The organism is Pseudomonas sp. UME65 (assembly GCF_014170225.1).
GTDB classification, from domain to species: Bacteria; Pseudomonadota; Gammaproteobacteria; order Pseudomonadales; family Pseudomonadaceae; genus Aquipseudomonas; species Aquipseudomonas protegens.
The window spans coordinates 672,411-729,235 of sequence record NZ_LZZQ01000014.1 but is presented as its reverse complement, the minus strand read 5'-3'; the positions used below and the strand labels follow the sequence as shown (position 1 = coordinate 729,235).

The window sequence follows — 56,825 nt, the reverse complement described above, 5'->3', positions numbered from 1 at the left end:
CGTGGCCAGGGAAATGAACAGCTGGTCGGCGATCTGCTGGTAGGTCAGCCCGGATTCGAGCAGCGCCAGCAATTCCAGTTCGCGCCGCGATAACGGCTCTGCCAGCTGCGTAGCCTTCTTGCAGGATTGCGCTCGCAACTGCAGGGCGTCGCACAGCCGTGCGAACAGCTCCCGCTCGCTCGAGGGCAGGTGCTGTCCGCCGGCATTGCATAGCCACTGCATGGGCGATGCCGAGAAGCGCCGCAGGTCGAGGAAGACCCGGTAGAGGTTGTTTTCGCGGGCCACCTTGAGCGCCCCGCACATGACCTTGCCGGCTGCGGCTGCGCTTTCGGTCTGCGTCAGCAGGGCGGCCTGAACGATCAGCACTCGGCAATGGAGCAGGGGCTGGAGCTGCAGCGCCGGTTCGTCCAGCAGTTGCCGGTAGCGCCTTTCGGCGTCGGCATGGTGTTCGCGGGCGCAGCTCAGCAGCAGCTCGACATAGGCCTGATTCAACCTTGGCACCAGGCGGGTGTCCTGATACTCGGGCTGCGCCATCAGCTGTTCCAGTGCGTTGGCGGCAATCAGCGCTTCGCTGGTACGGCCGTGATCGAGCAGCAGTTCGATACGCTGTTGGTGCAGCAGCGTTTCCAGGCGTCGAGGGTAGAGCGCGCTGATCGCCTGCGCCTCATCCAGCACCTGCAGGGCCTCGCCCAGGCTGCTGCGGGCTGCCAGGCGGGCGCGTACGGCGATCCCGGCGATGGCGCTCTCGATAAGGCCGTGGCTTCTGATATGCCGGTAGCCGATCTCGACGTAGTCGCCGGCCCCGTCCAGGTCGTCATGCTCGTAAGCGATGCGCGATAGCAGCAGCGCGCAGGTGGAGAGGATCGCGGAGTGTTCGCCGATTTCCTGGGCGGCCAGGTAGAACTGCTCGTTGAGCAGCAGGCGGGCGCGGCTGTAGTCACCGAACTCCAGTTGATAGAGGGCGTTGAGCAGGTTGACCCAGATCTTGCCGTACACGCTGCCGGAGCGCTGGATGGCCGATATGGCGCGGATACCGGCGCTCGCTGCGCCGCTGCAGTCGGCGTCGAGACGCAGTGCAATGAGCTGGGCGCTGGCGATCACCGCGATGTCGAAGGCATCGGCATCCGGGTGCTGTTCCAGCCAGTGGCTCGAACGCTCCGCCACGCCTGCGGTCCGGTCCTGGAAGATGGCCAGCACCAGTTCCAGTGAGTCGAGCTTGGACGTATGGTCGCGTCGTTCCTGGGGGCTGAGGCCGGTGTTGTTACGGATGGCCGAGGTCAGTTGCAGGATGCGCTCGTGCGCTTCCTGCCAGCAGTAGGAAAAGGCCAGTGACCAGGTTGACCAGTACACCAGTTCGTTCCATTCGAAGATGGGGCCGACCTGCATGTCACGGGTCCAGTCAACGATGGTGGGCAACTCGCCGAGATTGCGTACCAGGATCTCGCTGGTCTTGCTGATCACCAGACGGGCGACGCGCGGCTCGCCGCTGGCCCGGGCATAGTCGGCGGCCAGCCGATAGCGCTGGTGGCGGATCGACCAGCGCGTGGCTCGCACCAGCAACTTGCGCTGATGGGCCGAGGTGTGGCCCTGATCCAACAGGAATTCGCGGAACAGGGGGTGCAGGCGGTAGTCGTCTAGGTTGCGGTCGCGCGTTTCGAGGAATGCCCCGGCGCGGTACAGGCCTTCCAGTTGTTCATGGCTATCCCGGCGTTGCAGCGCGTAGTCGCAGAGTGCGCCGCAACCGCTGCCGATTACGGCAAAATCGTGAAGGAAGGCTTGCTGCTGCCGATCCAGATGGGTCAGCACCTGCTCCTCGAAGAAGGTACGCAGGCCCTGGTCCCTGCCGGAGAAGGTCACCAGCTTGGCTGATTGTTTCTTGTCTCGTCCGAGGATGCGGCACAGGTTGACCGCAAGCGGCCAGCCTTCGGTTAGCTGGTGCAAGTGCTCGCGCTGGCTGGCGGGCAGTTCCTGGCTGAGCAGCAGGTTGGTTTCGTCGGCGCTGAAGCTCAATTGCGTGCTGTCGATGCTGTGCAACTGGCTTCGCATCTCCAGGCGGGAAAGCTTCAGGGCCGGTTGATGGCGACAGGCCAGGGCGATATGCAGGCGTGGCTGGTCGAGTTGGAGGATCTGCTCCAGCAAGCCCGTGCTATGCGGGCTTTCCAGTTGCTCATAAGCGTCGATGAATATGACCAGGGGCGCCTTGAGGTTCTGCAGGCGTGCCAGCAGCGTTTCAGCAGTGGTGGCGGTGGAGCCTGGCAGCTGCTGGCAAATGGCATGCAGAAGCGTTTCGCTGCCGACCTCGCTCCATTGCTCGGCCGAAATCCATATCCCCTGGGCGTTGGCGCGATGGACATGCTGCATGCAGTAAGCCAGTGCCGTGCTCTTGCCATAGCCTGCGGGGGCGCGGAGCAGTGTCAGACGGTGCGTGGTGAGCTTGCTCAGCAGCACGTCGTAAAGATGGCGCGGGATGAAGCCGGCAGGTGGATAAGCCTGGGGCTGCAAGCAGGTCTTCATTGTTCTTGTTCTTATTGGCGAGTGATTAGGTCAAGGCCGCTCTCGTTGGGCATTTCTCCGGGCGCATCCCTGCGCCAGTGGGGCAAGCCGTTCAGGCTGGCTGGGCAGGCAGCGCCGCGTTGATATCGCAGGTTTCATCGGCCAGCTTGAGCGGATCGACCCGCGTCGCCGTGGCGATCAACCGCTTGCTGGCGATGAACTCCTTGGGGCGGTTCACGCACAGGGCGCTGAGGATCACCCCATCGTGCAGGTAGAACCGGGAAAAGCTACCGGCGCAAGCGTCTCCACGTTGTACCACGCACTCGTATTCATCGACTAGACCGGCGATCTGGAGACGGGTGTCGTACTGATCCGACCAGAACCATGGTAGGGCCTCATGGCGTTTTTCATGACCGCACAAGGTGGCGGCTGCCGACCTCGCCTGATCGCTGGCATTGGCCAGGCATTCCAGGCGTACCATGCGCCGCAGGTGCGGGCTCGGAAAGCGGGTGCAATCCCCGGCGGCGACAATGTCGGCATCGGATGTTCGGCCATGGCTATCGACCAGGATGCCATCGTCGATGGCCAGCCCCGCGTCCTTGGCCAGCTCGATATTGGCTTGTACCCCTATGCCGATCACCACCAGGTCTGCCGGATAGCGGGTGCCGTCGCCGCATAGCACCGCTTCGACGCGTTCATGGCCCAGCAGCTCACTGACCTGGCATCCGGTCCGGATGGTCACACCATGAGCGCGATGCAGAGCCTCGAAGAATGCCGATACCGATGCATCGACGCTGCGTCCGAGAATGCGCGGCGCGGCCTCCAGCACGCTGACCTCCAGGCCTAGCTGGCGCAGGCTGGCGGCGGTTTCCAGGCCGATGTACCCCGCGCCGATAACCACCGCAGTGCGGGCTCCTGGTAGCTCCGCGCGCAGACGGTCGGCATCGGCGAGATCGCGCAGGTAATGCACGCCGGCCAGTTCGCCGCCCCTGATGCCCAGGCGGCGCAGGCGAGCGCCGGTGCAAAGCGCCAGCTTGGTGTAGGCAAGGCGCTGGTGGTTATCCAGCAGCACTTCATGGGCCTGGCGGTCTATCCGTGACACGCGTGTGGAGGGCAGGAACTCGATGCCGTATTTATCCAGGCTGGCCTGTGGGTGGATGATCGCCACCTCGGACTCTCCCTTGAGATAGGCCTTGGACAGCGGCGGGCGGTGGTAGGGCAGCGAAGGCTCGTCGCCAATGAGCAGGATGCGTCCCTGCCAGCCCTCCTGGCGTACGCCGACGGCCATCTGTATACCGGCATGGCTGGCGCCGATGATGATGCAGGTTCCGTTCATCCTCGCCTCCTCACCGTGCGGCCCTGGCGTACTCATCGCGCAGCAGGCGCTTGAGCAGCTTGCCCGTGGGCTCGCGAGGCAGGTCCTGGCGGAACTCGATGCTGCGCGGGCATTTGATCGAGGACAATTGCGCGCGGCAGAACTGGTTGAGCTCCGCGGCGAGGGCGTCACTGGCCTGGTTGTGGTCATGCAGCTGAACCACCGCGTGGACCGACTCACCCAGGTCGTTGTCAGGAATGCCGATCACGGCGGCGTCCAGCACCTGCGGGTGGCTGAGCAGGACGTTTTCGGTTTCCTGTGGATACACGTTGACGCCGCCGGAGATGATCATGTGGCTCTTGCGGTCGGTCAGATAGAGGTAGCCATCGGCGTCTAGGTGACCGATGTCGCCCACGCAGGCCCAGCCCTTGTCATTGTAGGCTTCGGCCGTCTTGACCGGGTCCTTGTGGTAGGAGAACGGCAGGCTATCGGAGAAATACACCAGGCCATCCTCGCCCGCTGGCAGCTCGCGGCCATCCTCGCCGAGGATATGCAGGCGGCCGTAGATGGCGCGTCCCACCGTACCCGGATGCCTGAGCCAGTCGTCGGTGCTGGCCATGGTCATGCCGATCTGTTCGGTACTGCCGTAGTACTCGTAGAGGATCGGTCCCCACCAATCGATCATGGCCTGCTTGGTGGGAATCGGGCAGGGGGCGGCGGCATGCACGGCTACCTGCTGGCTGCTCAGGGAGTATCTGTTCCTGGTTTCATTCGGCAGGTTGAGCAGGCGATGGAACATGGTCGGCACCCACTGGCTGTGGGTTACCTGGTATTCGTCGATGGCGGCAAGGGCCGCTTCAGGCTCGAACTTCTCCATCAGAATCGCGGTGCCGCCGAGCACATGCACCCCCCTTACCCATTTCAGCGGGGCAGCGTGGTAGTAGGGGGCGGGTGACAGGTACACGGAGTGTTCGTTGACGGCAAAGGCCTTTTCCAACTGCTGGGCAATTACCTCGGTACTGCCCAGGGGCAGCCCTGTGAGCTTCGGCTTGACCCCTTTGGGGCGTCCCGTGGTGCCGGATGAATAAAGCATCTCACTGCCTTCGCGCGGATCCTCCAACGTGGCGGGAGAGTACTGCTGCACGGCCGCGAGCAGCGACTCCGTAGCGGGGCGCTGTGCGTCGAGAATGAACACCCTGGGGGCGGATGGCAGGCTGGCGATTGCCGCGAGCAGCTCTGGCGTGGCGCATTTGGCGCTTAAGACCAACAGCTTGGCGTCACAATCCTCGACGATGTAGGCGCTTTCGGCGGGCGTTAGCCGGGTGCTCAGGAAGGTGTAGTACAGCCCGGCATAGTGGGCACCCCATTGCAGGGCAGGGCACTCCACGCGGTTTTCCAACTGGTAGGCGACATGATCGCCATATTCCAGCCCGAGCGACTGATAGAGGCGTGCCAGGCGGTTGGCGAAGGCGTCCAGCTCATGATAGGTGAGTGACGCACCCGTTTCGGCGATCAACACGGCAATGCGCTCGGGCGCGCACTTGGCGTGATAACCGGGGTGACGGAGAAGGGGAGTAGCCATGCAGCGATTCCTCGAATGGCGAAGACGAAATTCAAATCAACCGGCCAATAGCACAGGCTTGACGCAGGTGCCCGCATGCTGGGCGGCGATGGCTTTGTTGATTTGTGCGAGGGGGAAGGTCGTGACCAGCTTGTCTATTGGCAGGCGGCCGGCCTGGTACAGGGCGATCAGTTCTGGAATCGACTGCTGGGGATCGCTGTCGCCTTCGATGATGCCCTTGAAAATGATGCCGCTCTGGACCATCTCGGCCAGGGTACCGGGCAACTTCTGCTCCCAGTCCTGCGGCACGCCCACCAGGCCAAAGGTGGCGCGTGGCGCCAGGCAGCGGTAAGCCGTTTCCAGTGCGGCGCCGATGCCTGAGGTGTCGAATGCATAGTTCACACCTGCCGGCAGGAGGCCTTTGACGACCTGCTCGACATCCTCGCTGAGTGGATCGATAACGGCGGTCGCGCCCAGTTCCAGCGCCAGGGCACGGCGGGCCGCATGGGGCTCGGTGAGGATGATCTGCTGGCAGCCGCGAATCACTGCCGCCATGACTGCAGACAGGCCCACTGCACCACCGCCCAGAATCAGGATGGAGGAGTCGGCTTCACAGGCCAGGGCCCTGGCTACGCCGCCGAATCCGGTCTGGATACCACAGCCCAGTGGGCCTACCAGTTCCAGCGGGATGTCTTTGCTGACTTTGACGACGTTGCGCTGGTTGGCCACGCAATGGCTGGCAAAGGATGATTGGCCAAAGAAGTTGCCGGCCACCGCCGCACCGGTCGCATCATGCAGATTGCTGCCGCCCTGGCGAATACCGGTGAAGTTGAGCAGGCCAAAGGAGTGGCAGTAGGACGGATCGTCGAGTCTGCAGCGTGGGCATTCACCGCAGGAGTGAAAGCTCAGGGCCACATGATCACCCGACTGGACTCCGGTGACTTTGCTGCCTGTCTTGATTACCACACCAGCACCTTCGTGGCCGAACACCGCCGGAGGCTGGATCGGCAAGACACCGGCGGCGGCAACCAGGTCGGTGTGGCAAATACCCACGCCGACGATGCGTACCAACACTTCGTCATCCCGGGGTTCGTCCAGCTCCAGGTTTTCGATGGAGAAACCGTTGCTGTTGGCGCGTGTAACCGCGGCAGTGATTTTCATGGCAGGTTCCCTGATGTTGTTAGAAGAACTTGAACAGCCAGCTCAGAACCCGGCGTGTGGTTTGTGTGTAGGGGGGGAAGAACAGGCTTGAGAGCATGATCTTGCTTTCCAGCACTGAGCGTTCATGAGAGAAGGCGCGGATTCCCCATTCGGCGTGATAGCTGCCGATGCCCGAGTTGTTCACGCCGCCGAATGGCAGGTTGTTGTGCAGGAAGTGCCCGGCGATATGGTTGATGCAGGACGCACCGGCGCTGGTGTTCTGCAAGATATGCTCGATGTTCTGGCGATTCTTGCTCCAGATGTACAAGGCTAGGGGCTTGGGCGCGTTGTTGATGCGCTGGATCACATCATCCAGGTACTCGAAGGTGATGATTGGCAATACCGGGCCGAAGATCTCCTCCTCCATGATCTTGGCGTCGGCCGGTACCTCTTCCAGTAGTGTGGGCGAAATAAACCGCTCCTGGGCGTCCACCGATGCCCCATAGATGGGCTTGGCCCCGCGCTCGACGGCATCCTTGATCAGCCCGGCGATACGACCGGCGTGGCGTTGGTTGACGATGCGGGCCAGAGGGGCGGTGCGGGCTTTTTCCCCTTCGCCATAAACCTTGTCGAGGTGCTGCTTGAGCAATTGCACAAAGCGTTCCTTGACGCTGGCGGCGACGTACAGATGATCCGGCGCGATGCAGGTCTGACCGGCATTGAGGAACTTGCCCCAGGTGATGGTCTTCACCGCCATCTCGAGGTCGGCGCTTTCATCAATGATGGTGGGCGATTTTCCACCCAGTTCCAGGGTTACGCTGGTCAGATGTTCCGCAGCGGCACGCATGACCACTTTGCCGATGGCCGGTGAGCCGGTGAAGAAGGAGTGGTCGAAGGGCAGGCTGAGCAACTCGGTCGCCACCGAGGCGTCGCCCTCGAAAATGGCGACTTCGCTCTCCTCGAAGGTGTCGCGGATGATGTCGACCATGACCGCCGACAGATTCGGGGTCAGCTCCGAGGTCTTGATGATCACCGTGTTGCCAGAGGCGATCGCCGGAACCAGTGGGCCGAAGGTCAGGGTCAGCGGATAGTTCCAAGGCGAAATGATCAGGCAGCGTCCGCGTGGCTCATACCGTACCGAGGCCGAGGTACCGAGCATCAGCGCGGTGCTGGGAATCTTCTTCGGTTTGAGCCACTTCTTCAGGTGTTTGCAGGTGTGGCTGATCTCCATGATGACCGTGAGGATCTCGGTCATTTCCACTTCGATAGCTGGCTTGCCGAAGTCCATCGCACCCGCTGCGATGATTTTGTCGCGCCGAGCTTCAATAGCCTTGCGCAGCCTTTTCAGTTTGTGGATGCGCTCTTCGGCAGTAGAGCTACGGAGTTGCAGAGCGGTATCGCGTTGGGCGGCGAACACGCGCCGAATGTCGGCGCTTTGAGCGTTCTCGACAGGGGCGGCTATAGGGCGAGAGATGGCTTCGACTGGCACTGGCAGAGTCTCCATGGTTATTTTTCTGGTGGAGATTTTTGTGGGCGCTGGAGCGCTGGGTACCAGGCCAATATGAAGCAGTCTGCAAATGGAGGATTCGTCACAAAGAACTAAAAAACACCTCCTGGGCTCGACCAAGGCACATCAGGAATACCCAACCTAAAGGCTAGGTAAGCCGGTCGACCATGACGCTAGGCTACGGCGCGATCCTTCCCTTTCTTATGGATATCGCGATGTCACGCCCTGTCGATTACCACTTCGATGCCGACTCATGTCGTGCAACCCTGACGTTCAATCGCCCAGATGTGCTCAACGCCATTGATGTCGAAACGGCGCAATCCTTCAGCGAAGCCGTGCTGCGGGCCACTGCGGAAACTGGCATCCGTCTGATTGTCATTCGTGGGGCGGGACGGGCCTTTGTGGCCGGTGGCGACTTACAGCGTTTTGCTGACGACTTCGACAAGGCGGACCACGTAGTCAATCAACTGCTGGATCATCTCCATCCTGCGATCCTGGCTCTGCATACCACTCCAGCGTTGGTTCTTGCGTGTGTGCACGGCGTGGTCGCGGGGGCTGGGCTGAGTCTGATGTTGGGCTGTGACCTGATTCTGGCCGCTGATAACACGCGGCTGCTGTTGGCCTACAACAAGGTCGCCGCCTCTCCTGATTGCGGCGGAACTTACTTTCTGCCACGACGCATCGGCATCGGCCCCGCGATGCAACTGATGGTGGGCAGCGGTGAGCTTGTTGCAGAGGAGGCCCGTTCAATGAGTCTGCTGGACTGGTGTGTCCCTTCGCACGAGTTGGAGAGTAGTTTGGAGAGAGTGAGCAGAGAGATTCTGTCTGGCCCGAGTCTGGCATATGGTCGCTATAAGGCTCTGATCCGGGGCGAGCCTGGTGAGCTTCAAGCCCATTTGGAGCGGGAGCGTGCAGCCTTCTGTGCGGCGACCAAGACCGATGATTTCCGTGAGGGTGTCACCGCCTTTCTGATGCGCCGTAATGCAAGGTTTTTGGGGCGTTGATGAGACGGCTCTAGGAAGTCCTAAGTGATTAACTGGCGTTTAAATTCAAGGCTGTTGTTTGAGTGCGGGTTGGGGTAGTGGGAGTAGCGATGCCAAGCGTTCTATCTGAGCCGAGCCATATGGAAACACGGCCGATTACGCGCCAATGGAGAGGGTGGAGTAATGGAGCTTCGACATCTTCGCTGTTTCCTTGCCGTAGCCGAGGAACTGCATTTTGCGCGTGCGGCTGAGCGTTTGCACATCGAGCAGTCGCCCTTGTCGCGTGCGATCAAGGAGCTCGAGGAGGAACTGGGAACACGGCTCTTTGTGCGGACGACGCGGAGCACAAGACTCTCACATGCCGGACGACTGTTCCTGGAGCATGTGCCGCGCGTCTTCACCGCGCTGCAACAGGCGCAGGATAGTGTGAAGGCCGCCGCCAATGGATTTTGCGGTCAACTGCGGGTGGCACTCTCGGACGGGATTTCTCCGTCGCGTTTCTCCTCGTTCCTGGCGCGATGCCGGCAAGAGGAGCCGGAGCTAGAGATTCGCCTGTCAGAGGTGCCGCTGTCTCAGCAGATCAAGGGACTGCATGATGATCTTTATGACGTGGGCTTCGCCCAGTCGGCCGAGGTCGGGGATGGCGTCGTTGCTATTCCAGCCTGGAGCGATCCGCTGGTGGTGGCGGTGCCGGAGCGCCATCCCATCCTGTCCCACAAGCACATTCCGCTGGAGGAATTGCTGCGTTACCCACTGGTGTTGTGCGACCCACAAGCTTGCGAAGGTCATGCACGACAGGTCGAGCGCTTCTTGCGCCAGGCCGAAGCGGAGCCTCTGGTCGCGGAGCAGGTGACCTCCTGCGACCTGATGATGGCGCTTGTCGCGGCAGGCTTCGCCCTAGGGCTGACGGGAGAGTCGTGCATCGCGGCTAGCCGCGAATCGGGTGTAGTGGGGCGCGCATTGAGGGGCTTTCCCCAACTGACGACCTATCTGCTGCGTTCGCCGCGTGAACCATCAGCAACGCTGACTCGTTTCATTGAACGGGTACAGACCATCGATTCTTCGGATGACGTCCAGATCGCTAGCCAGGTCAATGCCAGGGAGGAAATCTAGCCGTGAAGAAGATTACGCCGTTTCTCTGTGTCCTGGCCCTTGCGGCCTGCGGTCAGCCTGAAACATCGACGCCGTCGGTTGATGAGCTCGCGGCCGATCCCGCACGACTGAAAGAGCTGCGCCAGCAGTGCAAGCTGGAGCGCGCCCAGTTGGGTGATGAGCTGTGCAATCGCGTCGCCGAGGCCACGCGCAAGCGGTTCTATGGCGATGGGAAAGTGCCCTACACGCCGCCGAAAGAGCCGCCCAAGTTCTGATCGTGGGCGATCTGCTAAATCGTCCACTAGCTTGCTCAACACGCCGTAATGCGCTTGCGCATGCGGCGGTTTCTCTCCATTCGCTCTCGCATGAATTGATGCGCTCCAGTCCAGTGTTGTCCCGATAAAGGTCTTTGACCGGCACTGACCCGGCACCGAGTCTCGACCACGCAGCCAGCATTTTTGCTGCCTTCATTGGAGAGATTGGGAGCCGGGAAATGCAAGGGACGAACGTGCTGTTCGGGCAGATCGCCGCCGTATTCGGCATCGTGATCGCCGGCGTGTGGGTCGCCACACAATGGACAGCCGCCGCCCTGGGCTATCAGGTACGCCTCGGTTCGCCTTGGTTCGATTGCTTTGGCACGCCGGTATATCACCCCTGGCGGTTGTTCGACTGGTGGTTCTTCTTCGGCGCCTATGCGCCGGAGATTTTCGACACCGGTGGTGCCATCGCCGCCGCCAGTGGCATGGTCGCCGTGGGCGTCGCCATCGCCATGTCGATCATGCGTTCGCGCCAGTCGCGCCTGGTCACGACCTATGGTTCGGCGCGCTGGGCCGAGGCCGCCGACATCCGTTTGGCAGGCCTGGACCGGCCGGCAGGTATCTTCCTCGGCCTGCATGATGGTCAGTACCTGCGCCATGAAGGCCCGGAACACGTCCTGACTTTCGCGCCTACCCGCTCCGGCAAGGGCGTAGGCTTGGTTATCCCCACGCTGCTGAGCTGGCCAGCCTCGGCGGTCATCCACGACATCAAGGGCGAGAACTGGAACCTGACCGCCGGCTGGCGCTCGCGCTTCTCGCACTGTCTGCTGTTCAACCCCACCGATCCGCTTTCGGCCGCCTACAACCCTTTGCTGGAGGTTCGGCGCGGTTCGCATGAAGTGCGTGACGTGCAGAACATCGCCGACATCCTGGTTGATCCGGAAGGCGCGCTGGAGCGCCGCAACCACTGGGAGAAGACCTCGCACGCGTTGCTGGTCGGCGCCATCCTGCACGTGCTCTACGCGGGCAAGGACAAGACGCTGCGCGGCGTCGCCAACTTCCTGAGCGACCCGGCATGCCCGTTCGAGGTGACGCTGCACCAGATGATGACGACGCGTCACCTGGGTGACGGGACGCATCCAGTGGTGGCGTCCGCCGCGCGCGAAGTGCTCAACAAGAGCGACAACGAGCGCTCGGGTGTGCTGAGCACCGCCATGTCGTTCCTGGGGCTGTACCGAGACCCCACGGTGGCCGAGGTCACCTCGCGCTGCGACTGGCGCATCGCCGATCTGATCGCCGCTGAACATCCGGTGTCGCTGTATCTGGTGGTGCCGCCGTCCGATATCAGCCGCACCAAGCCGCTGATCCGGCTCATCTTGAACCAGATCGGGCGGCGGCTCACCGAATCGCTCGACGGTTCTGACGGCATCGAGCGCCGCCACAAGCTACTGCTGATGCTCGACGAGTTCCCTGCGTTGGGCAGGCTCGACTTCTTCGAGACGGCGCTTGCCTTCATGGCCGGTTACGGCATCCGCAGCTTTCTCATTGCCCAATCGCTTAACCAGATCGACAAGGCCTACGGGCAGAACCATTCCATCCTCGACAACTGCCATGTGCGTGTGACCTTCGCCACCAACGACGAGCGCACGGCCAAACGCATTTCCGAGACGCTGGGCACCGCGACCGAGCTGCGCGCACAGCGCAACTACGCGGGCCACCGGCTCGCGCCGTGGTTGGGGCACCTGATGGTGTCGCGTCAGGAAACGGCGCGGCCGCTGCTGACGCCAGGGGAGGTGATGCAGCTGCCGCCGGACGAGGCCGTGGTGATGGTCTCCAGCGTCGCGCCGATCCGGGCCAGGAAGCTGCGCTACTACAGCGATGCCAACTTCAAGCGCCGCGTGCTGCCGCCACCGGTTCTCGTGACCGGGCGCTACGCCGACGCACCGCCGGCGCGAGCGGACGACTGGAGCGACCTGACCATGCCGGCTGTGCCGGCGCCCTTGGCTGCGGATCTGGGAGATGACTTGGCAGCTATCGTCGAGGAGGGTGGTCCACGCCGCCAGCCCGAGCTGTCCCAGACTGTTACCTACAACCCCGATCCAGAAGGCTCGGTCAGTGACTTGTCGCTACTCGATGACGACGACCTGCAGCCCGTTCTCCCTCGCCAGCTCAATCCGGCCATGCAGCGCGTCGCCCGGCTGGCTGCCCTCGACCCCGACGACGGAATCCAGCTATGAGCCAGTACCGCCTCAACCTGTTCATCCAGCCCGAGCATGCCCGCCGCCTGGACGAGCTGGCCGCCAAGAAGGGCGTGTCCAAGTCCTCCATCGTGGCGGCGGCCCTGGCGTCCTGGCTGTCGCCGGATTCAGGCGACCAGCGCGAGGCGGCCATCGCCAAGCGGCTGGATCGCCTGTCGCGCCAGTTCGAGCGCCTGGAGCGCGACCAGGCCATCGAGATCGAGACGCTGGCTCTGTTCGTGCGCTACTTCCTGACCGTCAGCACGCCGGTGCCCGAGGCGCACCAGGAAGCGGCCAAGGCCCAGGGCAAGGCGCGCTTCGAGCAGTTCGTCGAGCAGCTCGGCCGTCACCTATTGCGCGGCCGAAGCCTGGTACGCGACGTGGTCGAGGAGCTGTACCCGAACAGCTCACACACGTATGAGACGGCGCAGGGTGAAGCGCAGGAGCGTGTCTCATGAGTACCGTGCAATCCTTCAGCACAACCTCGCTGGACCGGCGCATCCGCATGCTGCGCACGGCAATGGGGCCGGTGATCGCCGCCGCGCTCGAAGACCCGGACGTGGTCGAGATCATGCTCAACCCCGACCGCACGCTCTGGGTCGATCGCTTGTCGTCGGGGCGCGCGCCGCTGGGCGCGGAACTGTCCGAGGAAGACGGCGAACGCATCATCCGCCTGGTCGCCGCTCACGTCGGCGCGGAAGTGCATCGCGGCCAGCCGCTGCTGACCGCCGAACTACCGGAAACGGGTGAGCGTTTCGAGGGCATCCTGCCGCCGGCGGCGCCGGGGCCGGCCTTCGCGCTGCGCAAACGCGCCGTGGGCATCATCCCGCTGGAGCGCTACGTGACCGACGGAATGATGACCGCCGCGCAGGCCGAGTTCCTGCGCGGCGTGGTGCGCGAGCGGCAGAACATCCTGATCGCCGGCGGCACCAGCACCGGCAAGACCACGCTGGCCAATGCCTTGCTCGCGGAGATCGCCGCCACCGGCGACCGCGTGCTGGTGCTCGAGGACACCATCGAGCTGCAATGTGCCGCGCATGACCATGTGCCATTGCGCACCCGAGCGGGTGTGGTGTCCATGCGCGAGCTGGTACGCGCCACGATGCGCCTGCGCCCCGACCGCGTGGTGGTCGGCGAGGTGCGCGGCGGCGAGGCATTGGACCTCATCAAGGTCTGGGGCACCGGCCATCCAGGCGGCATCGCCACCCTCCATGCTGGCTCCGCCCTGGGCGCGCTGCTGCGCCTGGAGCAGCTGGTGCTCGAAGTGGCGGTGAATCCGCCGCGCGCGCTGATCGCGGAGGCGGTCAACGTGGTGGTCTTTATCGCCGGCCGCGGCCGCAAGCGCCGCATCGAGAGCATCGCCCGCGTCACCGGCTTCGACGAGGCAGGCTACTGCCTGGCGGAAGTGCCGGGAGAGCCGCTCGCCGATCAGCTCACGCCCTTTTTCCTGTCCCCGACCACGCCTGGAGAACTGCCATGATGCCGACACGCGCCCCTGCTTTCCGCTTTTCCGTAAATAAGGCCACATGCCTGGCACGCCTGCGACGCCTGGCCGGACCCGCGCAGCGTGGCTTGCTGCTGGCCGCCGTCATGCTGATGACGGCTAGCACGGCGAGGGCCGCCGGCTCCTCGATGCCCTGGGAAGGTCCGCTCGAGTCCATCCTTGAGTCGATCCAGGGGCCGGTCGCGCGCATCGTGGCGGTGATCATCATCATCGCCACGGGGCTGGCGCTAGCGTTCGGCGACACCTCGGGTGGCTTTCGCAAGCTGATTCAGATCGTCTTCGGCCTATCCATCGCGTTCGCGGCATCCTCGTTCTTCCTGTCCTTCTTCAGCTTCTCCGGCGGGGCGGTCGTATGAGCACGGCCAGCGACCTGCCGGGCTTCGAGGTGCCGCTGCACCGCTCGCTGACCGAGCCGATCCTGCTCGGTGGCGCGCCGCGCACCGTGGCGATCGCCAATGGCACGCTGGCGGCCGCCGTCGGACTGGGTCTGCAGCTTTGGTTGCCGGGCCTGGTGCTGTGGCTGGTCGGCCACGCGCTTGCGGTCTGGGGCGCGCGGGTCGATCCGCAGTTCATGCAGGTGTTCGCCCGGCACCTCAAGCACAAGCCGCTGCTGGACGTGTGAGGGGAGGGTGCCGCGATGCTGAACCTTACCGAATACCGCCAGCGCCCGGCGCTGCTCGCCGATTGGCTGCCCTGGGCTGGTCTGGTCGCGCCCGGCACCGTGTTGAACAAGGACGGCTCGTTCCAGCGCACGGCGCGTTTCCGTGGCCCCGACCTCGACAGTGCGACGCAGGGTGAACTGATGGCCACCACGGCAAGACTGAACAACGCGCTGCGCCGGCTCGGCGCCGGATGGGCGCTGTTCGTCGAGGCTGAGCGCAGGCCGGCGGCGGATTATCCGCACTCGGACTTCCCCGAACCGCTGTCGTGGCTGGTGGACGAGGAGCGGCGGGCGACGTTCGAGGAGTCCGGCGAGCACTTCGAGAGCGCCTATCACCTCACACTGCAATACCTGACGCCAGAGGAGTCGCATGCCCGCGCGGCCAGGTTGCTGTACGAGCACACGCCAACCGCCGGCGTGGACTGGCGCGAGCGCCTCACGGCCTTTATCGCGGAGACCGAACGCATCTTCGATCTGCTCATGGGCGTGATGCCGGAGCTCGACTGGCTCGATGACGACGAAACGCTGACCTACCTGCACGCGACCATTTCGACGCGACGCTACCGCATCGCCAAGCCGGAAGTGCCGTTCCACCTCGACACGCTGCTGTCTGATACCCCGCTGCTCGGCGGCCTGGCGCCGATGCTGGGTGACGTGCACTTGCGCGTGGTGACGGTGCGTGGTTTCCCGACCTCGACCTGGCCAGGAATTCTGGATGACCTCAACCGGCTGGGCTTCGCCTATCGCTGGAGCACGCGCTTCCTCTGCCTGGACAAGGCCGAAGCGGAAAGGGAACTCGGCCGTCTGCGCCGCCAGTGGTTCGCCAAGCGCAAGAACATCCTGGCGCTGTTGCGCGAAACTCTCTTCCAGCAGGAGAGCCCGCTGGTCGACACCGACGCCAGCAACAAGGCGGCTGATGCGGATGCCGCCTTGCAGGAGCTGGGTAGCGACGAGGTCGCCTTCGGTTTCGTCACCGCGACCGTGACGGTGCTTGATGGTGACGCCGCCGTGGCCGACGAGAAGCTGCGCAGGGTGGAGCGCGTCATCCAGGGCCGGGGCTTCGTGACCATCCCGGAAACCCTCAACTCGGTAGAGGCGTGGCTGTCGTCGGTACCGGGCAACGCCTACGCCAACGTGCGCCAGCCCATCATCTCGACGCTGAATCTCGCCCACCTGATGCCGGTGTCGGCGGTATGGGCCGGGCCGGAGAAGAATACGCATCTCGACGGGCCGCCGCTGATTGTCACCCGCACCGAGGGTGCGACGCCATTCCGGCTGGTGACACATATCGGTGATGTGGGGCACACCCTGGTCGTCGGCCCGACCGGCATGGGCAAGTCCGTGCTGCTCGCCACGCTGGCGATGCAGTTCCGCCGCTACCCCGGCTCGCGCATCTTCGCCTTCGACATGGGGCGCTCCATGCGGGCGACGGTGCTGGGGCTGGGCGGCGAACACTATGACCTGGGCGCCGATGGCGCGATTGCCTTCCAGCCGCTTGCGCACATCGACCAGGAGGGCTACCGCACCTGGGCGGCCGAATGGGTGGAGGGCCGTCTGGCGCACGAGGGCGTGGCTGTCGGCCCGGACGAGAAGGCGGCTATCTGGTCGGGGCTCGGAAGCCTCGCCGGCGCGCCGGTCGAGCAGCGCACGCTCACCGGCCTGTCGGTGCTGCTGCAGTCCAACGCGCTGCGCCAGGCGCTCGCGCCCTATGTGCTCGGTGGGGCACACGGCAAGCTGCTCGACGCTGACCTCGACTATCTGGGCATGGCCGACGTGCAGTGCTTCGAGATGGAGGAGCTGATGCCCAGCAAGGCGGCGGTGCTGGCCGTGTTGGGCTACCTGTTCGCACGCTTCGAGGAGCGTTTCGACGGCGTGCCGACGCTGCTGATCCTCGACGAATCCTGGCTGTTCCTCGACGACCCGGTGTTCGCCGCGCGCATTCGCCAGTGGTTGAAGACGCTGCGCAAGAAGAACGTCAGCGTGATCTTCGCCACGCAGTCGCTCGCTGACATCAAGGACTCGACCATCGCCCCGGCGATCATCGAGAGCTGCGCGAGCCGCATCTTCCTGCCCAATCCGCAGGCGACCGAGCCGCAGATCCGCTCGATCTACGAGGGCTTCGGCCTCAACGGCCGGCAGATCGAGATCGTCGCCACCGCGCAGCCCAAGCGCGATTACTACTACCAGTCCCGTGCCGGCAATCGACTGTTCGACCTCGACCTGGGGCCGGTCGCGCTCGCGTTCGCCGGCACCTCGATGCCCCAGGATCAGCGTGCCATCGACGACGTGCTGCGCGATGCCGGGGTGCCGGGTTTCGCCGGAGCCTGGCTGCGTAATCGCGGCCTCGACTGGGCAGCCGAGCTGTTGCCGTCCGCGCCATCCGCCGCGTCATTTCAGGAGGTTTCGCCATGAAGACCCGCGCGCTTTCCACGTCCCTCGCCGCCGTGCTGTCGGTCTCGTTGCTGGCCGTTCAGCCCGTGTCGGCATTCACCGTCATCGACCCGACAAACCTGATACAGAACACCCTGACTGCTATCAGCGCGATGGAGCAGGTAAGCAACCAGGTGCAGCAGCTGCAGAACGAATCGCAGATGCTCATCAACCAGGCTCGCAACCTCGCGAGTCTGGACTTCAACATCGTCAATCGGCTGCGTTCGTCGTTGGCGAGGAGCGAGCAACTGATCGCCGAGGTGCAGGGGCTGGCCTATGACGTGCAGAACCTCGACCGCGAATTCGCGCGGCTGTACCCAGAGGAGTACGCGGCCACCGTCAGCGGCGACCAGATGTACCGGGACGCCCGCGAGCGCTGGGCGCACACGCTCGACGGTCTGCACACCGCAATGCGCATGCAGGCGCAGGTGTCGCGGAACCTGCATGAGGATGAGGGGGCGCTGTCAGACCTGGTGGGCCAGAGCCAATCGGCGACAGGTGCCCTGCAGGCCATGCAGGCGACCAACCAACTGCTGGCCCTGCAGGCCAAGCAGTCCATCCAGGCGCAGCAGCTCCAGCTCACCCAGGACCGCGCTGCCTCGCTGGAGCTGGCGCGGCAGGCGGCTGCGACCGAGCGCGCCCGCGAGGTTCGGCGACGCTTCCTGGGCGAGGGCACGCCGTACACCCCGCAACCGGTCCGGTTCTACGGGAACTGAGGATGGCCGCCATGCGTAGTGTTTTCATGCTGTCGATTGCCTTGCTGGCAGCCTGCGATCGGCCGTCCTGCGAGGGTCTGGCCGAAACACTGGCCACCAATCCCGCGGGGCTCAAGGCGCTGCGCGCAGAGTGTGTGGCCGACTGGCGGGCGGTGGGCGAGAGTGCCTGCAGGATCGCTGCCGAGGCATACCGGCGCCGCTTCTTCGCCGGCCACTCCGGCCCTGATGAGTATGTCGCCCTGGAGGAGTTGCCGCCAATTCCATCGACCTTCGATGAGCCTGGCGAGGACGTGACCGAAAGCGCTGCGCGGCTGGTTGTCGTCAAGGAGGAGGCACCATGAACGATGTCACGGTCATCGACCGCTTCCTCGATACCTTCTCGCGCTACATCGACTCGGGATTCGGGTTGCTGCAAGGGGAAGTCGCCTACCTGACCGCCACGCTTATAGCGATCGATATGACGATTGCCGGGCTCTACTGGTCGCTCGGTCACGCCACCGGCCAGGGCGAGGACGTGATGGCGAAGTTGATCCGCAAGGTGCTCTACGTCGGTGCCTTTGCCTACATCATCGGCAACTTCAACTGGCTGGCCGGCATCGTCTTCCGCTCTTTCGCCGGGCTGGGCCTGACGGCGACCGGCGCGCTCAGCATGGAGACTTTCCTGCAGCCGGGGCGGTTGGCGAAAACCGGCATTGACGCCGGCGCGCCGATCCTGGAGCAGATCGGCGAACTGACTGGCTTCCCCGAGGTGTTCGTCAACCTCGACCCCATCGTCATCCTGTTCCTGGCCTACCTTGTGATCATCGTCTGCTTCTTCGTGCTGGCGGTGCAGCTGTTCATCACCCTCATCGAGTTCAAGCTGACCACGCTCGCGGGCTTCGTGCTGGTGCCCTTCGCGCTGTGGAACAAGACCGCGTTCCTGGCCGAGAAGGTGCTGGGCAACGTGGTGTCTTCCGGCGTCAAGGTGCTGGTGCTGGCGGTGATCGTCGGCATCGGAACGGGGCTGTTCGCCGAGTTCCAGGTGCATCCCGACGAGCCCTCCATCGACCACGCGCTGGTGGTCATGCTGGCCTCGCTGGCGTTACTCGCCCTGGGCATCTTCGGCCCGGGGATCGCCGCCGGACTGATTTCCGGCGGCCCGCAGCTGGGGGCGGGGGCTATGGCGGGCGCCGCACTCGGCGCGGCGGGTACGGCCGTCGCCGTGGGTGCCGCTGCAACGGGTGTCGGTGCTGCGGTTGCGGCCGGGGCGCGTATGGCGCCGGCCGCCTCCAGGATTGCTGGCAGTGGCGTGCGTGCCGCCACCTCGACAGCTAGCAGTGCGCGTGCCGCATTCCAACTCGGATCTTCCGCTGCCGGTGGCGGCCTCAAGGGCGCCGCGGCCGGGTTGGGCAGCGTTGCCAAGGTCAGCACGCAGGCTGCGGGACAGAGGGTTCCCGCCGGTATGCGTTCACTCAAGTCACGCGCTGCTTCCGCCTTCCAAGCCGAAGGGGCCGGTGCCACTTCTGGCGCCGGCAGGGGTATTCATGGCAATGCGACCCAGGGCGAGTCCGTCGACGCTACCCCCGCGTCAACGGCGCAGCCCGCCTGGGCCAGGCGCCTGCAGAGTCGTCAGCAGATCAGCCATGCCGCCACCACCGTTGCGCACACGTTGCGCAGTGGTGATGGCGGTGGATCGGGCAGTGGTCCGAGCCTGCGGGATTCGGATTCATAAGGAGGGTGAGTCATGCGCTTCAAACGACCACGGGTGCGCTACGCCGAGACGCCGCAACCCTCGACCCCGTACCAGGCCGCCGCCCAGGTATGGGACGAGCGCATCGGCTCGGCCCGCGTGCAGGCGAAGAACTGGCGCCTGATGGCCTTCGGCTGCCTGGCGCTCGCGCTGCTGATGGCGGGGGGCCTGGTCTGGCGCTCGGCGCAGTCCATCGTCACGCCCTACGTGGTGGAGGTGGACCGGACCGGCCAAGTGCGCGCGGTCGGCGAGGCCGCCACGCCCTATCGGCCAGCCGATGCACAGGTCGCCTATCACCTGGCGCGCTTCGTCACGCTGGTGCGTTCGCTGTCGATCGACCCGATCGTGGTGCGGCAGAACTGGCTCGAAGCCTACGACTACACCACCGACCGTGGTGCGGCGGCGCTCAACGACTATGCGCGCACCAACGATCCGTTCGTCCGCGTGGGCAAGGAGTCGGTGACGGTGCAGGTCAGCAGCCTCGTGAGGGCCAGCGACGCCTCCTTCAACGTGCGCTGGACGGAGCGGCGCTTCGTCAACGGCGCGCCTGCCGGCACCGAGCGCTGGAACGCGGTGATCTCCATCGTCCTGCAAACCCCGCGAACCGAACAGCGCCTGCGCAAGAACCCCTTGGGCATCTACGTCAACGGGCTGTCGTGGAGTCGCGAGCTCGATGCGTCCGAAGGAGCCAAGCCATGAACCTGTCTTTCCGTAAATCCGCGTTCCCCCTGGTCCTGCTTGCCTTGGCTGGCTGCTCCAGCCAAGGCAAGCCACCGCCACGCATCTCGCTCGACGAGCCGATGCAGGCGCAGCCGCTGCCTGAGCCGCCGAAGCCGGTGGAAGTGGTGGCGGTGCCGAAGGTGCTACCGATGCCTGGGCAGCTGAAGCCGTTGCCAGAGGAGCCCAGTCCAGCCCCGGAGCCGGCCGACGAGAAGGTGAGGGTGTCGCGCGCGAACCGGGAGGCGAGGGTGGCGCCCACCCGTGAGGGTTACGTCAATGCGATCCAGGTCTGGCCCTATAGCGACGGCGCGCTGTACCAGGTCTATGCCGCCCCAGGGCGGGTGACCGTAATCACGTTGCAGGCCGGAGAGGATCTGGTGACGGTGGCTGCCGGCGACACGGTGCGCTGGATCGTCGGCGACACCTCCAGCGGCGCCGGCGATGCGCTGCGCGTCAACGTGCTGGTCAAGCCGATCCGCTCGGATCTCAAGACCAACCTGGTCATCACCACCAGCCGTCGCACCTACCTGATCGAGCTGACCTCGACCGAGAAAGCCTGGATGGCCTCGGTGTCCTGGGACTACCCGAAGGACCGGATGCTGGCCCTGCAGCGCCAGGCGCAGGCCGCACAGGCGAGCGCGCCGGTCGATACCGGCCTCTCGCTGGAGAAGATTCGCTTCCGCTATGCGATCAGCGGCAGCAAGCCTCCGTGGCAGCCGCTGCGCGCCTTCGACGATGGCGAGAAGGTCTATATCCAGTTTCCCGCCGGCATTGCCCAGGGTGAGCTACCGCCGCTGTTTGTGATCGGCGCGCAGGGCGATGGGCAACTGGTCAACTACCGTTTCCGTTCGCCGTACTACATCGTGGATCGGCTGTTCGGCGCGGCCGAGCTGCGCCTGGGCGGGGACAAGGGCGACGTGGTGCGCATCGAGCGCACGGATGGCGTGGCGCGGGGAAACTGAGCATGAGCCAAGACGATACCCCCGACCTGGTCGCGCCGCCGGCCGGCAAGGTTCCGCCCGAGTCGGTCGCGCTCCGTGCCCAGCCGCGCCCGGTCACGCGGTTGAATCGGCGTACCCTGGCCGTGCTTGCCGGTGGGCTCTCCGCCGCGGTTCTGGGGGCAACCATCTGGTCCTTGCAACCGTCGAAGCCTCGGAGTAGCAACGATCCGGCCGAGCTGTACAACGTCGACCGGGTTTCGCGTTCCGAGGGGCTCGACCGACTGCCCTCGGACTACTCCGAGCTGCCGCCTCCGCCCGAACTGGGGCCGCCGCTACCGGGCGACCTTGGCCCCGCCATCGTGCAGTCGCAACGACCTGCGGCACCCAGCTATACGACACCCGGACACGATCCCGCCGAGGCTGAGCGGCTGGCGCGTTTGAAGGAGGCGGAGGAAGCGGCAGCCTCGTCGGTGTTTTTCCGCACGGGCGGACAGCGCCCAGCCATGGCTGCACCGGCACAACCTGCTGCGGATGCAGCAACGCTGGCGGGTTTCGATCCGCTGGCCGCCGGCCCAGCTTCGACGGCGGCGCACCCCCTCGATCCGACAACCGTGCAGAACCAGCAGGGGCAGAAAGAGGCGTTCCTGCAAGCCGGCTCTACGGATACCCGCAATTTCGGGAACCTGCAGCTGCCGGCGTCGCCGTACCAGGTCATGGCCGGCACGGTGATTGCCGGTGCGTTGGTGACGGGCATCAAGTCGGATCTTCCGGGTGACGTGATCGGCACGGTGACGGAGCCGGTCTACGACACGGCGACCGGCAAGCACCTGCTGATCCCGCAGGGCTCACGCATCCTCGGCCGCTACAACAGCCAGGTCAGCTACGGGCAGAGCCGCGTGCAGGTGGTGTGGAATCGCATCATCCTGCCGGATACATCCTCGCTGACGCTGGACAACCTCGTGGGCACCGATTCAGCCGGCTATGCCGGCCTGGAAGATGGTGTGGATTGGCACTGGGATCGCGTTTTCGTCGGCGCTGCGTTGACGACGCTGCTGGGCATCGGCGCCGAGCTGGCCGCGCCTGAGAACCGCCAGGATGGCGATAGGATCATCATTGCCGGCCGTGACGGCTTGCAGGACAGCGTGAACCAGGTCGGGCAGGAGATAACTCGGCGTAACATGAACATCCAGCCCACCTTGACCGAGAGGCCTGGCCTGCCGGTGCGCATCATTGTCAACCGAGACCTGGTGCTCCGACCATACCAACCACTGTTCTTCAATCGGAGAGCTTCACGATGAGCACGACACGCAAGCTGCGGCTGGGGCCGCTGCCCAAGGCCGAGAGCATCAAGCTGACCTTCGTTTGCCCGGCCAGCCTGAAGGCTCACCTTGACCGCTACGCCGCGCTGCATGCGCAGACCTACGGCGAGACGGTCGATGCTGTAACGCTGATCCCGCACATGCTGGAGGCGTTCATGACCGGGGATAGGGGGTTCAAGAGGGCAGGAAACGATCCTGATCGTCAGCTTCCCACTATTTAATAGGAGGCTTCGGCGGGCAGACTACTGTCGCCAACGTAGGTGTCGAACCTTTAGGCCTCGCGCCGGGGGCAGCGGAGGGCTAAAATGGGAGCTGATTGATAATGGTGTCGCCAAAGTCGTCGCCCCGCAAATCGCTCTATCTCCCGCGTCAGCAAAAGCTCTGCGCGGTTGACGGTAAAAGCGACGGTAAGGCTCCATGTCGGTCACAGCCAGTCCCTTTAGCCATGCGGGTTCAGGCGACCTATTGATGATCGAGTGGGAATGATCGGGGCCGAGTGATCGGCGCTTGATCCATTCGCGTTAGCCAATGGCGATCGGGACCTTCGGGTGTCGATCGCCATTGTCGTTTCTGGGGGATTGCCTGCGGTACACATCGGCATTTGTGTTGCAGGACCTTTGGAAGCGGCGCTTTTTCGGCTTCCGGCAATATCACGTAAGACATGCTCGGCCCCTTGTCCTGGGCTTCTCTCTACCCTTGGATCTCCCCCCGCCTGTTTTTGCTGCGGCTTGTTCGCGGCGGGGTTTGATCGGAGGGTACAAGGTTGTCGGTTGACAACCTTGTGTGACTGGCGATACTGGAGGCTATGGATGGCTCGTGCAACTCATCCCAAGAAGGACATTGAAATGGCCCTGCGCTACGCCGAATGGCAGGGCTGGCGCATCGAGGTCGGCGGTGGTCATGCCTGGGGGCGGATCTACTGCCCGTACAACAACGAAGTGTGTCGCTGTGGCGAGTTTTGCATCACCAGCGTATGGCGCACGCCGAAGAATCCGACCCAGCACGCCCGGGCGTTATGCCGGGTGATCGATAACTGCACCCTGAACCAGCTGCGTGGAGCCAAGTCGCCGGCAGCCCGCAAGGAGTAAGCACCATGGAATACCTGTTCACCCTCAACTACCTGCTGCCGCTGGAGGGCTGTGATCCGCTGCAACTGGTGGAGCGCCTCGGTGCGGCGGGTTGCACCGACGTCCTGGTGGGCACCGGCCTGGCCGGGCGCCTGGCCCTGGAGTTCAGTCGCGAGGCCGAGAGTGCCGAAGCGGCGCTGCTCAGTGCCCTGGGGGATATCAAGCGGATCATTCCCGAAGCGCGGCTGGTGGAGGCCAGCCCGGATTTTGTCGGCCTCAGCGAGATCGCCGAGATCGTCGGCGTGTCCCGGCAGAACATGCGCAAGCTGATGCTCGGCCATGCCGACAGCTTTCCCCTGGCGATCCATGAAGGCAGCGCTTCGCTGTGGCACTTGGCGGAGGTCCTGAGCTGGCTGGACAGCAAGGGCGGCTACGCCCTCAAGCACCCGGTGATCGAGGTGGCGCGGGTGGCGCAGCAGGTGAACACCGCCAAGGAGTCGAAGCGCATCGGCCCCCTCAGCGGTGAACTGGTGGCCTTGCTGGGCTGATGGGGTATTCGCCTGGCAACCTAGCTCCGATACGGTCTACGCGTGGTTAGGTGCCAGGTTGCCTTGGCGATCATGAAGTCAGACGCTGATCTGGAGGAGGCTGTCAGGTTCAATATAGGGTGGGTTCTCGACGACCTTGAGCTTTATAAGCCGCAGGTCACTGCGTCCTGAAGCGTATTCCTTGGCTTGCTCCACGCTCAGGGCTTGCGGATCGGAAGTCATTCGGAACTTAGTTCCACAGCCAAGCAGGTATTCACCTTCCTTGATTCCAGAAATGAAATCGATAGGCGCGAATGCCATGCCAGGCGGGCACTCTATTTCAAGGATCAGCGGTGCGCCTGATAGCGGGATGAATTTCCCCAGCTCGTTGATATCGCTCGTAGTCGACATGAAGGCTTGATAGGTGAAGGTTCCTTCAAGGGCTTGAAGTAATGGAACGGAAAACTCCGCCTCTGATGTCATTCGAAACAAGGTGATGGTGTCTGTTGGCGTAGCGCCTATGAGCTTCTTGAGATGCGGTAGGTCGCTAAAAAATCTTTCCAGAGGCAGGCCGGCCTTTAAGCGACCGTTGAGCTCAAAGGCATAGTCGTCCTCAGCGGTCTTGTAGCTTTTGCATACCCGCAGAATATCTACACCGTGGGGAAGAGTGTCCAGATGCGCCTTGAAGGCTTGGTGGTGGTTCATGAAGGTCCTTGTTGGCAGCTTGCAAGATGATTACGCGACGCATCTGTGAGCGGACGAAGGCTATCTATTGGGTGCAAACTGCCGAGTCGGTGATTTTCAGGAGACAGTGTATCGAAACGGGATTCCGTGAAGCACCACCCTTATGGTGTCAAACCCGCTTGTCCGCTATTCGGGGCTGCTGTGCCGCGGGTGCGGCTGCACTGCCAGATAAACACAGAGCCTACGGTGGTGGAGCCTATTTTCGATTGTGAATGCGCAATGAGTTCGGTTTTCAATCTGCCATTGAATCCGTTGAACGTCGTTTGCGGCACTCTATCGCCGGCCTGCGGAAAGCTTACCGCCCATTCGTTGGAAGGAAGAAAGCCACGGGGATTGCTCAAGTCGCGGGAGAACAGGCGGGCAAAGGCTTGCCGGCGGCCTTCTCGATCAGGCGCATTGGGATGTTGGGTATCGAACAATGTGCTGATAGTGCTGCTTTCACCACCCACGATGAGGAATCTGGCTCCAAGTCCGTTTGTGCTGATAAATGCCAGGCGCATAGCATCCTGGAAGATATTCTGTCGGACTTGATGCATATCGACAGCCGAACTCGGCCATTTGAGTTCAATGGCGCCGTACCAGATGACTGCATTAAGCGAACGTCCCAGAAGGGCCAGATCTACCCGTTTTTTTGTGTTTCCCCAGTCGGGTGGTAGCTGGCTGGTTGCCGGAAGAAATTGACCTTGTGCGTTTATGATCTGGGCCGTGACGGACCGGGCGGAGTCTTCGCCGGATAAGTTGTTGAGATTCTGAGCGGTTTGAAGTTGGTGCCACCCAGAAAGGCCAGAGGCAATTTTTGTAGCCAGTAAAGGTCGGTTCATCGCTGCTCCATGCAATGTGTAAGTAATCGAGTCAGCAAGCTCCCATGTGGTGATCTACAGAGGCCGGCAATTTACTGACATGGATAAGGTGTCCTGCAACCAGTGCCACTGATAGACGTATGCGTCCTCGGAGATGGTTGCTGAATCAGCGCCGCGCCACGTCGGAGAAGTAGAACTTGTCCAGGGTGTGCCGTGATTCGGTGTACTCGAACTGGCGCCCGTCCTGCAGAAAGGTCTGGTTGCTCACCACGATCACGTGGCTCTGGCCGTCCAGGTCGAGCAACTGCTGGTCGTCCTTGCTCCGCGGGCTGGCCTCGATGGTGCGTTGGGCGTAGCTGATGCTCAATTGCAGGGTTTGTTCGATGTAGGCATAGATCGACTGCTCGGCGATCTGCCGGTCCAGCCCTGGAATCAGATCGGCGACAAAGTGGTTGATGTCGAGAATCACCCGTTTGCCGTCAATGCGCCTGACCCGCTTGATCCGGGTGATCAGGCTGCCTTCTTCGGCTTGCAGATGGGCCCGCAGCGGGCCTTCGAGAGGAAACTGGCTGAACTCCACCACCTCGGTGCTGACGTCATCCCCCAGGCCTGGATAGGTTTCCTGGAAGCTGACGATGCCGCCCAGTTGGAACTCGATGGGATTGGGCGAGAGCACGAAGGTGCCCTTGCCGTGGATCTTCTGCGCGAAGCCGCGCTCCTGCAGCAGTTCGATGGCCTTGCGCACGGTGCCGCGGCTGGCCTGGTAGCTGTCCATCAGTTCGCTTTCCGAAGGCAGGCGGGCGCCACGCTCCAGACGTTCGGTGGTGATGCTGGCAAGCAGATCGCTGTAGATCTGGTTGTATTTGCTCATGGGATGGCTCTGCGCCGCGCTGTGCTCAAGGCAGGCACCTTAAGGGCTGCGCGGGGTATTTGTCCATGTACCTGGCAGGCCGGAGTCGGCTCGGAAAAGCACATTTCGAGCGTTGGCCAGAAGAAAAATCCAAACTCGTCTGTACGAGTTGTTGATTTAACTCGTACAGACGAGTAGTTTCCTCCTCGGCGTGCTGCCAATAACAAAAATCTCAGGTGGAAGAACGAGCATGAGCCACGACTATTCAACGATCGCCAGCGAGTTGCTGCACAGCCTCGGTGGCGCCGACAACCTCGAGCAGGCTGCCCATTGCGTGACCCGCCTGCGCCTGGCCCTGAAGGACCCGAGCCGGGTCGACAGCGCCACGCTCAACCAGATCGACCTGGTCAAGGGATCGTTCTTCACCGGTGGCCTGTTCCAGGTCGTGATCGGCCCCGGCGAAGTGGAAAAGGTCTATGCGGCGCTGCGTGAGCAGACTGGCCTTGCGGCCTCGACCATTGCCGATGTGAAGGACAAAGGCGCGCAGAAGACCCACGCCATGCAGCGCCTGGTGCGGGTGTTCTCCGATGTGTTCATGCCTATCCTGCCGGCCCTGATCATCGCCGGCCTGCTGATGGGGGTGAACAACCTGCTAGGTGCCAAGGGCATGTTCATCGAGGGCCAGACCCTGCTCGAGGCCTACCCGGGCCTGGACGGGCTGTGGAGCCTGATCAACCTGATGGCCAACACTTCCTTCGTGTTCCTGCCGGCCCTGGTGGGCTGGTCGGCGGCCAAGCGCTTCGGCGGCAGCGAGATCCTCGGCATCGTCCTGGGCCTGATGCTGGTGCACCCGGACCTGCTCAACGCCTGGAACTACGGCAAGGCCGTGGCCGGGCTGGATGGCCAGAGCCTGCCGTACTTCGACATCCTCGGCCTGTTCCAGATCGAGAAGGTCGGCTACCAGGGGCAGATCCTGCCGATCCTGCTGGCAGCCTATGTGATGAGCGTGATCGAAAAATGGCTGCGGGCCCGGGTGCCCAACGCCATTACCCTGCTGGTGGTGCCCATCACCACCATCGTGGTCACCGGGGTGCTGGCCCTGGCGATCATCGGCCCGGTGACCCGCCATCTGGGGATCCTGATCACCGAAGGCGTGGTCACCCTGTTCGACCTGGCGCCGGTGGTGGGTGGGGCGATCTTTGGCCTCCTCTATGCGCCGCTGGTGATCACCGGCATGCACCACATGTTCCTGGCGGTCGATCTGCAACTGATCTCCACCCAGGGCGGCACCTTTATCTGGCCCATGATCGTCATGTCCAACCTGGCCCAGGGCAGCGCGGCCCTGGCGGTGTTCACCATGAGCCGCAATGCCCGGGACCGCAGCATGGCTTCGACCTCGGCGATCTCGGCCTATTTCGGCATCACCGAGCCGGCGATGTTCGGCGTCAACCTGCGCTACAAGTTTCCGTTCTATGCCGCGCTGATCGGTTCGGCCCTGGGCAGCATCTTCCTCTCGCTGAACAAGGTCCAGGCCTCGGCTATCGGCGTCGGTGGGCTGCCGGGGTTCATCTCGATCATTCCGCAATACATCCCGATGTTCGTGATCGGCATGGTCGTCGCCCTGGTGGTGCCTTTCGTCCTGACCTGCGGCCTGAGCCTGAAGATCATCCGTCCCGGCTACCGAGTGGCCTGACCGGCCTTCTAGGCGCCGGCTCGCCGGCGAATGCCCTCGCACTTTCCAAAGGATTCCCCCATGCAAGACTGGCAGCGTTCGGTGATCTACCAGATCTACCCGAAAAGTTTTCACAGCCACCAAGGGCAGGCCACCGGCGACCTGCTGGGAGTGGTAGACAAGCTCGACTACCTGCACTGGCTGGGGGTCGATTGCCTGTGGTTGACCCCGTTCCTGCGTTCGCCGCAACGCGACAACGGTTATGACATCAGCGACTACTACGCCATCGATCCCAGCTACGGCAGCATGGCCGACTGCGAGTTGCTGATCGCCGAGGCCGGCAAGCGCGGGATCAAGCTGATGCTGGACATCGTGGTCAACCACACCTCCATCGAGCACGCCTGGTTCCAGCAGGCCCGCAGCAGCCTGGACAACCCCTACCGGGATTTCTACATCTGGCGCGATGAGCCCAACAACTGGGAGTCCAAGTTTGGCGGCTCGGCCTGGGAATACGAGGCACAGACCGGGCAGTACTACCTGCACCTGTTCGATCACACCCAGGCCGACCTCAACTGGGACAACCCACGGGTGCGCGCCGAAGTCTTCAAGATGATGCGCTTCTGGCGGGACAAGGGCGTCGGCGGCTTTCGCCTCGACGTGATCAACCTCATCTCCAAGCCTGCGGACTTCCCCGAGGACCAGAGCGATGGCCGGCGCTTCTATACCGATGGCCCGAACGTTCATGAGTACTTGCAGGAAATGCATCGGGAAGTGTTCGCCGGCCATGACCTGGTGAATGTCGGCGAGATGTCGTCCACCCGCCTGGAACACTGCATCCGCTACTCGAACCCGGAGTCGAAGGAGCTGTCCATGACCTTCAACTTCCATCACCTGAAGGTGGATTACCCCAATCAGCAGAAGTGGTTGCGGGCCGATTTCGACTTCCTTGAACTCAAGCGCATCCTGTCCGACTGGCAGTGCGGCATGCAGGCCGGTGGCGGCTGGAATGCGCTGTTCTGGTGTAACCACGACCAGCCCCGGGTGGTCTCGCGCTTTGGCGACGACGGCGAACACCGTGTGGTGTCGGCGAAGATGCTGGCCACCGCATTGCACCTGCTGCAGGGCACGCCCTTTGTCTATCAGGGCGAAGAGCTGGGCATGACCAATCCGCATTTCCAGCGCATCGAGCAGTATCGCGACGTCGAGACCCTGAACATCTACCGCCTCAAGCGCGAGGCCGGTGAAGAGCCGCAGGCCATCATGGCGGCGATCCAGCAGAAGTCCCGGGACAACGGGCGTACGCCAATGCAGTGGAATGCCGGGGCCAATGCCGGTTTCAGCAGCGGCACCCCCTGGATCGAGGTTGCGGCCAACGCTGGCCAGATCAACGTCCAGGCACAGCTCGACGACCCGCAATCAGTGCTGCACCACTATCGCCAATTGATCGCGTTGCGCCGTGAGCAGGGTTTGATCCAGCACGGCGTCTATCGCCAATTGCTGCCCGAGCATCCGCAGGTCTGGGCCTACGTGCGGGAAGGGCAGGGCGAGCGACTGCTGGTGGTGAACAACTTCTACGGTTCGCCGTGCGAGGTTGAATTGCCGCAGGAGGTCGTCGAGCCGGGCATGCAGCAGCGTCTGCTGATCAGCAACTACCCGGGGGATGGCGCCCGCAGCCGGCATTTGCGGCTGCGGCCCTATGAGTCCTTCGTCCTGCACCTGACCGACTGCTGACAATCCTCGCAGAAGCTGCCGGGCGGTTTGCGTCTGCCGTGAATGCGCTGTTGCAGATACAGCGCAGGGCTTCGTTCGTCGGCAAGCCGGCTTCTGCGGATCGAAATATCACAATAAAAATAATGGGGTGGCTTATGAAAACAACAATAAATCGCGGCCTGGCGGCGTCCTGCCTGTGCCTGGCATTGCCCTTTCCGGCCCAGGCCCTGGAGTTCGCCGGCTACCTGCGCAGCGGCCTTGGCACTTCGGTCAACAGCGGCCCGCAATCCTGCTTTCAGCTACCCGGCGCGCCCTCCAAGTACCGCCTGGGCAACGAGTGCGAGCAGTACGCCGAGCTTGAGCTGCGCCAGGACCTGTACACCCTGGAAGACGGCTCGGTGCTCAGCGTCGACGGCATGGCTTCGCTCTACAACCGCTACGACCGCAACCTGACCTTCCAGGGCGAAAACGGCTCGGCGCGCATGCCGCAGATGTACGCCCAGTGGTCGAACCTGCCCAGCCTCAATGGCGGCTCGCTGTGGGCCGGGCGCCGTTACTACAAGCGTAACGACATCCATATTTCCGACTTCTACTACTGGAACCAGAGCGCCACCGGCGGCGGGGTCGAGGACGTGCGCATCGGCGATCTGAAATACAGCTACGCCTTTTCCCGCAAGGACAACCTCTACCAGAAGCAGGCCGTGAGCCGTCATGACTTCAACGTTGCCGGTTTCCAGACCAACCCCGGCGGCGAGCTGGAGCTGGGCCTGAGTTACCTGGAAAAGCCCGATCGCCGTGGTGCCCACAATGGCTGGGCGATCACCGCCCAGCATGTGCAGAAAGACTTTTTCGGCGGCAAGAACAAACTGGCCCTGCAATACGGTGAGGGCCCCGGTACCGGCCTGGGCTACACCGGCAATCCCTACCTGGATGACGGCAACAAGAGCTATCGCCTGGTGGAGTTCTTCGATTGGCAGGTCACCCCGCGCTTCGGCGGCCAGGTAGAGGCGGTCTATCAGAAGGACATTCGCCCCGACGGCCAGGACCAGAACTGGATCTCCCTGGGTGTGCGCCCGGCCTATGCCATCACCGAACAGTTCAAGCTGGTGACCGAGTTTGGTCATGATCAGGTGGAGGCGCCCGGTGGCACCCGCAAACTCAGCAAGTTCACCTTCGCGCCCACCTGGTCGCCCAAGGGGCCGGAGTTCTGGGCGCGGCCCGAGGTGCGCCTGTATTACACCTATGCCAGTTGGAACGAGGCCGCCAAACGCGCGGCCAACGAACTGGCGGCCGGCTCCGCGCTGTCCGACAGTGGTGTCTTCGGCACCGCCCGGCACGGGGCGAACGTCGGTTTGCAGGTCGAGTACTGGTGGAAATAAGCGATGCTGTCGGGGCTCGCGCTCCATCGGCACTTCAAGGAATCATTAGCAGGTGACGTCATGGCCATAACCCAACCCTTGCAATTGCTCGCGCCCCTGTCCGGGGTGCTGCTGCCCCTGGACCAGGTTCCGGACCCGGTGTTTTCCAGCCGGGTGATCGGTGACGGGCTGTGCATCGACCCGACTTCCCAGACCCTCTGTGCGCCTCTGTCCGGGGTGATCAGCAACCTGCAACACAGCGGCCATGCGGTGAGCATCACCGGTGAACAGGGCCAGCAGGTGCTGATGCACATCGGGCTGGACACGGTGAACCTCGCGGGCAAGGGCTTCACCTGTCTGGTCGAGGAGGGGCAGCAGATCTCGGCAGGCCAGCCGCTGATCGAGTTCGATGCTGATTATCTGGCCCGGCACGCGCGCAGCCTGTTGACCCTGATGCTGGTGGTCAGTGGCGAGGCGGTGACGGGGCTGGTGTCCGGCAGCCTGCTGGTGGAGCTGGGACAGCCGGTGTTGCAGATCGAGCCCGCCTGCGCAGAGGAGGGGGCCAAGGTCGAGGGCGCTGAAACTGAGGCGCTGTTTTCCAAACCGCTGATCCTGGGCAACCCCCAGGGGCTGCACGCACGTCCGGCGGCGTTGCTGGCCCAGGCCGCCAAGGGCTTTGCCGCGAATATCTGCCTGCACCGGCGCCAGGACTCGGCCAATGCCAAGTCCCTGGTGTCGATCATGGCGTTGCAGACGGCGCAGGGCGATGTCTTGCAGGTCAGTGCTGCGGGTGCGGATGCCGAGCAGGCGATCCAGGTTCTGGTGGAGCTGCTGGCCTCGGGTTGTGGCGAGAAAGTCAGTGCTGCGGCGCCGAGTCCTGAGCCAGTAGCGGCGCGGGATGAGTCGTTGGAGACGGTTCTGCGGGGTGTCTGTGCGTCACCGGGTTCGGCGGTCGGCCAGGTGGTCCATGTGGCTGAGCAGCGCCTGCAGATAAGCGAGTGGGCGGCAAACCCGCAGCAGGAGCGCGAAGTCCTTGAGCGGGCCTTGCGAGAGGCGGTGCGGGGCCTGCAACAGCTGCGGGACAATGCCCCGGGTGAAGCACAGCAGGAAATCTTCCGCGCCCACCAGGAACTCCTCGACGACCCGAGCCTGTTGCAGCAAACCGAAGCCCTGATCGTCACCGGCAAGAGCGCCGCCTTTGCCTGGAACAGTGCCATTGAGGTTACCGCCGAGCTGTTCAAGGGCCTGGGCAGCACGCTGCTGGCTGAACGCGCGGTGGATCTGGCGGACGTCGGCCAACGGGTGCTCAAGCTGATTCTCGGGGTGCAAGAGCATGCCGTGAGCTTGCCGGACCAGGCCATTCTGATTGCCGAGCAACTGACCCCCTCGCAGACCGCCAGCCTGGACACGGCCAAGGTGCTGGGGTTTGCCACTGTCGGCGGCGGCGCCACCAGCCACGTGGCGATTCTCGCCCGAGCCCTGGGCCTGCCGGCGATCTGTGGGCTGTCGCCCCGGGTCCTGTCCCTGGCCAACGGCACCCGGGTGCTGCTGGATGCCGATCGCGGCGAACTGCATACGGACCCTGACCCGCAACGCTTGCAGCAACTGGAGTCCCTGCGTCAGCAGCAACGCCTGCGCCAGCGTCAGGACCTGGCCCAGGCGGCGCAACCGGCGGTGACCCGCGATGGTCATCATCTGGAGGTCACGGCCAACATTGCCTCTCTGGCGGAGGCCGAGCAGGCCATGAGCCTGGGAGGCGAAGGCGTCGGCCTGTTGCGTTCGGAGTTCCTCTACCAGGACCGCAGCCACGCCCCCAGCCTGGAGGAGCAGGCCGAAACCTATCGGGCCATCGCCCAGGCCCTGGGCCCTGAGCGCAATCTGGTGGTGCGCACCCTGGACGTGGGCGGCGACAAGCCCCTGGCCTATGTGCCCATGGACAGTGAAGCCAACCCCTTTCTCGGCCTGCGGGGCATCCGCCTGTGCCTGGAGCGTCCCGAACTGCTGCGGGAGCAGTTCCGGGCGATTCTCGCCAGCGCCGGGCAGGCACGCCTGCACATCATGTTGCCCATGGTCAGCCAGTTGGCGGAGCTGCGTCAGGCGCGGCAGCTACTGGATGACGAGGTTCGGGCCCTGGGCCTGGCGGAAAGGCCCAAGTTGGGCATCATGATCGAGGTGCCTTCGGCGGCCCTGATGGCAGACCGCTTTGCTCCGGAGGTGGATTTCTTCTCCATCGGCACCAACGACCTGACCCAGTACACCCTGGCCATGGACCGTGATCATCCGCGCCTGGCCAGTCAGGCCGACAGCTTCCACCCGTCGGTGCTGCGCCTGATCGCGCGAACGGTGCAGGCCGCCCATGCCCACGGCAAGTGGGTCGGAGTCTGTGGTGCACTGGCGTCCGAAACCCTGGCAGTGCCGCTGTTGCTGGGCCTGGGGGTGGACGAACTGTCGGTGAGCGTGCCGTTGATTCCGGCCATCAAGGCCCGGGTACGCGAGCTGGATCTGAGCGAATGCCAGGCGCTGGCAGCTCGGATCATCGATCTGGAGGACGCGGTTCAGGTACGTGAATACCTGCACAAGCAGCAAGTCGCAGCCGATTCACTGGTTCTGGAGAACTGAAAATGTTCGAGAAATTGCAACGCGCGTTCTGGAAAGCCCTGACTCCAGACCTGATCCCTGATCAGCCGAAGGCCCCCAGGGCCAACGGCAATGTTCTGAATGACGCAATGCTGGCGGCGCTGGGTGGCAGCGCCAACATCAAGAGCCAGCAACCCCTGGCCCTGACCCGCCTGCGCCTTGAGCTGCATGATCCGCAACTGCTGGACAGCAGCGCATTGCGCGTGGCGGGGGTACCGGCGGTGATGCCCCTGGCCGGTGGCGTGGTGCATCTGCTGCTGGGATTGCAGGGCTGAGAGGCCTGTTCGCCGGCAAGCCGGCTCCTACAAGAGCAACGGGCTTGCCAGCGAGCAGACTCTCGAAAACACCCATCGTTTCCCCGTCTCGCCTGCGTCCCGTCGCCGCGCCGGCCTTACTGTTTCTCAACTGCGGGTGTATCGTATTCGCCTTTTGCGGGCCTCGGCCCGCGGCTGATACGTGAGGTAGTTGAGTCCATGTCCTTTACCCGTCGACAAATACTCGGTGGTCTGGCCGGTCTGGTAGTGGTGGGCGTGGGGGCGGGCGGCGCATCGCGTTATTGGCTGGGAAAGATGGCTGACGCCGAGGCGGGGCACGATTACGAGCTGATCGCCGCGCCACTGGACGTGGAGCTGGTGCCGGGGCACAAGACCGAGGCCTGGGCCTTCGGCCCTTCGGCGCCGGGTACCGAACTGCGGGTACGCCAGGGCGAGTGGCTGCGGGTACGCTTTATCAACCACCTACCGGTGGCCACCACCATCCACTGGCACGGCATCCGCCTGCCCCTGGAAATGGACGGCGTGCCTTACGTCTCGCAACTGCCGGTGCTGCCCGGCGAATACTTCGACTACAAATTCCGCGTACCGGATGCCGGCAGCTACTGGTATCACCCCCATGTGAACAGCAGCGAAGAACTGGGTCGCGGCCTGGTGGGCCCGCTGATCATCGAAGAGCGCGAACCCACCGGCTTCAAGTACGAGCGCACCCTGAGCCTGAAAAGCTGGCACGTGGATGAAGAGGGCGCGTTCATGCCCTTCAGCATCCCTCGGGAGGCGGCGCGCGGTGGTACGGCCGGGCGCCTGTCCACCATCAACGGTGTGTCCCAGGCGGTGATCGACCTGCCGGCCGGGCAGATCACCCGGGTGCGCCTGCTGAACCTGGACAACACTCTGACCTACCGCATCAACATCCCGGATGTCGAAGCGCAGATCTACGCCCTGGACGGCAACCCCATCGAACCGCGCCCGTTGGGCAAGGAATACTGGCTGGGGCCGGGCATGCGCATCTGCCTGGCGATCAAGGCGCCGGCGGCCGGTGTGGAGTTGTCCCTGCGCAACGGACCGGTGCGCCTGGGCACTTTGCGCTCGGTGGCCAACAACGACGCGCCCACCCAGTGGCCCGCCGCCTTGCCGGCCAACCCCGTGGCCGAGCCGGATCTCGACAACGCCGAGAAGCTCAACTTCAATTTCGAATGGGTTGGCTCGGTCTCGGTGAACGTGGACAATGGCAAGCCGCCTAGCCTGTGGCAGATCAACGGCCAGGCCTGGGACATCACCGACAAGACCTGCGCCGACCGCCCGATTGCCAGCCTGAAAAAGGGCAAGAGCTACATTTTCGAATTGAAGAACATGACCCAGTACCAGCACCCGATCCACTTGCACGGCATGAGCTTCAAGGTCATTGCCTCGAACCGCAAGAAAATCACCCCCTACTTCACCGACACCTACCTGCTGGGCAAGAACGAGCGTGCCCGGGTCGCCCTGGTGGCGGATAACCCGGGGGTCTGGATGTTCCACTGCCACGTGATCGACCACATGGAAACCGGCCTTATGGCCGCCATCGAGGTGGTGTGATGCGCCAGATACGCCCGGCGCCGATCATCGACCGCAGCCGCGACCAGGACTTCATGCGTGAAGCCCTGGCCCTGGCCGCGCAGGGCGCCGCCCTGGGGGAAGTGCCGGTGGGTGCGGTGCTGGTACTGGATGGGCAGATCATCGGCCGTGGCTACAACTGCCCCATCAGCGGCAGCGATCCCAGCGCCCACGCCGAGATGGTGGCGATCCGCGAAGCGGCCCAGGTGGTGAGCAACTATCGCCTGCCCGGCAGCACCCTGTACGTGACCCTTGAACCTTGCAGCATGTGCGCCGGGCTGATCGTCCATTCGCGCATTGCCCGGGTGGTGTACGGCGCACTGGAACCCAAGGCCGGCATTGTGCAGAGCCAGGGGCAGTTCTTCACCCAAGGGTTTCTCAACCATCGAGTGCTGTACGAGGGCGGAGTTCTGGCCGAGGAGTGCGGCACGGTGCTGAGCGAATTCTTCAAGGCGCGTCGAGCGCGCTGATCTCAAACCGGTTCGCGGCCTACACAAAACCGTAGGAGCCGGCTTGCCGGCGAAGAGGCCCTTGAGCCTTGCGCCGCTCTGGCGGGCGCCTTCGCTGGCAAGCGGAACGCCGCCCGGCCAGCTCCTGCGGGGGAAGGCGGGTTATTTCTTGGCGACTATCACCGCACGCATCGGCGCCGGCAGGCCTTCGATGGTCTTGCTGTGGTCGTTGGGATCGAGGAAGTCGCGCAGGGACTGGTACTTCATCCACTCGGTGCCGCGCTGCTCCTCGACGCTGGTCACGCTGACATCCACGCACCGCACGTCGCTGAACCCGGCGCGCCGCAGCCACAGTTCCAGGGCCGGTACGGACGGCAGGAACCATACGTTGCGCATCTGCGCGTAGCGGTCTTCCGGTACCAGCACCTGATGCTGGTCGCCTTCCACCACCAGGGTTTCCAACACCAGTTCACCGCCCTTGACCAGGCAGTCCTTGAGCGCCAGCAGGTGCTCGATGGGCGAACGGCGGTGGTAGAACACCCCCATGGAAAACACCGTGTCGAAGCCTTCCAGGTTGGCCGGCAGGTCTTCGAAGGGGAAGGGCAGGTGCCACACCGAAGGCTCCGACAAGTAACGCTGCACCGCCTGAAACTGGCAGAAGAACAGCCAGTTGGGGTCGACGCCGATCACGCTGTGGGCGCCGGCGCCAAGCATGCGCCACATGTAGTAGCCATTGCCGCAGCCGACATCGAGGATGCGCTTGCCCTCAAGGTCCAGGTGCGGAGCGACCCGCGACCACTTCCAGTCCGAACGCCATTCGGTGTCCACGTGCACGCCGAACAGGTCGAACGGGCCCTTGCGCCACGGCGACAGGCCCATCAGTGCGGTGCGCATCTGCGCCCGAGTGGCGTCGTCGCAGTCGGTGTCCAGGCGCAGGCCATTGATCAGGTCGATTTCGCTGGGCTGGATCTTCGGCAATGCATCCAGGGCGCTTTGCCAGCGCTCCAGGTCGCCATGGCCTTTTTCCATCTTGGCGTCGAGCTGGGCTTGCAGCCCGTTGGCCCAGGTGGCCAGGGGCGTACCCGCCAGACGGCGAGCGAGGGGGGACAGATCAATCATGGCAGGGCAATCAACGAGGCAAAGTTAAGGCATTGGAACCACGGCACCACTTTCGAGAACCCGGCAGCCAGCAGGCGTTCGCGGTGTTCTTCGAGGCTGTCGGGCTTCATGACGTTTTCGATGGCACTGCGCTTCTGGGCGATTTCCAGTTCGCTGTAGCCGTTGGCGCGCTTGAAGGCGATGTGCAGGTCGGTGAGCAGGGCGTGTTCCTGGTCATCGTTGAAGCGCAGCTTCTCCGAGAGGATCAGCGCGCCACCGGGCAGCAGTGACTGGCGGATGCGCCCCAGCAGGGCCAGACGCTGCTCGGGGGCGATGAACTGCAGGGTGAAGTTCAGGGCCACCACCGAGGCCGGCTGGAATTCCAGGGCCAGGATATCGCCCTCGATCACCTGCACCGGCAGCAGCTCCTGGAACATCGAGTCCTGGCCGTTGAGGTATTCCCGGCACCGTTCGACCATGGCTGCGGAGTTGTCCACCGCGATGACCCGGCAGCCATCCGTGCGCACATGGCGGCGCAGGGCCTGGGTCACTGCCCCCAGGGAAGAGCCCAGGTCGTAGAGCACGCTGTTGGGCTGGGCGAACTGCGCCGCCAGCACCCCGAGGTTCTCGACAATGGTCGGGTAACCCGGCACCGAGCGCTTGATCATGTCCGGGAACACCCGCACCACATCCTCGTTGAAGGCGAAGTCGGGCACCTGGGCCAGTGGCTGGGCGAAAAGGCGGTCGGGTTCTTTGCTCACGGCGGTTCCGGCGATGGAGATAAAAAGAGGGCGGCATTGTAGCCGCTGCCGCAGGCTGCGATAAGGCCCGCAGGGCCTTCAGGGGCGCAAGGGCGACGCAAGGTGGGGGCCTTTCGCCGGCAAGCCGGCTCCTACGGAGAGTAGGGACCGGCCTGCCGGCGCAGGCGGCTCAGCGCGGCTTCTGGCTGAACGCCGAAGCGGCAATGCCCCACTGGCCCAGCCAGTAGAAAATGATGATCAGGTAGGGCGCGGCGTCGAAGGCCAGCACGAAGCGGCTGATGCCGATCAGGCTGTCGGAGAAGGCAAAGCTCAGGGCGCCCAGCGCTGCCAGTACCGCGGACCGCGTGGGCACCGCTGAGCCGAGGCGTGCCAGGGCGCGCCAGAGCATGGCGCTGATGGTCAGGGCGTAGACGATCACCGGCACCAGCAACGGCCCCAGGCCGTGGGAGATCAGGATGCTCAACAGCACCGCGCCAATGGCCAGTGCCACCAGCAAGGGCAGCAGCGCCGGGCGCCGGCAGTCGCTGAGATAAGCCTTGAGGTAGGCCAGGTGCGCCACCAGGAAGGCTCCGAGACCGAACACGAACAGGTCCGTGGGCCAGGCCAGCAGGACATCCCCCAGCACCGAGAACAGCAGGCCGATGATGATCCAGCGCCGGTAGTCCCCGGGCGGTGCATCGTGCAGCCAGCCCAGCAGGGCCAGCACCGGCAGTGGCTTGACCAGCAGGCAGAGCAGGGTGGCATGCACGCTGACGCCGTAGAGGAAGGTCGCGGCGCCCATCAGCGCCAGTATCAGCCAGCCCATGTCAGTTCACCGTGATCGAGCAGTCGAAGGCCTTCACCGGGGCCTCTTCCGGTGCCCAGGGTTGCTGGTAGGTCAGCAGCAGCCGGCCCTGGCCGCTGGCGAAGGCCTGGAAACGCCAGGTCGACTGCCCGCCACTGCCCACCAGACCGGTGTCTTCGGGGTTGCTGTAGACCTCGGGGCTGACCTTGCGCAGGATGCCGCCGGCCGAATCCTGGATCGCCCAGCGATAACCGGTGGTGGGGTTGCTTGGCAGGGTGAGGATCAGGTTCTGCCCATTGTGCAGTTGCAGCGGGCATTCACTCTGGTTTTCAACGGTGACGTTCTGCTTGGGCTGGCTGGCGCAAGCGGTCAGCAGGGCGAGGCTGAGCAGGGCAAGAAGGCGGGGTGTGGGCATGGGTCAGGAAGCTCCGATCATTCATGACGAACGGCGAGCATAACTGAAGATGATGGGCGGTGTGGGGAGGGGAATAAAGGTTGGCGGTTATGGCCTGTTCGCCGGCAAGCCGGCTCCTGCGAGGGGGGCCCTGCAGGAGCCGGCTTGCGGCGAAAGGGGTTAGAACAGCACTTTGGCCACGTCGGCAAAACGCTTGGCAAAATGCACGGTGATGCCTTCCTTGAGGTAGTCCGGCAGTTCTTCGAAATGCCCGCGGTTGGGCTCCGGCAGGATCAGCTCGTGGATCTTCTGGCGCCGCGCGGCGATGACTTTCTCGCGCACCCCGCCAATGGGCAGCACGTGGCCGGTGAGGGTCAGCTCGCCGGTCATGGCCACGCCTTTCTTCGGCGGCTGGTTGCGCGCCAGGGACAGCAGGGCGCTGGCCATGGTCACCCCGGCACTGGGGCCGTCCTTGGGGGTGGCGCCTTCGGGAACGTGCAGGTGGACGAAGGCTTCGTCGAAGAACTTGCTGTCGCCGCCGAATTGCTTGAGGTGCGAGCTGACGTAGCTGTAGGCGATCTCCGCCGATTCCTTCATCACATCCCCCAGTTGCCCGGTGAGCTTGAAGCCGCGGTTGTGGGTGTGAATGCGCGTGGCCTCGATAGGCAGGGTGGCGCCGCCCATGCTGGTCCAGGCCAGGCCGGTGATGACCCCGGTGCCGCTCAGGACCTGCTCGTTACGGAACACCGGCATGCCCAGGGAAGCCTCCAGGTCCTTGGGCGCGATCTTGATCGTGGCGTCCGGCTCGTCCAGCAGCTTGACCACGGCCTTGCGTACCAGCTTGCCCAGTTGTTTCTCCAGCTGGCGCACCCCGGCTTCCCGGGCGTAGCCATCGATCACCGTGCGCAGGGCGCCGTCGCTGATGCTCAGGCTGGTCTTGGCGACACCGGCCTTTTCCAGCTGCTTGGGCCACAGGTGGCGTTTGGCGATGGCCAGTTTTTCTTCGGTGATGTAGCCGGACAGGCGAATCACTTCCATACGGTCCAGCAGCGGGCCGGGAATCGAATCCAGGGTGTTGGCAGTGCACACGAACAGGACCTTGGACAGGTCCATGCGCAGGTCCAGGTAATGATCGAGGAAGTCGACGTTCTGCTCCGGGTCCAGGGTCTCCAGGAGGGCCGAGGCCGGGTCGCCCTGGTAGCTCTGGCCCATCTTGTCGATCTCGTCGAGCATGATCACCGGGTTCATCACCTCCACTTCCTTGAGGGCCTGCACCAGCTTGCCCGGCTGGGCGCCGATGTAGGTGCGGCGGTGGCCCTTGATCTCGGCTTCATCACGCATGCCGCCGACGCTGAAGCGGTAGAACGGCCGCCCCAGGGATTCGGCGATGGATTTGCCGACGCTGGTCTTGCCGACACCGGGTGGGCCTACCAGCAGCACGATGGAGCCGCTGATCTCGCCCTTGTAGGCGCCCACCGCGAGGAATTCGAGGATACGGTTCTTGATGTCGTCGAGCCCGGCGTGGTGCTTGTCCAGCACCTTGCGCGCGTGCTTGAGGTCGAGCTTGTCGTCGCCGAAGACACCCCAGGGCACGGCCGTGGCCCATTCCAGGTAGTTGCGGGTAACCGCATATTCCGGCGAGCCGGTCTCCAGGATCGACAGCTTGTTCATTTCCTCGTCGATGCGTTTCTGCGCCTGGGGCGGCAGCACTTTGCCAGTCAGGCGCTGTTCGAACTGCTCCAGGTCGGCGCTGCGGTCATCCTTGGTCAACCCCAGCTCCTGCTGGATCACCTTGAGCTGCTCCTTGAGGAAGAACTCGCGCTGGTGCTCGCCGATCTTGCGGTTGACCTCGGCGGAAATCTCTTTCTGCAGGCGCGCCACTTCGACTTCCTTGCGCAGCATCGGCAGGACTTTTTCCATGCGCTTGAGCATGGGCACGCAGTCCAGCACTTCCTGCAGTTCGTTGCCGGTGGCGGAGGTCAGGGCGGCGGCGAAGTCGGTCAGGGGCGACGGATCGTTGGGGCTGAAGCGGTTGAGGTAGTTCTTCAGCTCTTCGCTGTACAGCGGGTTGAGCGGCAGCAACTCCTTGATCGCATTGATCAGCGCCATGCCGTAGGCCTTGACCTCGTCGGTGGGCTCGCTGGGCTGATGGGGGTACTCGACCTCCACCAGGTAGGGCGGACGATGGTGTTTGAGCCAGGTGCGGATGCGCACCCGGGTCAGGCCCTGGGCAACGAACTGCAGCTTGCCGTTTTCACGGCTGGCGTGATGGACCTTGACCAGGGTGCCGTACTCCGGCAGCGCGGAGGTATCGAAGTGCCGCGGGTCCTCCTGCGGGGTGTCCATGAAAAACAGGGCAAGGGAGTGATGCTCGGATTTGCTCACCAGTTCCAGGGTTTCGGCCCAGGGCTCTTCATTGACGATGACCGGCAATACTTGCGCAGGAAAGAAGGGACGATTGTGAATCGGGATGATGTAGACCTTGTCCGGCAGATTCTGTCCGGGCAGGGCCAGGCCGGTGCCATGGGCAGCCTGGTGTTCGGTGTTTTCCGGATCGACGTAGTCACGTGGATCTTCGGGAAATTCTTGCTGGTCGCTCATGGAGGCTCCTGCGCGATGGACTATGCAGCTTAGATGGGGCAGGTCGCCGCGGGTTTCAATGGGGGACTGGTTTCAGCGTTTTTCCGAAGCGCTGGGAAATGTCGCTGCATCGCCCCTTGCCCTGGCAGAGAAGCGTTGCATAGCCGCGGTCTAGGCTGTTCTTGCTGCATGCCTGGGGGTTTTTGCGAAGGGATTCAAGCTCACTTGAAGGGGCTGTTTGACATGGGTTGTCAATAAAATGACTGCGATGTCACCTGTTTTATTGCGTGATCTTGTGTAATTTGAGGATTAATCTGATTGCCCGGAATGCCGGAATGAAGCTGGCATTTATTTGACGCGCGCATTCAGCTTCTCAGAGGGATGGGTATGAAGAAGGGATTTTTCAGCTTCCGGCAGGGGTTATCCGCGTTGGCCTTTTCAAGGCCCGCCGGGGACTTGGAGCGACTGAGAGCAGCCTTATGAAGTGGCGCCGAACCTTTCAGGCAAGGATTGTCGGGGTGCTGGCGCTATTGCTGTTGGTATTGATTGCCGCGGTGTATTTCGCGGTCAAGACCGCCACTACCCAAGCGGTGGAGCGCCAGGCGCAATTGCAACTGAAGATCGGCACCCGGGTATTCGAACGGCTGCTGGACTTGCGCGGTCGCAACCTGCAGTACGGTGTCGACTGGCTGGTGGTGGATTCCGAGTTTCGCCGGGCGGTGCTCAGCGGCAAGCCGGTGGATATCCTTGCCGCCCTGGCCCAGCATAGCGGCGGCATCCGTTCCAGCGAGATGTTCGTGCTCAGCCCCGAGGGCCGGGTCATCGCCAGCACCCTGCCGGTGATCGCCCGGGACCAGCACTTTCCCTACGACCAGGCCCTGCGCCGGGCCATGCGGCACAACACCCACATGCTCTTCGTCGCAATCAAGGGCCGGCCCTATCTGCTGGTCCAGGGGGAAGTGCTGGAGTCGCTACCCATCGCCCGGGTAGTGATGGGCTTTCCCATGGATGAGCTGTTTGCCCAGGAACTGCGCTCCATGAGCAACCTGGAAGTGTCGTTTCTGACGGTCGATGGTCAGCATCCCGGCGAGCTGTTCAGCACCCAGCCGGAGTTCTTCTGGTCGCCCATCATCAATGTCCTGGCCGACTCCCTGTGGCAATCCCTGCCGCAGTTGAGCGAGACCCATGGCCAGCGTTTCCTCAACCAGGCCTTGCAACTGGCCAATACCGGGGATGCCGGCGATCCGCGGGTCATGGCCTTGCTGCAAAGCCCCCTGGAGCAGGCGTTGCAGGCCTTTGCCCCGCTGGACCGGGAGTTCATGTGGATCGCCATGGTGGCGCTGGTGGTCTCCCTGGTCTGCGCCCTGCTGATGGCGCGGCGGGTATCGCGGCCCCTGGAAGACCTGGCCCAGGCGGCAAGACGCATCGGTGCCGGTAACTATCAGGCCCCGGTAACCATCAAGCGCAGCGACGAGTTCGGGGTGCTGGCAGATGCCTTCAACGCCATGCAGAGCGCCATTGCCACCCGCGAACGGCAACTGGCCCACAACGCTCTGCATGATCCGCTGACCGGGCTGCCGAACCGGGCCCTGGCCATCGAACGCCTGACCAAGGCCATTGCCGCCCGGCGCAATGTGGTGCTGCTCTACCTGGGCATCGACAACTATCGGGCGATCAACGAAGGCTTTGGCACAGAAGGCCTGGACCAGATGATGGGCGAGCTCAGCCGGCGCCTGCGGGAAGTATTGTCCCAGGGCGATACGGCGGCCCGGATCACCGCCAGTGAATTCCTCCTGCTGCTGGAGAACACCGAACTGGACGGGGCCATGGCCATGGCTGACCGGCTGCATGACCTGCTCAGCCGGCCGCAACTGATCCAGGGCGATGAGGTGCGCCGGCAGATCTGCATGGGGATGGCGGTGTACCCCGCCGACGGCAAGTCCGCCGAGGAACTGATCAGCCGCGCCGCCATCGCCCGCCATGATGCTTCGCTCAAGCCCGGTTACTTGCAGGTCTACCAGCAGGACCGAGACCTGGCTCACCAGCGGCAGATCAGCCTGATCCGCGACCTGCGCCGGGCGGCCGCCGAAGGTGAGCTGTTCCTGTTGTACCAGCCCAAGCTCGATCTGCGCCGGGACTACCTGCACCAGGCCGAAGCCCTGCTGCGCTGGCAGCACCCGGTGTTCGGCGTGGTCTCGCCGGCGGAATTCATTCCCCTGGCCGAGCGCACCGGCAGTATGCACAGCCTCACCGCCTGGGTCATCGAAGCCTGTATCCGCCAGCTGGCGGAGTGGAACCGCCGGGCCCTGCCCGTACGCCTGTCACTGAACATCTCGGCCAGCGACCTGGAGGACGACGGCCTGGAGGTACGGGTCAGCGATTACCTTGAGGGCTATCAGGTGGCAGCCGAACAGTTGGTGTTCGAGATCACCGAGAGCGCCATCATGCGCGACCCGGAGCAGGCCCTGGCCGTGCTGCAACGCTTGCGCGGCTGCGGCATCAGCCTGTCGGTGGACGATTTCGGTACCGGCTATTCATCCCTGGCGCAGTTGCAGCGCCTGCCGGTGCAGGAACTGAAGATCGACCAGTCGTTCATCCGCAATCTGGATGAAACCAGCGGCGATGCGGTGATCGTGCGTTCCACCATTGAAATGAGCCACAAGCTGGGGCTCAAGGTGGTGGCCGAAGGCGTGGAATATGAGCATTGCCTGAAATTGCTGGAAAGCTGGGGCTGCGACACGGTGCAGGGCTATCTGATCAGCCGACCGTTGCCGACCGAGGCCTTTGAGCGCTGGCTGGTGAACTCCCGGGTGTCGAGCTGAAAGCTGGATGGCCGAGGGGCCATCCAGGGGGCGCGCTCAGGGGGCGGCGGACTCGGCCTTGGTCAACAGGCTTTGCAGTTCCGGCTCTATGCCTTCCTCACTGAGGTTGTCCATGATTTCCAGGATGCAGGGCGCATAGCGGGGCTCGATGGCCGCTTCCGACCAGTCCAGTTCATAGATCGCCATGACCCTTACGTCCAGGTAGGGCGAATCCACCAGCAGGCGTTTCAGTAGCTCGATGGCCGGCGGGCTGCGCAACTCTCCCAGGGACACCGCGCAGCGGTGCTGCCAGTACTCGGGGCGCGACAGCAGGGTTTCGCCGAGGCGTTGCCATTGCGCCGGGGTAAAGGCGTGGAGGACTCCCTTGGCCACCTGCTCGGTGGTGTATTCGTTCCAGTTGGCGGCTTCCGAGTCACCGAACCAGTGGTGTAACCGTTCAAACAACTCATCACGCTTATCCGTACTCATGATGTCTTTCTCCTGCGAGGGCGGTCGCGCCAGCACGCTGTTCCTGGCGTGCCGCCCAATGCCATGGCGTTTATACCGGCGTGCCAGAACCGATGCTGCCTCATTTGCGCAGGGCTTCCCAGCATTAACGGCGCGCGCTGACCAACCGTGTCTTGGCATTCTGGTGCAGGCCGCCCGATAGCGCGGCCCCGATTGTCCCGGTTTACCAGGTGCCGGCGAACTTCACCGCCGCCGCGGCGCGTGACGGCACCTTGAGGGTATGCAGCAGGGAAGACACGTGGATGCGCACGGTGAACGGCGAGATATCCAGCTCTCGGGCGATTTCCTTGTTGGTCTTGCCCTGGGCGATCAGGCGCAGGACTTCCTGTTGCCGGGTGGTCAGCTGGCTCACTTCGGCGCAGGCGTCCAGGGGCAGCAGCAGGCCGGAAGGCGCGTACTTGACCACCACGTCGCCTTCGCGGATGGCCTGAATCGCCTGGCCGATCTCGTCCGGGCTGATGCTCTTGCCGATGAAACCGTCGGCCCCGGCGGCCATGACTTCGGCGATCAGGTCCTGGTTGTCGACCATCGACACCACGATGATCGAGGTGCGCGGCAATTGCTGGCGCAGGCCGGCAATCATGCTGACCGAGGTCAGGCCGGGAAAGCGCAGGTCGAGAATCAGCGAGTCCGGCTCCTCGCCGCTCTCGGCCAGGGCCATTACCGCAGCCAGGTCGCCGGCCTCTTCGAGCACGGCATCGGGCAGCAAGCGCTGGATGGTGCGCAGCATGCCTTCGCGAAACAACGGGTGGTCGTCGGCGACGATAATCCGGCATGTCATGTTTGAAACTCCTTGAAACATCCAGTCCTGTGGGCATGCTAACTTGGCGCACGGCGTTGTAACTGCCCGCTGGTCGTGTCCGATGGGCCAGTTTGCCGAACGGCAAAAGACCACGGCAGCGCATATTGCACAAGGAGGTGATTGCATGAAAGTTGAGAAAGACAGTGAACTCGATCAGGCCACCCTGCGGATTATCGTGGCCGGATGCGCCCTGGTCTGGTTTGGCGTGATCGGCTTCCTGCCGGGGCAGGATGTGGATCCCTACGTGCCGGTGATGATCTACATTTCCCTGTTCATGCTGGGTTCGATCGTGCTGCGCATGGCCATTGCCCGTTGGCCCGGGCACTACCCGGCGCGGCGCATCCTGGGCATGGTCTATGACTACACCGGCACCTGTTACGGCCTGGTGGTAGGCGGCGAGGGGGCGCTGCCGATCTATGCGGTGATGGTCTGGGTCAACCTGGGCAATGGCATGCGTTTCGGCTCGCGCTACCTGGCCATCGCCACCGTGCTGGCGCTGTTCGCGCTGTTCATGGTCTACCTGCTGACCCCCTATTGGCAGGCCCAGCCCTACATGGTGCTGATGCTGATGATCACCAGCACGGTGATCCCGGTGTACGCCCACATCCTGCTCAAGCGCACCCGCCTTGCTTCGGAAGAGGCGATTGCCGCCAACCTGGAAAAGTCCCGTTTCCTGGCCCAGGCCAGCCATGACCTGCGCCAGCCGATCCACTCCATCGGCCTGTTCACCGCCTGCCTGCGCGAAGCCAGCCTGGGGGTGGATGAGCGGCGCCTGGTGGACAACATCGATCGTTCGCTGCTCAACGTCTCGCAGCTGTTCCGCTCGATCCTCGACCTCTACACCCTGGACAACGGGCGAGTGCAGCCCAAGTACGAAACCGTCCACCTGGGCGAACTGCTGCGCGACCTGGTACGCCAGAATTCCGAGGCGGCGCGCTGGGCCGGTGTCGAACTGCGGCTGCGGCCCTGCGCCCATTGGGTGCGGGTCGACCCGGGGCTGTTGGCGACCATGGTGCAGAACGTGCTGTCCAACTGCTTCAAGTACGCCGCGGAACGGCCGGTGCTGATTGGCGTGCGCCGGCGTGGCCAAGGCCTGGCCATTGTCATCTATGACCAGGGTCGGGGGATTGCCGAGGAGCATCTGCCGAAGATCTTCGATGAGTTCTACCGGGTTCGCCAGGTACGGGACAAGGACGTCGAAGGCGTCGGCCTGGGCCTGTCCATCGTCAAGCGCCTGGGGCAGATGACTGACCTGCAGGTGACGATTCGTTCGCGGGTCGACCACGGCACCACGGTCAGCCTGCACGGCCTGTCACTGGCCGCGCCACAGCGTTTGCACGGTCGTGACGAGGCGTTGCAGAGCGGCTTGCTGACCGGGCTGCGGGTCTGTCTGGTGGAGGATGACCGTAACGTGCTGCTGGCCACTTCGGCGCTGCTGGAGCGCTGGGGCTGCGTGGTCCAGGCCGAATCGAGCGGGGAGAACCTGCTGACCGATTGCGACATTATCGTCGCCGACTATGACCTGGGCACCCGGGCCTCGGGTATCGAATGCATCGACAGCATCCGTCAGCAGCGGGGCTGGGAAGTGCCGGCGCTGATCATCACCGGGCACGACATCGAGAAAATCCACGCCGCCCTGCACGACCGCAACATCGCCATCCTGTCCAAGCCGGTGCGGCCGGTGGAACTGCGCAGCACCTTGCGAGCCCTGCGCGAGGCGCCGCTGGTGCCTGCCCACAGGGCTGCGGCGCCAGAGGCAGTTACCAGGTCCGGCACGGGATAAGCAGGGGGTAGTTGGTCATGGTCAGCTTCTTGTTCTCGCCGCTGGCCAGTTCGACGAAGTCATCCAGCATGCCCGAGTACGAAGAGATCGAACTGCGCTCGGTGTAGTAGTGGGTGGTCACCGGCCCGTAGTTGGTGTTGCTCTGGCCGGTGCCCACGTACTCGTTCCAGCGGCTGGTGCCGTACACCATATCGCGGCCCTGGACGAAGTAGCGGCCCGGTTGCAGCCCCGTGAACTGGAAGATGCCGTTGCCGTCGGTGCGGGTCACCCGGTGCACGGCCAGGGCCTCGGGGACCATGCTCACCGGTGCGCCTTCGGGTTGGGACGCGCGCAACTTGTGCCAGGCCTGCAAGTGCGGGGTGGCCGGGTAGAGATAGATCTCGACGTTGCGGCTGTCTTCGATACCGTCATTGCCGACGATACAGAACTTGCCGGTGAGCGTTGCGGTGCCGGGTTGCAGCGCGGCGCGCGCGGCCTGGGTGTCGAAGGGCTCGTCGGGGTACTGCACGGTGGGAATCTTGACTGGCGGGTATTCGTCCAGGGTTCGCCCTTGGCGCGGCGCGCAGGCAATCAGGGTACAGGCGAGCAGGGCCAGGCCTGTCACCATGAAGAGACGGGGTTTCATCAACTCAGGACCTTTTCAGGAGGGAGTGGTGCTCGCCCGACGCTGTCCCGCTGCTACACCGGTGCAGCCCGTCGCGGCGAACCTGGTTGGCCAGGGGCTAGCGGTTTATTGCTTGCTGCACTCGGCCGGCAGCGCTACCGCTCCACCCATGGTGGCGAAGGCGACCATGCCGCCGCTGGGCAGTACGCAATTGTATTCGCCGGCACTGGTGCTGGCGGTGAAGTAGGTCTGGGACGCGTCGCTGCGCACGTTGGAAACCGTGGAAACCGGCTTGCCAAGGGTGATCTGGGCGCGGTTCTTGAGGTCGTCGTTGCTCGGTTTGGCGATGGCGCAACCGCCCAGGGCGAGTGCCAGGAGGCTGAGCAGGGCAACGGGGCGGAGGCTGGACTGGAGTTTCATGATGAATCTTCCTTGGTGTTGTTGTGTTTTCAACGGCGCAGCCGCTCCCGACACCGCAGGCTGGCAACGGTGGGGAGATCAGATGGTTGCTCGGCACTATAGCCCCGGGTTGGGGGAGGGTCGATTAGCACAAATGGGCTAATGTCGCTTTGCAATTACGGGACTGCTGGGCAGGCGAACAGGGCCGCTTGAGAGGGCCGGCGAGGCGCCGCCGGTCCTGGAGCCGGGGTCAGGTCAGCAGTTGTTCCTGCAGGCGTCGGCCCAGTACGTCCAGCAGGTCGCAGCCATCGCGCAGGGGGATGACGCACAGCTGGGCGAAGTCCTGGAGCAGAGCCGGGTTGCTCTGCAGGTTGTCGTGGCTGGCGATGTTCTCCAGCAACTGGGTGGCCGCGCGGATGCGGTGTGCGGCGGCTTCGTGGAGAGCGTCCAGCGGGGCCTGGGTGTCCACCAGCAGGGCGGGGATGTTGTAGTCGTTGCTGGTGAGGGGCATGTATTGCTCCACGGCTTTGTCCAAAGTGCAGGCTACAAACAGGTCAGGCAGTTGCTGGTGCTTTGCGCGCCTGACGATATGGGGGGCTTCCACACCCCTGTCACTGAGTTTTCAATGACCCCCAGACCTTAAGGGCAGAGCCCTTGAGGGGCAAGGTGATGCGATGGGACGTGAGTTGTAGGAATTTTCGGTGACCGTCCTTTGAAGGGCTGCCGGTCGAGCAAGATGGAATGACAAGCCCCTTGTAGGAGCCGGCTTGCCGGCGAAGAGGCCCGCAAGCCATGCAGCGCCCGGGCCCGCGTCTTCGCTGGCAAGCCAGCTCCTACGCAGAGGGCGAACGGCACAAAAAAGGCGGCTACCAGAAGGTAGCCGCCTTTTTCATGCCTGCCGGTAAAGCTTATTCCGACAGTTTGTAGGCAATGATGTAGTCGCCCATCTTGGTGCCCAGGGAGCCGTGGCCGCCCACGACCACCAGCACGTACTGCTTGCCATCCTTCCCGGTGTAGCTCATCGGCGTGGCCTGGCCACCCGCTGGCAGGCGGGACTTCCACAGCTCCTTGCCGTTCTTCACGTCATAGGCGCGGATGTACTGGTCCAGGGTGCCGCTGAGGAAGCCCACGCCACCACCGGTAACCATGGAGCCGCCCATGCTCGGCACGCCCATCGGCAGGCCGATCGGGATTGGCGAGCTGTCACGGCTGGTGCCGTTCTTGTGCTTCCACACCACCTTGTTGGTGGTCAGGTCGATACCGGCCACGTAGCCCCAGGCCGGAGCCTGGCAAGGTACGCCGAGCGGCGACATGAACGGATGCATGATCACCGCGTAAGGCGCGCCGGTGTTGGGTTGCACGCCCGAGGTCTCGCTTTCGCGCTTGCTCCCGGCGGCCACTTCGGCACGCGGCACCAGCTTGGAAACGAAGGCCATGTAGTTCGGGCTGGTGAACAGCAATTGACGGACCGGGTCCAGCGAGACGCTGCCCCAGTTGAACACGCCGACGTTGCCCGGGTAGATCAGGCTGCCCTGCACCGATGGCGGGGTGTACTGACCTTCATAGCGCAGTTCCTTGAACTGGATGCGGCACAGCATCTGGTCGAACGGCGTGGCACCCCACATGGCTTTCTCGTCCAGTGGCGGCGGCAGCAGGTTCAGGTCCGAACGGGCCTGGGTCGGTGCGGTGTGGTCGCCTTCGACTGCGCCGGTCGGGGCCGGTACTTCACGGATCGGCACGATCGGGGTGCCGTCGCGACGGTCCAGTACGTACAGGCTGCCTTGCTTGGTCGGCTGGATCAGCGCCGGCTTGACGCCGTCCGCGGTCTTCATGTCCAGCAGAGTCGGCTGGCTGCCCACGTCCATGTCCCACAGGTCGTGGTGGGTGAACTGGTAGTTCCAGCGCAGCTTGCCGGTGTCGATGTCCAGGGCCACGGTGCCGGCGCTGAATTTCTCGGCGCCTGCGGTGCGGTTGCCGCCCCACTGGTCAGGCATCTGGTTGCCCAGTGGCAGGTAGACCATGCCCAGTTTCTCGTCGACGCTGGCCAGGGACCACATGTTCGGCGAGTTGCGGGTATAGGTCTTGCCTTCCGGCAGCGGAGTGGTCTCGTCCGGGTTGCCCGAGTCCCAGTTCCACACCAGGTGGCCGTCGTGTACGTCGAAGGCGCGGATCACGCCGGACGGCTCGTTGGTCGACTCGTTGTCGGTCACGTGGCCGCCAATGATCACCAGGTTACGGGTGATGGCCGCCGGGGAGGTGGAGTAGTAGCCGCCCGGGGTGAATGGGCCGATACCGGCCTTCAGGTCCACGGCGCCCTTGGTGCCGAAGTCTTCACAGACCTTGCCGGTGTCGGCGTTGATGGCGATCAGGCGCGCATCGGCGGTAGGCAGGAACAGGCGACGCGGGCAGCTGGTGGCGATGGCCTGGCCCGCGGGGGACAGGGTGGCCGGCTGGCTGATGGCGTCGGCGTTCTTGAAGTTGGCTTCGTCGTAGTACGACACGCCACGGCAGGTCATGTGTGCCCAGCCACGGAAGTCGTCGCCGTTGGGGCCCTGGATCTGCGGATCGAAGCGCCAGATTTCCTTGCCGGTATCCGGGTCCAGGGCCAGCACTTTGCTGTGGGCGGTGCAGGCATAGAGCTTGCCGTTGACCTTCAGCGGGGTGTTCTGGTTGGTGATTTCCACCGGGTCCTTGTCGGTCGGCATGTCGCCGGTGCGGATGCGCCAGGCTTCCTGCAGCTTGCCGATGTTGGCCGGGGTGATCTGCTTCAGCGGCGAGTAGCGATCGCCGAACTCGGTGCGGCCGTAGGCCTGCCATTCACCGTCGGGGATGGCCGGCGCGGTGCTGGTCATGTCCGCGGTGTCGCGGCCCAGGTCACCGGAGATTTCCCCGGGGTTGGTGAACTGGCTGCCAATGGCGGCGCCACCGGCCAGGACCACGGCCACGCTCAGGGCAGCGGTGCCCAGCGGGGCCGGGCCATCGCGCAGCAGCGGGCGACGGAACCAGGGCAGCAGCAGGACCACGCCGAGGGCGAACCACAGCGACAGGCGTGGCACCAGTTGCCACCAGTCCAGGCCGATTTCCCATAGCGACCAGACGGTACTGGCGAACAGTACCAGGGCGTACAGGCCCAGCGCCGCGCGTTTACCGGCCAGCAGCAAGAGGCCGGTCAACGTCAGGCCGATACCGGCCAAAACGTAGTACAGCGAGCCGCCGAGCATGCTCAGCTTGATCCCCCCGGCCAGCAAGGCCAGGCCCATTAGCAGCAGCAAGATCCCGAGCAGGCTTGGCAGCAAGCGGCTCGGACTTGAAGCACCCTCAGTGCTCATAGTGTGGTTCTCCGTGACGTTTAGAGTGTTCCCGCGCATGTTCACTGTAGATGACGATCAGGCGCGGGCTTGGTTCAGCTGAAAACTGTGAATGGCGTCGTTGTGTGCCTGTCGGCCTTAGAACGAACTCTGGATCTTGATCCCGCCGATCAGGGCGTCGTCCACCCGGCTCACGCCGCCGGGGTGGCGGATGTATTGCAGGTTGGGGCGCACGGTCAGCCAGTTGGCCAGGTGCACGCCGTAGTACAGCTCGGCGCTGTATTCGGTGTCCTGGGGCGGCAGGTAGCTCGGGTTGTCGTAGTCGTAGAGCGCCCGGGCCTGGTTGCTGGCCTGGGCGTTCTTGCGGTACGCCGGGTTGACATGGACCCGGGCCAGGGCAAAGCCGATGTCATCCTTGGCCCGGGCATCGAACAGCCCCTTGTAGACCAGGCCCGCCTGGACATAGTTGTCGATGGCGTTGGTCTTCTTGTCGTGGGCGGTGACGTTGGCGAACAGGCTCAGGCCGCGGGAGTGGTCGCTGGCCTGGCTGGTGACCTGCTGTTGCGCGCCCAGCCACAGGCCGTGCTTGCTGGAGCTGCTGCGGTAGGCCTCGCCGGTCAGGGCTGCAGGCTGGCCATTGCCATCCTTGTAGACGTCGCTGGCCTTGGCGCTGCTGTAGTAATAGCCGGCGCGGTACTCACCGGCCAGGCCGTTGAGTTTGGGTGTCCACACCAGTTCCACTGGCAACAGTGTGCCCTGGGTGCCGCTGCCGCTGAGCTTGAAGCCGTTGTCGCGATCGAGGTTCGAGGGGTTCTGCTCATAGGCACCGATCTGCGCGTAGAGCTCGGCGTTCAGGTGGTATTTGACCCGCAGGGCCCACTGGCTGACCGGCCAGTTGTACCAGACGCTGCCGGCCCAGTTACCCACCTGGGAGCCGCAGAACGCCAGGTTCTGGAAGTCGCAGGGGAAGCTGTTGAAGTCTTCGCCCTGGCCGAAGCGGCCGGCCTTGATGTCGAGCTTCTGGTCGAAGAATTTCTGCTGGTACCACATTTGCGTCAGGCGCCAGGTCTGGCCGCGGCCCCAGACTTCCTGGGCCGAGGTGAAGCCGCCGACCCGCGGGTCGTTGATCCGGTCGTTGCTGATGTTGTCGCCGTCGCGCTTGGTCACCGTCAGTTGGAATTCGGCGTCGTCCCAGCCGAGGATCTTCTGCAGGTCCAGGTGGCTGCCGAAGGCAAACTGGTCGCTGTAGCGCGCGGTGCGGTCGTGGTCGTAGCCACCGTGCAGGTTGGCGCCCATCTCGCCGACGTAGTCGATCTTGAAGTCGTAGCCTTTGTTGGCCAGTTCCGTGCGGGTGCCATTCCAGTCGCCGAGCATCCACGGTGAGTCACTGTCGAAGGCCGGTGCGGCCTGGGCGCAGGCGGCAAATCCAAGGGCGCCGAGTAGGCTCAGGCTCTTGGGCAGGGCGACGGAAGTCAGGACAGCGCTGTCTTTTAAACGCTGAAAAGTGGGCATAGGCATTCGGATAAGGTCTTTTTCTAGGAATAGGCAGAAGCAAGGGCATGGCGCGTAGCATCGATGCAGGTTGATCGAGAACGGCAGGCCACTGATTTCAAAGGGAAAGATGAAACGGTTCAGCTTTATTAGGGGGCTAAGGATAAAGCGCCGTCTCCGGGAGAGAAAGCGCTTTTATTGACATGAACAGTTTCGCAATCGGTAACAGTTCCCGGCCCGGGCTCTGCTCAGCGTGGGGCGCTGGCCTGGGCGAGGCTGGGTTTGTGCCGGGTGTGGCTCAGAGCAAAGTGCGCCACCAGGCCGAAGATCAACCCCCAGAACGCGGCGGCCAGGCCCAGGAAGCTCATGCCCGATGCCGTGACCAGGAAGGTGATCAGCGCCGCTTCACGCTGTTTTTCGTCGGCCATGGCGCCGCTCAACCCGGCGCTGATGGCGCCGAACAGGGCCAGGCCGGCCAGTGCCGCAATCAGTTCCTTGGGTAGGGCGGCGAACACCGAGGCCAGGGTCGCGCCGAAAATCCCCATGAGGATGTAGAACAGGCCGCAGGCGATCCCGGCGATGTAGCGCTTGTCCTTGTCTTCATGGGCTTCGCGGCCGGTGCAGATGGCAGCGGTGATGGCCGCCAGGTTGATCCCGTGGGAGCCGAACGGCGCCAGCAGTGCCGAGGTGATGGCTGTCCAGGAAATGATCGAGCGGGCCGGGGTGTTGTAGCCGGCGCTGCGCATCACCGCCATGCCCGGCACGTATTGCCCGGTCAGGGTGACCAGGGCCAGGGGCAGGCCGATGTTGATGATGGCGTGCCAGCTCCACTCGGGAGCGATGAAGATCGGCTGGGCCACCGCCAGGGTGATGGCACCGCCATTGAGTTCGCCCAGGCCTGCGGCCATCGCGCAGCCCACCAGCAGCACCGCGAGGATCGCGTAGCGGGGTGACAGGCGCTTGCCCAGCAGGTAGGCGGCGATCATCGCCAGCACCAGGGCCGGTTGCAGGCTGACCGAAGTGAACAGGCCGGCGCCGAAGCGGAACAGGATGCCCGCCAGCATGGCGGCGGCAATCGCCTTGGGCAGGCGGCTCATGAGCTTGTCGAAGGCCCCGGAAAGCCCGACCAGCGCGATGAGCAATGAGGCCACGATGTAGGCGCCGATGGCCTGGGGCAGCGACACCGTGGGCAGCATCGACACCAGCAGCGCCGCGCCGGGGGTGGACCAGGCGGTGATCACTGGCACTTTCAGGCGCCAGCTCAGCAGCAGGCCGGTGAGGCCGCTGCCGATGGAGATGGCCCAGATCCACGATGACACCTGGTCGCTGGGCAGATGGGCTTCGCGGGCGGCCTGGAACACGATGATCAAGGGGCCGGCGTAGGAAATGATCACGGCGATCAGGCCGGCGATCACGGCGGAGAGGGACAGGTCCTTGCTGAGACTGTGCATGGCATCTCGACTGGGCATGGGTGGGAGGGATTGAGTCGATTGGGTTGGTGTTGGTTGAGTGTATTTCAATGAATTGAATCGATTCAATTGTTTCTCGGGATGGCTCTACCGAAGCTGGCTATGTTTTGTTGGTAAGTTAATGATTTATAAGAATTTATAGATAATATAAAAACTTTTTAGCGGTTTTGAGTCGCCAGTTTGGCTTGAAGATCGAATCAATTTTCCAAATGAGTCGATGTTAAGAGGCGATCCATGGCTGTGATATGCTCCGGTCCACCTCAACGCAGCCGATGGTCATCAGCCTCCATGTGGGTTCCCCAGTTAAGCGAGTTCAATCAACCGGTCTACCTGTCCATCGCCGACGCCCTGGCGCGGGATATCGGCAGCGGTTTGTTGAATGATGGTGACCGCTTGCCGACCCTGCGCGAGCTGGCGGTAACCCTGAATGTCACCCCTGGCACCATCAGCCGCGCCTACAGCGAAGCTCAGCGGCGTGGGTTGGTGCAGGGCGAAGTCGGCCGCGGCACTTACGTGCTGGCGCAGCCGCCGCTGGTGTTGCCCGAAGGTTCCAGCGCTCCGTCCCTGTCCCTGGGGCAGGCCGAAGCCCTGGACCTGTCGATCATCAAGCCCTACAGCGAAACCCTGGAGTACTGGTTGCGTGGCGCCCTGGTGGGCATGGCCCGCAGCAGTGACTTCGGCCGGGCGCTGGACTACGCCCCCGATGGAGGCCACCCGGCTCATCGCGAGGCCGGGGCGCAGTGGTTGCGGCATTCCTTGCCCGAGGCCAACTGGCAGCAGGTGGTCATTACCTCCGGTGCCCAGCACGGGCTGATGGTGGCCATCAGCGCCCTGAGCAACGCCGGCGACCTGGTGCTTTGCGAGTCGCTCTGCTACCCGGGCATCATCTCCGTGGCCCACGGCCTGGAGCGGCGCCTGCGGGGCGTGGCCATGGATGAAGAGGGAATACTCCCCGAGGCCCTGCGCGAGCAGTGCCTGCGAGAAAAACCGGCGCTGCTGGTGTGCGTCGCCAGTTGCCAGAACCCCACCACGGCGATCATGTCGCCAAGGCGTCGGGCGCAAATTGCGGCAATCGCCGAAGAGTTCGACTTCCTGATCATCGACGACGATATCTACGGCTTTCTCGCCACCGATCCGTCGATCAAGCCGCTGGCGAGCTATGCGCCGCAGCGTTCGGTGTACCTCACCAGCCTGTCCAAGGCGATCATGCCGGCGTTGCGCGTGGGTTACCTCTACAGCCCGCCAAAGCTGCTGTCGCGGCTGAGTTCCATGGTCCGTAGCAGCGTGTGGATGCCGTCGCCGCTGACCGCGCAATTGGCCAGCAATGTGATTGTCGAAGGCTTGGACCGCAAGCTGGTACAGACCCAGCGCAATGAAGCGGCAGCGCGCCAGGCGATTGCCCGGGACGTGTTTGCCGGCCTGGAGATCCGGACCCAGCCCCACAGCTATCACCTGTGGCTGACCTTGCCGGAGCCCTGGACGGGCGATGAGTTCGCCACCCTGGTCCGAGCCAATGGCGTGCTGGTGATGAGCGGCAGCCAGTTCCAGGTGGAACGCGGTGCCAGCTCCCGTTGTGTGCGGGTGGTATTGATGTCGCCCACCACCCAGGACGAGTTGCGCTTTGCCCTGACCCAGCTGGCCAGCCTGATCGAGGCTGACCCGCGGCGTTACCGCTAAACCCTTGGCCGGCAAGCCGGCTCCTACGGGGCCGTGTAGGAGCCGGCTTGCCGGCGAAC

General features: G+C 63.8%; 49 protein-coding genes (1 of these 49 only partly in view). 28 read left to right on the top strand and 21 right to left on the bottom strand.

Going from position 1 to position 56,825, the window contains the following annotated elements; translation table 11 throughout:
• The 5 genes from A9971_RS23485 to A9971_RS23465 all read right to left on the bottom strand — a co-directional run.
• Nucleotides 1-2,514, bottom strand: partial view of a LuxR C-terminal-related transcriptional regulator gene (locus A9971_RS23485; protein WP_009616269.1) — the 5' portion only. The gene continues 105 nt to the left of window position 1, outside the view; only the first 2,514 of its 2,619 coding nucleotides appear in the window; its start codon is at nt 2,512-2,514; its stop codon lies beyond the left edge, outside the window.
• A gap of 91 nt (nt 2,515-2,605) precedes the next feature.
• Nucleotides 2,606-3,829 (bottom strand): NAD(P)/FAD-dependent oxidoreductase, encoded by a 1,224-nt coding sequence (locus tag A9971_RS23480; protein WP_009616271.1) that lies wholly within the window; start codon nt 3,827-3,829, stop codon nt 2,606-2,608.
• Between the two features lie 10 nt (nt 3,830-3,839).
• Nucleotides 3,840-5,390, bottom strand: coding sequence for an acyl-CoA synthetase (locus tag A9971_RS23475; protein ID WP_009616272.1), 1,551 nt, complete (start codon nt 5,388-5,390; stop codon nt 3,840-3,842).
• Between the two features lie 36 nt (nt 5,391-5,426).
• The gene (locus tag A9971_RS23470; RefSeq protein WP_009616273.1) at nt 5,427-6,530 is read right to left on the bottom strand and encodes an NAD(P)-dependent alcohol dehydrogenase; all 1,104 of its coding nucleotides are present in this window, start codon (nt 6,528-6,530) and stop codon (nt 5,427-5,429) included.
• A gap of 19 nt (nt 6,531-6,549) precedes the next feature.
• Nucleotides 6,550-8,013: an aldehyde dehydrogenase family protein gene (locus tag A9971_RS23465; protein WP_052058996.1), complete on the bottom strand. Its 1,464-nt coding sequence runs from the start codon at nt 8,011-8,013 to the stop codon at nt 6,550-6,552.
• A 170-nt stretch (nt 8,014-8,183) separates the two neighbouring features.
• On the opposite strand from A9971_RS23465, the gene A9971_RS23460 reads away from it, so the two are divergent.
• From A9971_RS23460 to A9971_RS23375, 18 genes are all read left to right on the top strand, one after another.
• Nucleotides 8,184-9,020 (top strand): enoyl-CoA hydratase/isomerase family protein, encoded by an 837-nt coding sequence (locus A9971_RS23460; protein ID WP_052058997.1) that lies wholly within the window; start codon nt 8,184-8,186, stop codon nt 9,018-9,020.
• Between the two features lie 162 nt (nt 9,021-9,182).
• Nucleotides 9,183-10,112 carry a LysR family transcriptional regulator gene (locus A9971_RS23455; protein WP_009616276.1) on the top strand — a complete coding sequence of 310 codons (930 nt, stop codon included), beginning with the start codon at nt 9,183-9,185 and terminating at the stop codon, nt 10,110-10,112.
• Nucleotides 10,113-10,114: 2 nt separating this feature from the next.
• Nucleotides 10,115-10,366: an EexN family lipoprotein gene (locus A9971_RS23450; protein ID WP_009616277.1), complete on the top strand. Its 252-nt coding sequence runs from the start codon at nt 10,115-10,117 to the stop codon at nt 10,364-10,366.
• 218 nt (nt 10,367-10,584) lie between these two features.
• Nucleotides 10,585-12,585: a conjugal transfer protein TraG gene (locus A9971_RS23445; RefSeq protein WP_009616278.1), complete on the top strand. Its 2,001-nt coding sequence runs from the start codon at nt 10,585-10,587 to the stop codon at nt 12,583-12,585.
• Complete coding sequence (locus A9971_RS23440) at nt 12,582-13,043, top strand: ribbon-helix-helix protein, CopG family (protein WP_009616279.1); 462 nt, start codon at nt 12,582-12,584, stop codon at nt 13,041-13,043. Before A9971_RS23445 ends, A9971_RS23440 begins: the two co-directional genes overlap by 4 nt.
• On the top strand, nt 13,040-14,065 hold the full coding sequence (gene trbB / locus A9971_RS23435; protein ID WP_009616280.1) for a P-type conjugative transfer ATPase TrbB: 1,026 nt from the start codon (nt 13,040-13,042) through the stop codon (nt 14,063-14,065). Before A9971_RS23440 ends, trbB begins: the two co-directional genes overlap by 4 nt.
• The gene (locus A9971_RS23430; RefSeq protein WP_009616281.1) at nt 14,062-14,445 is read left to right on the top strand and encodes a TrbC/VirB2 family protein; all 384 of its coding nucleotides are present in this window, start codon (nt 14,062-14,064) and stop codon (nt 14,443-14,445) included. Before trbB ends, A9971_RS23430 begins: the two co-directional genes overlap by 4 nt.
• Complete coding sequence (locus A9971_RS23425; protein ID WP_009616283.1) at nt 14,442-14,711, top strand: VirB3 family type IV secretion system protein; 270 nt, start codon at nt 14,442-14,444, stop codon at nt 14,709-14,711. Before A9971_RS23430 ends, A9971_RS23425 begins: the two co-directional genes overlap by 4 nt.
• Nucleotides 14,712-14,726: 15 nt before the next feature.
• The gene (trbE, locus tag A9971_RS23420; protein ID WP_009616285.1) at nt 14,727-17,162 is read left to right on the top strand and encodes a conjugal transfer protein TrbE; all 2,436 of its coding nucleotides are present in this window, start codon (nt 14,727-14,729) and stop codon (nt 17,160-17,162) included.
• On the top strand, nt 17,159-17,896 hold the full coding sequence (gene trbJ / locus A9971_RS23415; protein WP_009616287.1) for a P-type conjugative transfer protein TrbJ: 738 nt from the start codon (nt 17,159-17,161) through the stop codon (nt 17,894-17,896). Before trbE ends, trbJ begins: the two co-directional genes overlap by 4 nt.
• An 11-nt stretch (nt 17,897-17,907) precedes the next feature.
• Entirely contained in the window at nt 17,908-18,237 is a 330-nt protein-coding gene (locus tag A9971_RS23410; RefSeq protein WP_009616288.1) for a hypothetical protein, read from the top strand.
• Nucleotides 18,234-19,607 carry a P-type conjugative transfer protein TrbL gene (gene trbL, locus A9971_RS23405; protein ID WP_009616289.1) on the top strand — a complete coding sequence of 458 codons (1,374 nt, stop codon included), beginning with the start codon at nt 18,234-18,236 and terminating at the stop codon, nt 19,605-19,607. The genes A9971_RS23410 and trbL overlap by 4 nt, the downstream gene beginning before the upstream one ends.
• Before the next feature lie 12 nt (nt 19,608-19,619).
• Complete coding sequence (gene trbF / locus A9971_RS23400; RefSeq protein ID WP_009616290.1) at nt 19,620-20,324, top strand: conjugal transfer protein TrbF; 705 nt, start codon at nt 19,620-19,622, stop codon at nt 20,322-20,324.
• Nucleotides 20,321-21,307, top strand: a complete 987-nt coding sequence (trbG, locus tag A9971_RS23395) for a P-type conjugative transfer protein TrbG (protein ID WP_009616291.1) — start codon at nt 20,321-20,323, stop codon at nt 21,305-21,307. Before trbF ends, trbG begins: the two co-directional genes overlap by 4 nt.
• Nucleotides 21,308-21,309: 2 nt before the next feature.
• Nucleotides 21,310-22,584, top strand: a complete 1,275-nt coding sequence (locus tag A9971_RS23390; RefSeq protein ID WP_009616292.1) for a TrbI/VirB10 family protein — start codon at nt 21,310-21,312, stop codon at nt 22,582-22,584.
• Entirely contained in the window at nt 22,581-22,826 is a 246-nt protein-coding gene (locus A9971_RS23385; protein ID WP_009616293.1) for a DUF2274 domain-containing protein, read from the top strand. The genes A9971_RS23390 and A9971_RS23385 overlap by 4 nt, the downstream gene beginning before the upstream one ends.
• 588 nt (nt 22,827-23,414) lie before the next feature.
• Nucleotides 23,415-23,693 (top strand): hypothetical protein, encoded by a 279-nt coding sequence (locus A9971_RS23380; RefSeq protein WP_026019975.1) that lies wholly within the window; start codon nt 23,415-23,417, stop codon nt 23,691-23,693.
• Between the two features lie 5 nt (nt 23,694-23,698).
• A complete protein-coding gene (locus A9971_RS23375; protein WP_053153583.1) occupies nt 23,699-24,220 on the top strand; it encodes an AlpA family transcriptional regulator in 522 nt (173 codons plus the stop codon).
• A 78-nt stretch (nt 24,221-24,298) separates the two neighbouring features.
• Here A9971_RS23375 and A9971_RS23370 read toward each other — a convergent pair whose 3' ends face one another.
• From A9971_RS23370 to treR, 3 genes are all read right to left on the bottom strand, one after another.
• Nucleotides 24,299-24,904, bottom strand: a complete 606-nt coding sequence (locus tag A9971_RS23370; RefSeq protein WP_011063189.1) for a hypothetical protein — start codon at nt 24,902-24,904, stop codon at nt 24,299-24,301.
• 140 nt (nt 24,905-25,044) lie between these two features.
• The gene (locus tag A9971_RS23365; protein WP_183000044.1) at nt 25,045-25,764 is read right to left on the bottom strand and encodes a hypothetical protein; all 720 of its coding nucleotides are present in this window, start codon (nt 25,762-25,764) and stop codon (nt 25,045-25,047) included.
• 145 nt (nt 25,765-25,909) lie between these two features.
• Nucleotides 25,910-26,614: a trehalose operon repressor gene (gene treR, locus A9971_RS23360; RefSeq protein ID WP_011063188.1), complete on the bottom strand. Its 705-nt coding sequence runs from the start codon at nt 26,612-26,614 to the stop codon at nt 25,910-25,912.
• Nucleotides 26,615-26,843: 229 nt separating this feature from the next.
• On the opposite strand from treR, the gene treP reads away from it, so the two are divergent.
• From treP to tadA, 7 genes are all read left to right on the top strand, one after another.
• A complete protein-coding gene (gene treP / locus A9971_RS23355) occupies nt 26,844-28,286 on the top strand; it encodes a PTS system trehalose-specific EIIBC component (protein ID WP_011063187.1) in 1,443 nt (480 codons plus the stop codon).
• A gap of 60 nt (nt 28,287-28,346) precedes the next feature.
• Nucleotides 28,347-29,996, top strand: coding sequence for an alpha,alpha-phosphotrehalase (treC, locus tag A9971_RS23350; protein ID WP_053153577.1), 1,650 nt, complete (start codon nt 28,347-28,349; stop codon nt 29,994-29,996).
• 134 nt (nt 29,997-30,130) lie between these two features.
• Complete coding sequence (locus A9971_RS23345) at nt 30,131-31,354, top strand: carbohydrate porin (RefSeq protein ID WP_053159956.1); 1,224 nt, start codon at nt 30,131-30,133, stop codon at nt 31,352-31,354.
• A gap of 60 nt (nt 31,355-31,414) precedes the next feature.
• Nucleotides 31,415-33,952 carry a phosphoenolpyruvate--protein phosphotransferase gene (ptsP, locus tag A9971_RS23340; RefSeq protein WP_183000043.1) on the top strand — a complete coding sequence of 846 codons (2,538 nt, stop codon included), beginning with the start codon at nt 31,415-31,417 and terminating at the stop codon, nt 33,950-33,952.
• 2 nt (nt 33,953-33,954) lie between these two features.
• The gene (locus A9971_RS23335; RefSeq protein ID WP_011063183.1) at nt 33,955-34,245 is read left to right on the top strand and encodes a PTS transporter subunit EIIB; all 291 of its coding nucleotides are present in this window, start codon (nt 33,955-33,957) and stop codon (nt 34,243-34,245) included.
• 198 nt (nt 34,246-34,443) lie between these two features.
• Nucleotides 34,444-35,820 carry a multicopper oxidase family protein gene (locus A9971_RS23330; protein WP_053153571.1) on the top strand — a complete coding sequence of 459 codons (1,377 nt, stop codon included), beginning with the start codon at nt 34,444-34,446 and terminating at the stop codon, nt 35,818-35,820.
• On the top strand, nt 35,820-36,308 hold the full coding sequence (tadA, locus tag A9971_RS23325) for a tRNA adenosine(34) deaminase TadA (protein WP_053159950.1): 489 nt from the start codon (nt 35,820-35,822) through the stop codon (nt 36,306-36,308). Before A9971_RS23330 ends, tadA begins: the two co-directional genes overlap by 1 nt.
• A 141-nt stretch (nt 36,309-36,449) precedes the next feature.
• On the opposite strand, the gene cmoB is transcribed toward tadA, so the two are convergent.
• The 5 genes from cmoB to lon all read right to left on the bottom strand — a co-directional run bounded on the left by cmoB (nt 36,450) and on the right by lon (nt 41,925).
• Nucleotides 36,450-37,406: a tRNA 5-methoxyuridine(34)/uridine 5-oxyacetic acid(34) synthase CmoB gene (gene cmoB, locus A9971_RS23320; RefSeq protein WP_053153568.1), complete on the bottom strand. Its 957-nt coding sequence runs from the start codon at nt 37,404-37,406 to the stop codon at nt 36,450-36,452.
• Nucleotides 37,403-38,146 carry a carboxy-S-adenosyl-L-methionine synthase CmoA gene (gene cmoA, locus A9971_RS23315; protein ID WP_011063179.1) on the bottom strand — a complete coding sequence of 248 codons (744 nt, stop codon included), beginning with the start codon at nt 38,144-38,146 and terminating at the stop codon, nt 37,403-37,405. The genes cmoB and cmoA overlap by 4 nt, the downstream gene beginning before the upstream one ends.
• Before the next feature lie 169 nt (nt 38,147-38,315).
• The gene (locus tag A9971_RS23310; protein WP_011063178.1) at nt 38,316-38,951 is read right to left on the bottom strand and encodes a lysoplasmalogenase; all 636 of its coding nucleotides are present in this window, start codon (nt 38,949-38,951) and stop codon (nt 38,316-38,318) included.
• A gap of 1 nt (nt 38,952) precedes the next feature.
• Nucleotides 38,953-39,345, bottom strand: coding sequence for a protease inhibitor I42 family protein (locus A9971_RS23305; protein WP_011063177.1), 393 nt, complete (start codon nt 39,343-39,345; stop codon nt 38,953-38,955).
• Between the two features lie 159 nt (nt 39,346-39,504).
• The gene (gene lon / locus A9971_RS23300; protein ID WP_077934714.1) at nt 39,505-41,925 is read right to left on the bottom strand and encodes an endopeptidase La; all 2,421 of its coding nucleotides are present in this window, start codon (nt 41,923-41,925) and stop codon (nt 39,505-39,507) included.
• A 458-nt stretch (nt 41,926-42,383) separates the two neighbouring features.
• On the opposite strand from lon, the gene A9971_RS23295 reads away from it, so the two are divergent.
• Nucleotides 42,384-44,726, top strand: coding sequence for a bifunctional diguanylate cyclase/phosphodiesterase (locus A9971_RS23295; protein ID WP_015636861.1), 2,343 nt, complete (start codon nt 42,384-42,386; stop codon nt 44,724-44,726).
• Between the two features lie 36 nt (nt 44,727-44,762).
• On the opposite strand, the gene A9971_RS23290 is transcribed toward A9971_RS23295, so the two are convergent.
• The gene (locus A9971_RS23290; protein ID WP_011063174.1) at nt 44,763-45,194 is read right to left on the bottom strand and encodes a hypothetical protein; all 432 of its coding nucleotides are present in this window, start codon (nt 45,192-45,194) and stop codon (nt 44,763-44,765) included.
• A 202-nt stretch (nt 45,195-45,396) separates the two neighbouring features.
• Nucleotides 45,397-46,014 carry a response regulator transcription factor gene (locus A9971_RS23285; protein ID WP_015636859.1) on the bottom strand — a complete coding sequence of 206 codons (618 nt, stop codon included), beginning with the start codon at nt 46,012-46,014 and terminating at the stop codon, nt 45,397-45,399.
• Nucleotides 46,015-46,159: 145 nt separating this feature from the next.
• Here A9971_RS23285 and A9971_RS23280 point away from each other — a divergent pair, with 145 nt between their 5' ends.
• Nucleotides 46,160-47,818: a hybrid sensor histidine kinase/response regulator gene (locus A9971_RS23280; protein ID WP_015636858.1), complete on the top strand. Its 1,659-nt coding sequence runs from the start codon at nt 46,160-46,162 to the stop codon at nt 47,816-47,818.
• On the opposite strand, the gene A9971_RS23275 is transcribed toward A9971_RS23280, so the two are convergent.
• The 6 genes from A9971_RS23275 to A9971_RS23250 form a co-directional block, all read right to left on the bottom strand.
• Nucleotides 47,796-48,443, bottom strand: coding sequence for a carboxypeptidase-like regulatory domain-containing protein (locus tag A9971_RS23275; protein ID WP_015636857.1), 648 nt, complete (start codon nt 48,441-48,443; stop codon nt 47,796-47,798). The two genes, A9971_RS23280 and A9971_RS23275, sit on opposite strands and share 23 nt — an antisense overlap.
• 105 nt (nt 48,444-48,548) lie before the next feature.
• Nucleotides 48,549-48,842 (bottom strand): hypothetical protein, encoded by a 294-nt coding sequence (locus A9971_RS23270; RefSeq protein WP_015636856.1) that lies wholly within the window; start codon nt 48,840-48,842, stop codon nt 48,549-48,551.
• Between the two features lie 229 nt (nt 48,843-49,071).
• Nucleotides 49,072-49,332, bottom strand: coding sequence for a hypothetical protein (locus tag A9971_RS23265; protein ID WP_015636855.1), 261 nt, complete (start codon nt 49,330-49,332; stop codon nt 49,072-49,074).
• Nucleotides 49,333-49,729: 397 nt separating this feature from the next.
• On the bottom strand, nt 49,730-52,150 hold the full coding sequence (locus A9971_RS23260) for a glucose/quinate/shikimate family membrane-bound PQQ-dependent dehydrogenase (protein WP_015636854.1): 2,421 nt from the start codon (nt 52,148-52,150) through the stop codon (nt 49,730-49,732).
• 117 nt (nt 52,151-52,267) lie between these two features.
• Nucleotides 52,268-53,641 (bottom strand): carbohydrate porin, encoded by a 1,374-nt coding sequence (locus A9971_RS23255; RefSeq protein ID WP_011063168.1) that lies wholly within the window; start codon nt 53,639-53,641, stop codon nt 52,268-52,270.
• A 227-nt stretch (nt 53,642-53,868) separates the two neighbouring features.
• Entirely contained in the window at nt 53,869-55,071 is a 1,203-nt protein-coding gene (locus A9971_RS23250; protein WP_053153559.1) for a benzoate/H(+) symporter BenE family transporter, read from the bottom strand.
• Nucleotides 55,072-55,377: 306 nt separating this feature from the next.
• Between A9971_RS23250 and A9971_RS23245 the strand changes: the two genes are divergently transcribed.
• Complete coding sequence (locus tag A9971_RS23245; protein ID WP_183000042.1) at nt 55,378-56,766, top strand: PLP-dependent aminotransferase family protein; 1,389 nt, start codon at nt 55,378-55,380, stop codon at nt 56,764-56,766.
• Nucleotides 56,767-56,825: the final 59 nt, after the last annotated feature.

Bases quoted from the DNA above. Each gene is read 5' to 3' on its own strand.
- A9971_RS23480 (WP_009616271.1), bottom strand. From the start codon at position 3,829: ATGAACGGAACCTGCATCATCATCGGCGCCAGCCATGCCGGTATACAG.
- A9971_RS23475 (WP_009616272.1), bottom strand. From the start codon at position 5,390: ATGGCTACTCCCCTTCTCCGTCACCCCGGTTATCACGCCAAGTGCGCG.
- A9971_RS23470 (WP_009616273.1), bottom strand. From the start codon at position 6,530: ATGAAAATCACTGCCGCGGTTACACGCGCCAACAGCAACGGTTTCTCC.
- A9971_RS23465 (WP_052058996.1), bottom strand. From the start codon at position 8,013: ATGGAGACTCTGCCAGTGCCAGTCGAAGCCATCTCTCGCCCTATAGCC.
- A9971_RS23460 (WP_052058997.1), top strand. From the start codon at position 8,184: ATGACGCTAGGCTACGGCGCGATCCTTCCCTTTCTTATGGATATCGCG.
- A9971_RS23455 (WP_009616276.1), top strand. From the start codon at position 9,183: ATGGAGCTTCGACATCTTCGCTGTTTCCTTGCCGTAGCCGAGGAACTG.
- A9971_RS23445 (WP_009616278.1), top strand. From the start codon at position 10,585: ATGCAAGGGACGAACGTGCTGTTCGGGCAGATCGCCGCCGTATTCGGC.
- A9971_RS23440 (WP_009616279.1), top strand. From the start codon at position 12,582: ATGAGCCAGTACCGCCTCAACCTGTTCATCCAGCCCGAGCATGCCCGC.
- trbB (WP_009616280.1), top strand. From the start codon at position 13,040: ATGAGTACCGTGCAATCCTTCAGCACAACCTCGCTGGACCGGCGCATC.
- A9971_RS23430 (WP_009616281.1), top strand. From the start codon at position 14,062: ATGATGCCGACACGCGCCCCTGCTTTCCGCTTTTCCGTAAATAAGGCC.
- A9971_RS23425 (WP_009616283.1), top strand. From the start codon at position 14,442: ATGAGCACGGCCAGCGACCTGCCGGGCTTCGAGGTGCCGCTGCACCGC.
- trbE (WP_009616285.1), top strand. From the start codon at position 14,727: ATGCTGAACCTTACCGAATACCGCCAGCGCCCGGCGCTGCTCGCCGAT.
- trbJ (WP_009616287.1), top strand. From the start codon at position 17,159: ATGAAGACCCGCGCGCTTTCCACGTCCCTCGCCGCCGTGCTGTCGGTC.
- A9971_RS23410 (WP_009616288.1), top strand. From the start codon at position 17,908: ATGCGTAGTGTTTTCATGCTGTCGATTGCCTTGCTGGCAGCCTGCGAT.
- trbL (WP_009616289.1), top strand. From the start codon at position 18,234: ATGAACGATGTCACGGTCATCGACCGCTTCCTCGATACCTTCTCGCGC.
- trbF (WP_009616290.1), top strand. From the start codon at position 19,620: ATGCGCTTCAAACGACCACGGGTGCGCTACGCCGAGACGCCGCAACCC.
- trbG (WP_009616291.1), top strand. From the start codon at position 20,321: ATGAACCTGTCTTTCCGTAAATCCGCGTTCCCCCTGGTCCTGCTTGCC.
- A9971_RS23390 (WP_009616292.1), top strand. From the start codon at position 21,310: ATGAGCCAAGACGATACCCCCGACCTGGTCGCGCCGCCGGCCGGCAAG.
- A9971_RS23385 (WP_009616293.1), top strand. From the start codon at position 22,581: ATGAGCACGACACGCAAGCTGCGGCTGGGGCCGCTGCCCAAGGCCGAG.
- A9971_RS23380 (WP_026019975.1), top strand. From the start codon at position 23,415: ATGGCTCGTGCAACTCATCCCAAGAAGGACATTGAAATGGCCCTGCGC.
- A9971_RS23375 (WP_053153583.1), top strand. From the start codon at position 23,699: ATGGAATACCTGTTCACCCTCAACTACCTGCTGCCGCTGGAGGGCTGT.
- A9971_RS23370 (WP_011063189.1), bottom strand. From the start codon at position 24,904: ATGAACCACCACCAAGCCTTCAAGGCGCATCTGGACACTCTTCCCCAC.
- A9971_RS23365 (WP_183000044.1), bottom strand. From the start codon at position 25,764: ATGAACCGACCTTTACTGGCTACAAAAATTGCCTCTGGCCTTTCTGGG.
- treR (WP_011063188.1), bottom strand. From the start codon at position 26,614: ATGAGCAAATACAACCAGATCTACAGCGATCTGCTTGCCAGCATCACC.
- treP (WP_011063187.1), top strand. From the start codon at position 26,844: ATGAGCCACGACTATTCAACGATCGCCAGCGAGTTGCTGCACAGCCTC.
- treC (WP_053153577.1), top strand. From the start codon at position 28,347: ATGCAAGACTGGCAGCGTTCGGTGATCTACCAGATCTACCCGAAAAGT.
- A9971_RS23345 (WP_053159956.1), top strand. From the start codon at position 30,131: ATGAAAACAACAATAAATCGCGGCCTGGCGGCGTCCTGCCTGTGCCTG.
- ptsP (WP_183000043.1), top strand. From the start codon at position 31,415: ATGGCCATAACCCAACCCTTGCAATTGCTCGCGCCCCTGTCCGGGGTG.
- A9971_RS23335 (WP_011063183.1), top strand. From the start codon at position 33,955: ATGTTCGAGAAATTGCAACGCGCGTTCTGGAAAGCCCTGACTCCAGAC.
- A9971_RS23330 (WP_053153571.1), top strand. From the start codon at position 34,444: ATGTCCTTTACCCGTCGACAAATACTCGGTGGTCTGGCCGGTCTGGTA.
- tadA (WP_053159950.1), top strand. From the start codon at position 35,820: ATGCGCCAGATACGCCCGGCGCCGATCATCGACCGCAGCCGCGACCAG.
- cmoB (WP_053153568.1), bottom strand. From the start codon at position 37,406: ATGATTGATCTGTCCCCCCTCGCTCGCCGTCTGGCGGGTACGCCCCTG.
- A9971_RS23310 (WP_011063178.1), bottom strand. From the start codon at position 38,951: ATGGGCTGGCTGATACTGGCGCTGATGGGCGCCGCGACCTTCCTCTAC.
- A9971_RS23305 (WP_011063177.1), bottom strand. From the start codon at position 39,345: ATGCCCACACCCCGCCTTCTTGCCCTGCTCAGCCTCGCCCTGCTGACC.
- lon (WP_077934714.1), bottom strand. From the start codon at position 41,925: ATGAGCGACCAGCAAGAATTTCCCGAAGATCCACGTGACTACGTCGAT.
- A9971_RS23295 (WP_015636861.1), top strand. From the start codon at position 42,384: ATGAAGTGGCGCCGAACCTTTCAGGCAAGGATTGTCGGGGTGCTGGCG.
- A9971_RS23290 (WP_011063174.1), bottom strand. From the start codon at position 45,194: ATGAGTACGGATAAGCGTGATGAGTTGTTTGAACGGTTACACCACTGG.
- A9971_RS23285 (WP_015636859.1), bottom strand. From the start codon at position 46,014: ATGACATGCCGGATTATCGTCGCCGACGACCACCCGTTGTTTCGCGAA.
- A9971_RS23280 (WP_015636858.1), top strand. From the start codon at position 46,160: ATGAAAGTTGAGAAAGACAGTGAACTCGATCAGGCCACCCTGCGGATT.
- A9971_RS23275 (WP_015636857.1), bottom strand. From the start codon at position 48,443: ATGAAACCCCGTCTCTTCATGGTGACAGGCCTGGCCCTGCTCGCCTGT.
- A9971_RS23270 (WP_015636856.1), bottom strand. From the start codon at position 48,842: ATGAAACTCCAGTCCAGCCTCCGCCCCGTTGCCCTGCTCAGCCTCCTG.
- A9971_RS23265 (WP_015636855.1), bottom strand. From the start codon at position 49,332: ATGCCCCTCACCAGCAACGACTACAACATCCCCGCCCTGCTGGTGGAC.
- A9971_RS23260 (WP_015636854.1), bottom strand. From the start codon at position 52,150: ATGAGCACTGAGGGTGCTTCAAGTCCGAGCCGCTTGCTGCCAAGCCTG.
- A9971_RS23255 (WP_011063168.1), bottom strand. From the start codon at position 53,641: ATGCCCACTTTTCAGCGTTTAAAAGACAGCGCTGTCCTGACTTCCGTC.
- A9971_RS23250 (WP_053153559.1), bottom strand. From the start codon at position 55,071: ATGCACAGTCTCAGCAAGGACCTGTCCCTCTCCGCCGTGATCGCCGGC.
- A9971_RS23245 (WP_183000042.1), top strand. From the start codon at position 55,378: ATGTGGGTTCCCCAGTTAAGCGAGTTCAATCAACCGGTCTACCTGTCC.